Annotated in this window: 59 protein-coding genes, 1 other RNA gene, 2 pseudogenes and 2 riboswitches (2 of these 64 running past the window's edge); of the genes and pseudogenes, 37 read left to right on the plus strand and 25 right to left on the minus strand. The window is 60.9% G+C overall.

What is annotated here, in order from left to right:
• Positions 1 to 200: the 5' portion of an adenylate/guanylate cyclase domain-containing protein gene (locus tag AKN84_RS12600; protein ID WP_128970714.1), read on the minus strand. 1,573 nt of this gene lie to the left of the window's left edge; only the first 200 of its 1,773 coding nucleotides appear in the window; its start codon is at positions 198 to 200; its stop codon lies off the left edge, out of view.
• 564 nt (positions 201 to 764) lie between these two features.
• On the opposite strand from AKN84_RS12600, the gene AKN84_RS12605 reads away from it, so the two are divergent.
• Positions 765 to 2,057 carry an MFS transporter gene (locus tag AKN84_RS12605; RefSeq protein ID WP_050421032.1) on the plus strand — a complete coding sequence of 431 codons (1,293 nt, stop codon included), beginning with the start codon at positions 765 to 767 and terminating at the stop codon, positions 2,055 to 2,057.
• A gap of 4 nt (positions 2,058 to 2,061) precedes the next feature.
• On the opposite strand, the gene AKN84_RS12610 is transcribed toward AKN84_RS12605, so the two are convergent.
• Entirely contained in the window at positions 2,062 to 2,673 is a 612-nt protein-coding gene (locus AKN84_RS12610) for a TetR/AcrR family transcriptional regulator (protein WP_050421033.1), read from the minus strand.
• 156 nt (positions 2,674 to 2,829) lie between these two features.
• Here AKN84_RS12610 and AKN84_RS12615 point away from each other — a divergent pair, with 156 nt between their 5' ends.
• From AKN84_RS12615 to AKN84_RS50360, 4 genes are all read left to right on the plus strand, one after another.
• A complete protein-coding gene (locus AKN84_RS12615; protein ID WP_050421122.1) occupies positions 2,830 to 4,062 on the plus strand; it encodes a cytochrome P450 in 1,233 nt (410 codons plus the stop codon).
• A 211-nt stretch (positions 4,063 to 4,273) separates the two neighbouring features.
• Complete coding sequence (locus tag AKN84_RS50350) at positions 4,274 to 6,571, plus strand: AsmA family protein (RefSeq protein ID WP_347337326.1); 2,298 nt, start codon at positions 4,274 to 4,276, stop codon at positions 6,569 to 6,571.
• Positions 6,487 to 7,851, plus strand: a complete 1,365-nt coding sequence (locus AKN84_RS50355) for an AsmA family protein (protein WP_347337327.1) — start codon at positions 6,487 to 6,489, stop codon at positions 7,849 to 7,851. Before AKN84_RS50350 ends, AKN84_RS50355 begins: the two co-directional genes overlap by 85 nt.
• Positions 7,852 to 7,871: 20 nt before the next feature.
• Complete coding sequence (locus tag AKN84_RS50360) at positions 7,872 to 7,994, plus strand: hypothetical protein (protein ID WP_347337328.1); 123 nt, start codon at positions 7,872 to 7,874, stop codon at positions 7,992 to 7,994.
• A 65-nt stretch (positions 7,995 to 8,059) separates the two neighbouring features.
• Here AKN84_RS50360 and AKN84_RS12625 read toward each other — a convergent pair whose 3' ends face one another.
• From AKN84_RS12625 to ssrA, 6 genes are all read right to left on the minus strand, one after another.
• Positions 8,060 to 8,413 carry a VOC family protein gene (locus AKN84_RS12625; RefSeq protein ID WP_050421034.1) on the minus strand — a complete coding sequence of 118 codons (354 nt, stop codon included), beginning with the start codon at positions 8,411 to 8,413 and terminating at the stop codon, positions 8,060 to 8,062.
• A gap of 56 nt (positions 8,414 to 8,469) precedes the next feature.
• The gene (locus AKN84_RS12630) at positions 8,470 to 8,745 is read right to left on the minus strand and encodes a ribbon-helix-helix domain-containing protein (RefSeq protein WP_021077181.1); all 276 of its coding nucleotides are present in this window, start codon (positions 8,743 to 8,745) and stop codon (positions 8,470 to 8,472) included.
• Positions 8,742 to 8,945, minus strand: a complete 204-nt coding sequence (locus AKN84_RS12635) for a DUF4169 family protein (protein WP_050421035.1) — start codon at positions 8,943 to 8,945, stop codon at positions 8,742 to 8,744. The genes AKN84_RS12630 and AKN84_RS12635 overlap by 4 nt, the downstream gene beginning before the upstream one ends.
• 276 nt (positions 8,946 to 9,221) lie before the next feature.
• A complete protein-coding gene (gene fumC, locus AKN84_RS12640; RefSeq protein ID WP_162240872.1) occupies positions 9,222 to 10,658 on the minus strand; it encodes a class II fumarate hydratase in 1,437 nt (478 codons plus the stop codon).
• A 157-nt stretch (positions 10,659 to 10,815) separates the two neighbouring features.
• Positions 10,816 to 11,337 (minus strand): SspB family protein, encoded by a 522-nt coding sequence (locus AKN84_RS12645; protein WP_050421036.1) that lies wholly within the window; start codon positions 11,335 to 11,337, stop codon positions 10,816 to 10,818.
• A gap of 144 nt (positions 11,338 to 11,481) precedes the next feature.
• Positions 11,482 to 11,845, minus strand: a transfer-messenger RNA (tmRNA) gene (ssrA, locus tag AKN84_RS45130).
• A gap of 75 nt (positions 11,846 to 11,920) precedes the next feature.
• Between ssrA and AKN84_RS12650 the strand changes: the two genes are divergently transcribed.
• The 8 genes and pseudogenes from AKN84_RS12650 (at position 11,921) to AKN84_RS12685 (ending at position 21,160) form a co-directional block, all read left to right on the plus strand.
• A complete protein-coding gene (locus tag AKN84_RS12650; protein WP_050421037.1) occupies positions 11,921 to 12,532 on the plus strand; it encodes a chromate transporter in 612 nt (203 codons plus the stop codon).
• A complete protein-coding gene (locus tag AKN84_RS12655; protein WP_050421038.1) occupies positions 12,529 to 13,062 on the plus strand; it encodes a chromate transporter in 534 nt (177 codons plus the stop codon). The genes AKN84_RS12650 and AKN84_RS12655 overlap by 4 nt, the downstream gene beginning before the upstream one ends.
• A gap of 94 nt (positions 13,063 to 13,156) precedes the next feature.
• Positions 13,157 to 13,657: a tripartite tricarboxylate transporter TctB family protein gene (locus tag AKN84_RS12660; protein WP_050421039.1), complete on the plus strand. Its 501-nt coding sequence runs from the start codon at positions 13,157 to 13,159 to the stop codon at positions 13,655 to 13,657.
• Positions 13,658 to 13,664: 7 nt separating this feature from the next.
• Complete coding sequence (locus AKN84_RS12665; protein ID WP_050421040.1) at positions 13,665 to 15,179, plus strand: tripartite tricarboxylate transporter permease; 1,515 nt, start codon at positions 13,665 to 13,667, stop codon at positions 15,177 to 15,179.
• A 185-nt stretch (positions 15,180 to 15,364) separates the two neighbouring features.
• Positions 15,365 to 16,345, plus strand: coding sequence for a tripartite tricarboxylate transporter substrate-binding protein (locus AKN84_RS12670; protein WP_050421041.1), 981 nt, complete (start codon positions 15,365 to 15,367; stop codon positions 16,343 to 16,345).
• Positions 16,346 to 16,519: 174 nt separating this feature from the next.
• Positions 16,520 to 17,047: pseudogene (locus AKN84_RS12675) on the plus strand (thymidylate synthase); the annotation flags it as partial.
• A gap of 178 nt (positions 17,048 to 17,225) precedes the next feature.
• On the plus strand, positions 17,226 to 18,032 hold the full coding sequence (thyA, locus tag AKN84_RS12680; protein WP_202814684.1) for a thymidylate synthase: 807 nt from the start codon (positions 17,226 to 17,228) through the stop codon (positions 18,030 to 18,032).
• A gap of 470 nt (positions 18,033 to 18,502) precedes the next feature.
• A complete protein-coding gene (locus tag AKN84_RS12685; RefSeq protein ID WP_128970716.1) occupies positions 18,503 to 21,160 on the plus strand; it encodes a hypothetical protein in 2,658 nt (885 codons plus the stop codon).
• A gap of 23 nt (positions 21,161 to 21,183) precedes the next feature.
• Here AKN84_RS12685 and AKN84_RS50660 read toward each other — a convergent pair whose 3' ends face one another.
• Entirely contained in the window at positions 21,184 to 22,488 is a 1,305-nt protein-coding gene (locus AKN84_RS50660; protein WP_050421044.1) for an ISL3 family transposase, read from the minus strand.
• Between the two features lie 241 nt (positions 22,489 to 22,729).
• Here AKN84_RS50660 and AKN84_RS12695 point away from each other — a divergent pair, with 241 nt between their 5' ends.
• From AKN84_RS12695 to AKN84_RS12705, 3 genes are all read left to right on the plus strand, one after another.
• A complete protein-coding gene (locus AKN84_RS12695; protein ID WP_128970717.1) occupies positions 22,730 to 24,481 on the plus strand; it encodes a site-specific integrase in 1,752 nt (583 codons plus the stop codon).
• A gap of 595 nt (positions 24,482 to 25,076) precedes the next feature.
• The gene (locus tag AKN84_RS12700) at positions 25,077 to 25,415 is read left to right on the plus strand and encodes a hypothetical protein (RefSeq protein ID WP_050421046.1); all 339 of its coding nucleotides are present in this window, start codon (positions 25,077 to 25,079) and stop codon (positions 25,413 to 25,415) included.
• 83 nt (positions 25,416 to 25,498) lie between these two features.
• Entirely contained in the window at positions 25,499 to 26,743 is a 1,245-nt protein-coding gene (locus AKN84_RS12705) for a tyrosine-type recombinase/integrase (protein ID WP_157863287.1), read from the plus strand.
• A 457-nt stretch (positions 26,744 to 27,200) separates the two neighbouring features.
• On the opposite strand, the gene AKN84_RS12710 is transcribed toward AKN84_RS12705, so the two are convergent.
• From AKN84_RS12710 to AKN84_RS48505, 6 genes are all read right to left on the minus strand, one after another.
• Positions 27,201 to 27,542 carry a DUF190 domain-containing protein gene (locus AKN84_RS12710; RefSeq protein ID WP_050421124.1) on the minus strand — a complete coding sequence of 114 codons (342 nt, stop codon included), beginning with the start codon at positions 27,540 to 27,542 and terminating at the stop codon, positions 27,201 to 27,203.
• A gap of 2 nt (positions 27,543 to 27,544) precedes the next feature.
• Positions 27,545 to 27,982 carry a fluoride efflux transporter CrcB gene (crcB, locus tag AKN84_RS12715; protein ID WP_050421048.1) on the minus strand — a complete coding sequence of 146 codons (438 nt, stop codon included), beginning with the start codon at positions 27,980 to 27,982 and terminating at the stop codon, positions 27,545 to 27,547.
• 8 nt (positions 27,983 to 27,990) lie between these two features.
• The gene (gene crcB, locus AKN84_RS12720; protein ID WP_050421049.1) at positions 27,991 to 28,380 is read right to left on the minus strand and encodes a fluoride efflux transporter CrcB; all 390 of its coding nucleotides are present in this window, start codon (positions 28,378 to 28,380) and stop codon (positions 27,991 to 27,993) included.
• Between the two features lie 24 nt (positions 28,381 to 28,404).
• The gene (locus AKN84_RS12725; protein ID WP_050421050.1) at positions 28,405 to 28,668 is read right to left on the minus strand and encodes a hypothetical protein; all 264 of its coding nucleotides are present in this window, start codon (positions 28,666 to 28,668) and stop codon (positions 28,405 to 28,407) included.
• Between the two features lie 138 nt (positions 28,669 to 28,806).
• Positions 28,807 to 29,712 (minus strand): MFS transporter, encoded by a 906-nt coding sequence (locus AKN84_RS12730; RefSeq protein ID WP_202814680.1) that lies wholly within the window; start codon positions 29,710 to 29,712, stop codon positions 28,807 to 28,809.
• On the minus strand, positions 29,703 to 29,996 hold the full coding sequence (locus tag AKN84_RS48505) for an MFS transporter (protein WP_202814681.1): 294 nt from the start codon (positions 29,994 to 29,996) through the stop codon (positions 29,703 to 29,705). The genes AKN84_RS12730 and AKN84_RS48505 overlap by 10 nt, the downstream gene beginning before the upstream one ends.
• Before the next feature lie 501 nt (positions 29,997 to 30,497).
• A riboswitch (Fluoride riboswitch) is annotated at positions 30,498 to 30,559 on the plus strand.
• A gap of 20 nt (positions 30,560 to 30,579) precedes the next feature.
• Here AKN84_RS48505 and AKN84_RS12735 point away from each other — a divergent pair.
• On the plus strand, positions 30,580 to 31,182 hold the full coding sequence (locus AKN84_RS12735; RefSeq protein WP_050421051.1) for a HEAT repeat domain-containing protein: 603 nt from the start codon (positions 30,580 to 30,582) through the stop codon (positions 31,180 to 31,182).
• A gap of 312 nt (positions 31,183 to 31,494) precedes the next feature.
• On the opposite strand, the gene eno is transcribed toward AKN84_RS12735, so the two are convergent.
• The 3 genes from eno to AKN84_RS12750 are packed head-to-tail and all read right to left on the minus strand — an operon-like array spanning position 31,495 to position 33,757.
• Complete coding sequence (gene eno, locus AKN84_RS12740; protein WP_050421052.1) at positions 31,495 to 32,766, minus strand: phosphopyruvate hydratase; 1,272 nt, start codon at positions 32,764 to 32,766, stop codon at positions 31,495 to 31,497.
• 4 nt (positions 32,767 to 32,770) lie between these two features.
• A complete protein-coding gene (locus AKN84_RS12745) occupies positions 32,771 to 33,259 on the minus strand; it encodes an RNA pyrophosphohydrolase (protein WP_050421053.1) in 489 nt (162 codons plus the stop codon).
• A 12-nt stretch (positions 33,260 to 33,271) separates the two neighbouring features.
• The gene (locus AKN84_RS12750; RefSeq protein ID WP_050421054.1) at positions 33,272 to 33,757 is read right to left on the minus strand and encodes a hypothetical protein; all 486 of its coding nucleotides are present in this window, start codon (positions 33,755 to 33,757) and stop codon (positions 33,272 to 33,274) included.
• Positions 33,758 to 34,032: 275 nt separating this feature from the next.
• Positions 34,033 to 34,094, plus strand: a riboswitch (Fluoride riboswitch).
• A gap of 111 nt (positions 34,095 to 34,205) precedes the next feature.
• Between AKN84_RS12750 and AKN84_RS12755 the strand changes: the two genes are divergently transcribed.
• The 4 genes from AKN84_RS12755 to AKN84_RS12770 all read left to right on the plus strand — a co-directional run bounded on the left by AKN84_RS12755 (position 34,206) and on the right by AKN84_RS12770 (position 36,775).
• Positions 34,206 to 34,388, plus strand: a complete 183-nt coding sequence (locus tag AKN84_RS12755; protein WP_128970718.1) for a hypothetical protein — start codon at positions 34,206 to 34,208, stop codon at positions 34,386 to 34,388.
• Positions 34,389 to 34,422: 34 nt separating this feature from the next.
• Positions 34,423 to 35,637, plus strand: a complete 1,215-nt coding sequence (locus tag AKN84_RS12760) for a cation:proton antiporter (protein WP_050421056.1) — start codon at positions 34,423 to 34,425, stop codon at positions 35,635 to 35,637.
• Between the two features lie 12 nt (positions 35,638 to 35,649).
• Positions 35,650 to 36,069 (plus strand): universal stress protein, encoded by a 420-nt coding sequence (locus AKN84_RS12765; protein ID WP_050421057.1) that lies wholly within the window; start codon positions 35,650 to 35,652, stop codon positions 36,067 to 36,069.
• 349 nt (positions 36,070 to 36,418) lie between these two features.
• Positions 36,419 to 36,775, plus strand: coding sequence for a DUF190 domain-containing protein (locus AKN84_RS12770; protein ID WP_050421058.1), 357 nt, complete (start codon positions 36,419 to 36,421; stop codon positions 36,773 to 36,775).
• 118 nt (positions 36,776 to 36,893) lie between these two features.
• On the opposite strand, the gene AKN84_RS12775 is transcribed toward AKN84_RS12770, so the two are convergent.
• Both AKN84_RS12775 and AKN84_RS12780 read right to left on the minus strand, forming a co-directional pair.
• Positions 36,894 to 37,115: a hypothetical protein gene (locus tag AKN84_RS12775; protein WP_050421059.1), complete on the minus strand. Its 222-nt coding sequence runs from the start codon at positions 37,113 to 37,115 to the stop codon at positions 36,894 to 36,896.
• Positions 37,112 to 37,867, minus strand: coding sequence for a COG4280 domain-containing protein (locus tag AKN84_RS12780; protein WP_050421060.1), 756 nt, complete (start codon positions 37,865 to 37,867; stop codon positions 37,112 to 37,114). Before AKN84_RS12780 ends, AKN84_RS12775 begins: the two co-directional genes overlap by 4 nt.
• Before the next feature lie 127 nt (positions 37,868 to 37,994).
• Between AKN84_RS12780 and AKN84_RS48915 the strand changes: the two are divergent.
• From AKN84_RS48915 to AKN84_RS45135, 4 genes and pseudogenes are all read left to right on the plus strand, one after another.
• Positions 37,995 to 38,120 (plus strand): annotated as a pseudogene (locus AKN84_RS48915) (MurR/RpiR family transcriptional regulator); the annotation flags it as partial.
• Between the two features lie 137 nt (positions 38,121 to 38,257).
• Positions 38,258 to 38,830: a MurR/RpiR family transcriptional regulator gene (locus AKN84_RS12785; protein ID WP_244485062.1), complete on the plus strand. Its 573-nt coding sequence runs from the start codon at positions 38,258 to 38,260 to the stop codon at positions 38,828 to 38,830.
• Positions 38,831 to 38,834: 4 nt separating this feature from the next.
• Positions 38,835 to 39,479, plus strand: a complete 645-nt coding sequence (locus AKN84_RS12790) for a tyrosine-protein phosphatase (RefSeq protein WP_244485063.1) — start codon at positions 38,835 to 38,837, stop codon at positions 39,477 to 39,479.
• A 23-nt stretch (positions 39,480 to 39,502) separates the two neighbouring features.
• The gene (locus tag AKN84_RS45135) at positions 39,503 to 40,132 is read left to right on the plus strand and encodes a 2,3-bisphosphoglycerate-dependent phosphoglycerate mutase (RefSeq protein WP_128970720.1); all 630 of its coding nucleotides are present in this window, start codon (positions 39,503 to 39,505) and stop codon (positions 40,130 to 40,132) included.
• A 155-nt stretch (positions 40,133 to 40,287) separates the two neighbouring features.
• Here the strand turns inward: AKN84_RS45135 and AKN84_RS12800 are convergent, their stop codons facing one another.
• Together AKN84_RS12800 and AKN84_RS12805 are read right to left on the minus strand one after the other, a co-directional pair.
• On the minus strand, positions 40,288 to 41,061 hold the full coding sequence (locus AKN84_RS12800; RefSeq protein WP_050421062.1) for a COG4705 family protein: 774 nt from the start codon (positions 41,059 to 41,061) through the stop codon (positions 40,288 to 40,290).
• Positions 41,062 to 41,640: 579 nt separating this feature from the next.
• Positions 41,641 to 42,069, minus strand: coding sequence for a DUF1236 domain-containing protein (locus AKN84_RS12805; RefSeq protein WP_157863288.1), 429 nt, complete (start codon positions 42,067 to 42,069; stop codon positions 41,641 to 41,643).
• Positions 42,070 to 42,326: 257 nt separating this feature from the next.
• On the opposite strand from AKN84_RS12805, the gene AKN84_RS12810 reads away from it, so the two are divergent.
• On the plus strand, positions 42,327 to 42,539 hold the full coding sequence (locus tag AKN84_RS12810) for a hypothetical protein (RefSeq protein ID WP_050421064.1): 213 nt from the start codon (positions 42,327 to 42,329) through the stop codon (positions 42,537 to 42,539).
• Between the two features lie 23 nt (positions 42,540 to 42,562).
• On the opposite strand, the gene AKN84_RS12815 is transcribed toward AKN84_RS12810, so the two are convergent.
• Positions 42,563 to 42,802 carry a hypothetical protein gene (locus tag AKN84_RS12815; protein WP_050421065.1) on the minus strand — a complete coding sequence of 80 codons (240 nt, stop codon included), beginning with the start codon at positions 42,800 to 42,802 and terminating at the stop codon, positions 42,563 to 42,565.
• Positions 42,803 to 42,993: 191 nt separating this feature from the next.
• On the opposite strand from AKN84_RS12815, the gene AKN84_RS12820 reads away from it, so the two are divergent.
• Positions 42,994 to 44,253, plus strand: coding sequence for a c-type cytochrome (locus AKN84_RS12820; RefSeq protein WP_050421066.1), 1,260 nt, complete (start codon positions 42,994 to 42,996; stop codon positions 44,251 to 44,253).
• A gap of 17 nt (positions 44,254 to 44,270) precedes the next feature.
• Here the strand turns inward: AKN84_RS12820 and AKN84_RS12825 are convergent, their stop codons facing one another.
• Both AKN84_RS12825 and AKN84_RS12830 read right to left on the minus strand, forming a co-directional pair.
• On the minus strand, positions 44,271 to 44,543 hold the full coding sequence (locus AKN84_RS12825; protein ID WP_244485064.1) for a hypothetical protein: 273 nt from the start codon (positions 44,541 to 44,543) through the stop codon (positions 44,271 to 44,273).
• 82 nt (positions 44,544 to 44,625) lie between these two features.
• A complete protein-coding gene (locus tag AKN84_RS12830; protein WP_050421126.1) occupies positions 44,626 to 46,596 on the minus strand; it encodes a 4Fe-4S binding protein in 1,971 nt (656 codons plus the stop codon).
• Between AKN84_RS12830 and AKN84_RS12835 the strand changes: the two genes are divergently transcribed.
• From AKN84_RS12835 to AKN84_RS12880, 10 genes are all read left to right on the plus strand, one after another.
• A complete protein-coding gene (locus AKN84_RS12835; protein ID WP_347337329.1) occupies positions 46,507 to 47,514 on the plus strand; it encodes a biotin/lipoate--protein ligase family protein in 1,008 nt (335 codons plus the stop codon). The genes AKN84_RS12830 and AKN84_RS12835 overlap by 90 nt on opposite strands.
• Positions 47,511 to 48,050, plus strand: a complete 540-nt coding sequence (locus tag AKN84_RS12840; RefSeq protein ID WP_128970723.1) for a DUF6505 family protein — start codon at positions 47,511 to 47,513, stop codon at positions 48,048 to 48,050. The genes AKN84_RS12835 and AKN84_RS12840 overlap by 4 nt, the downstream gene beginning before the upstream one ends.
• Complete coding sequence (locus AKN84_RS12845; RefSeq protein ID WP_050421069.1) at positions 48,047 to 49,054, plus strand: DUF6352 family protein; 1,008 nt, start codon at positions 48,047 to 48,049, stop codon at positions 49,052 to 49,054. Before AKN84_RS12840 ends, AKN84_RS12845 begins: the two co-directional genes overlap by 4 nt.
• Complete coding sequence (locus AKN84_RS12850) at positions 49,051 to 49,566, plus strand: DUF3305 domain-containing protein (RefSeq protein WP_050421070.1); 516 nt, start codon at positions 49,051 to 49,053, stop codon at positions 49,564 to 49,566. The genes AKN84_RS12845 and AKN84_RS12850 overlap by 4 nt, the downstream gene beginning before the upstream one ends.
• On the plus strand, positions 49,563 to 50,189 hold the full coding sequence (locus tag AKN84_RS12855; RefSeq protein WP_050421071.1) for a DUF3306 domain-containing protein: 627 nt from the start codon (positions 49,563 to 49,565) through the stop codon (positions 50,187 to 50,189). The genes AKN84_RS12850 and AKN84_RS12855 overlap by 4 nt, the downstream gene beginning before the upstream one ends.
• 122 nt (positions 50,190 to 50,311) lie before the next feature.
• Positions 50,312 to 51,085 carry a Cro/CI family transcriptional regulator gene (locus AKN84_RS12860; protein WP_050421072.1) on the plus strand — a complete coding sequence of 258 codons (774 nt, stop codon included), beginning with the start codon at positions 50,312 to 50,314 and terminating at the stop codon, positions 51,083 to 51,085.
• Positions 51,086 to 51,113: 28 nt separating this feature from the next.
• The gene (locus AKN84_RS12865) at positions 51,114 to 51,323 is read left to right on the plus strand and encodes a twin-arginine translocation signal domain-containing protein (protein WP_050421073.1); all 210 of its coding nucleotides are present in this window, start codon (positions 51,114 to 51,116) and stop codon (positions 51,321 to 51,323) included.
• Positions 51,324 to 51,334: 11 nt separating this feature from the next.
• Positions 51,335 to 54,283, plus strand: coding sequence for a formate dehydrogenase subunit alpha (locus AKN84_RS12870; protein ID WP_050421128.1), 2,949 nt, complete (start codon positions 51,335 to 51,337; stop codon positions 54,281 to 54,283).
• Between the two features lie 12 nt (positions 54,284 to 54,295).
• Complete coding sequence (gene fdh3B / locus AKN84_RS12875; RefSeq protein ID WP_035983358.1) at positions 54,296 to 54,892, plus strand: formate dehydrogenase FDH3 subunit beta; 597 nt, start codon at positions 54,296 to 54,298, stop codon at positions 54,890 to 54,892.
• A 42-nt stretch (positions 54,893 to 54,934) separates the two neighbouring features.
• Positions 54,935 to 55,176 carry the 5' portion of a formate dehydrogenase subunit gamma gene (locus AKN84_RS12880; RefSeq protein ID WP_050421074.1) on the plus strand. Its footprint extends 757 nt past the window's final position, so the window shows 242 of its 999 coding nt (coding positions 1–242); it begins with the start codon at positions 54,935 to 54,937; its stop codon lies off the right edge, out of view.

Consider the following 55,176-nt stretch of genomic DNA (forward strand, 5'->3'; position numbering starts at 1 on the left):
AGGAAGCCGTCGCCGGTATTCTTGACGATCCTTCCGTTCTGCGCCGTGACGCCCGGGGTGAGAATTTCCGAGCGCAATTGCATCAGCCGGGTATGGGTGTTTTCCTCATGCGCCTCCATCAGGCGCGTATATCCGACCACGTCTGCCGCAAGGATTGCCGCGAGACGTCGGCGAACTTCCGGGACCGATGGGGTCATCATATTATTGATACTTCTGCAAATTTTACTGATACGCGACGAAAATCCGGCACAAGAAAAGGACGTCAATGCGAAAAGAATATCGTCATCAAGATCATAAAGGAAGCTTCATCCGGCAGGGTATGCAGGGTGTGCCAACCGAGCGGGCGAGTACAGTATGAGATTTGCAACCTTTGAGAGGGCGTTCGCGGATACGCAATCGCGTTTCCTCCCGACGGCTGGATATGATGCGGACCAGCTCTGGAGCGCGGCGTTACCGCTGGAGTGATCGTCATCGTCGTACCCGGCGCCGCCCGTCGTTCGATCGCGGGGGCTCGGAATTCCGGCAGACAGCAGAAGGTCAGTTGACATGGCGAAGGTGTTCGACATCGCGCGCAAGTTCTGCCGCATCAGGCCTGACTGTCTATGAATTGCTTCACACAATTTGGATCGTTGACTGAGCGAATTGACGCGGTTCGGCGGAATACCCGCCCTTGAAGCCGCCGTGTCGGTCCATGGGGCTTGACCGTCGACGGACGCGGGCTGAAACAAGCATTCGCACTCTGACCCTCGCAGCGAAGATCCCCCATGCGGCTTCCCTTCTTCTACGGCTGGATCATCGTCGCGGTGACCTTCGTCACCATGGCGATCGGCGTCAACGCGCGGACGGCATTCTCGCTGTTCTATCCGCCGATCATCTCCGAGTTCGGCTGGGAGCGCGGCATCACCGCGGGCGCATTCTCGTTCGGCTTTGTCGCTTCCGCGATCGCGAGCCCGCTGATCGGCCGGCTGATGGACCGCCGCGGGCCGCGCGCGGTGATGGAGCTTGGCGTGCTGCTGATGGCCTCGGGCCTGCTGCTGGCGCCGTTGACCACGCAGCCCTGGCATCTCTATCTCACCATCGGCGTGCTGGTCGGTTCAGGCAGCGTCTGCCTCGGCTATTCCGGGCAATCGCTGTTCGTGCCGAACTGGTTCATCCGCCGCCGCGGGCTGGCGATCGGACTCGCCTTCGCCGGCGTCGGCATCGGCTCGGTGACGTTGCTGCCGTGGGTGCAGCACATGATCGAGCACACCGGCTGGCGCACCGCCTGCACCGCGATGGGGATCGTGGTGCTGGTCGTGCTCGCGCCGATCAACCTGTTGCTGCGCAAGCGGCCGGAAGACATCGGCCTGCAGCCGGACGGCGATGCCGCGCCGTCGGCGACGTCGGCCAGGCCGGCATCGAACATCGTCGATCCGGGGTGGGCCGGCACCGACTGGACGCTGCCGCGCGCGCTGCGCACCGCGCGGTTCTGGTGGATCGCGATCGGTTATTTCTGCGGCCTGTACATCTGGTACGCGGTGCAGGTGCACCAGACCAAATTCCTGCTCGACATCGGCTTCAGCTCCAACGTCGGCGTCTGGGCGCTCGGCGTCGTCAGCCTGCTCGGCATTCCCGGCCAGATCTGGCTCGGGCATTTGTCCGATCGCATCGGCCGCGAATGGGTGTGGGCGATCTCGTGCTTCGGCTTCGTGATCTGCTTTGCCGCGCTCGCCGCGCTGAAATACTGGCCGAGCATGGCGCTGATCTATCTCATGGTCTTCACGCAGGGCGCGCTCGGCTATGGCCTGACATCGGTGATGGGACCGGTGGTGCTCGAGATCTTCCAGGGCAAGCATTACGGCAGCATTTTCGGCACCGTGATGCTGGCCGCGCTCGCCGGCGGGGCCGCCGGCCCGTGGATCACGGGACAGCTCTATGATCTCTCGGGCAGCTATACCAGCGCGTTCCTGCTCGGCATCGCCGTCAGCCTGCTGTCGGCGCTGGCGATCTGGCAGGCTTCGCCCCGCAAGGTCCGTGCCGTCGCCGGGCAAATGCACAAGGTCGCGAGCGCGGCCTGACGCTTCAGGCGGATGAAACGCCGATCGCCCGCTGCAGGTCGGTGATCGCGCGCAGGCAACTGTCGGCGGGCGTGGTCTCCGGATCGATCAGGCGGTGCAGGCGGAAGCCATCTTCCAGCGCCAGCACGATCGCGCCGGTCCAGTCCGGATTGAGTCTGGCGTTCCTGCCGCTGTTCTTCTGCGCGGTCTCGACGATGTCGGCGATCAGCTTGCGCCGCGCGCGCAGCCGCTTGGCGAGTTCGGGCCGGCGCTTCTCGGCGCGCGCCACGAACAGGATCATCTCCATATGCAGCAGGGGCGAGCGCCCGAGCGGATCCTGCCGGCTGCGATCCACGGTGCGCAGTGCCTCCAGGAAGTCGGCGAGGTCGCTGTGCTTGGCGAGCAAATCGAGATTGCGCCGGATCGATTGCTCGACGTGATCCTCGAGCATCGCGAAGATCAGCTCGTCCTTGCTCTTGAAGTTCGAATAGAAGGCGCCGCGGGTGAAGCCCGCCGCGGCCGCGATCGCCTCGATGCTGGCGCCGCCGATTCCCTGTTCCTCGAACACCCGCGCCGCTGCCTCGAACAGCTTCTCGCAGGTGTCGTCCCGTGTCGGTCTGGTTCGAACCCTTGACATCGGCTCATTTTAGGGCAGAATGCAACTCGATACAAGAGTGTATCCAGTTGCACTCGACAAAACCAGAACGACCGCACCCGTGTTGATGCGGTCTTGAGGATGACACCAAGGCGCGCCAAGGTGCAGGCACCGGGGCCGCGAGCGAACGAGGTCACCATGAACGAGCAAGTTCAGCCGGCCAGCGGCGATCCGCTTTTCAATCCACTGGCACCCGAATTCATTCGCAATCCCTATCCGTATTATGAGCGGCTGCGCCGGCTCGATCCGATGCATGTCAACGCGCATGGCGCCTTCGTCGCCAGCCGCCACGCAGAGGCCAGCCTCGTGCTGCGCGACAAGCGGTTCGGCAAGGATTACGTCGAGCGCTCGATCCGTCGCTACGGCCCCAAGATCATGGACGAGCCGGTGATCCGCAGCATGAGCCACTGGATGCTGCAGCAGGATCCGCCGGATCATACAAGGCTGCGCGGCCTCGTCGTGAAAGCGTTCACCGCGCGCCGGGTCGAGGACATGCGTCCGCGCATCCAGCACGTCGTCGACGAGACGCTCGATCGCATCATTCCGCAGGGGAAGATGGACCTGATCGAGGACTTCGCGTTCCGCCTGCCGGTGACGATCATCTGCGACATGCTCGGCATCCCGGAGGAGCATCGCGAGGCCTTCTACAACGGCTCGCGCGACGGCGGACGCCTGCTCGAGCCGGTGCCGCTCTCGGCGGAGGAGATCAAGCAGGGCAACGCCGGCAACGCGATGGCGGCGATGTACTTCCACCAGCTGTTCGAGCTGCGCCGCAAGCAGCCCGGTGACGACCTCACCACCCAGCTGGTGCAGGCCGAGGAGAACGGCCAGAAGCTGACCAACGAGGAACTGACCGCCAACATCATCCTGCTGTTCGGCGCCGGCCACGAGACGACCGTCAACCTGATCGGCAACGGCCTGCTCGCGCTGTTCCGCAACCCGGACCAACTCGCGCTGCTGAAGGCCAATCCGGGCCTGATCACCAACGCGATCGAGGAGTTCCTGCGCTACGATTCCTCGGTCCAGCTGACCGGCCGCGTCGCGCTGGAAGACATCGAGGATCTCGGCGGCAAGCGCATCCCGAAGGGCGAGAGCGTGCTGTGCCTGCTGGGCTCGGCCAATCACGACGAGGCGGTCTATCCCGACCATCCCGAAAAGCTCGACATCCAGCGGCCGAACGTGAAGCCGCTGTCGTTCGGCGGCGGCATCCATTTCTGCCTCGGCGCCCAGCTGGCTCGGATCGAGGCCGAGATCGCGATCTCGACGCTGCTGCGCCGGATCCCCGACCTGCGGCTCGATGACGCGGAAAATCCGGAGTGGCGGCCGACCTTCGTGCTGCGCGGGCTGAAGCGGCTCCCGGCGAGCTGGTGACGTTCCGGATCAGCGGCAGGGCAGCGTTCCTGCCGCGACGGCCGGAGCGCACGCACGCTTGAACGGAAATCCACATTCCATCCGACGTCGCAGCGGTAAAGCCGCTGTGACTTCGCCATACTTGTCTCTATATTTGGGTTGCTCCGGCCAAGGGTTGGCAAAGGGTTCAGCATAAGGAGGCTGCCGCGGAGCGGGCTCAAAGGGAGACACCGTGCAGACGACGCTGCTCGGCCTGGCAATCGCCTTCATTCTGGCACTGGTCGCTGCGCTGGTCGGTCCGTATTTCGTAGACTGGAACCAGTTCAGGCCGCAGTTCGAGGCGGAGGCGTCCAAGATCATCGGCGCGCCGGTTCGCGTCGCCGGCAATCTCGACGCGCGTCTGCTTCCCGCGCCCTCGCTGCGGTTGAAAATCGTCACCGTCGGCGGCGCCAACGACGTGGGCAAGGTCCGGGCCGCCAATCTCGACGTCGAGTTCAGCCTGAGCTCCCTGATGCGCGGCGAAGTGCGCGCGAACGAGCTCACCATCAATGGCCTGTCGCTCGATCTCGGGCTCGACCCGAAGGGGCGGATCGACTGGTCGCCCTCGAGCGGGACCTTCAATCTGGCGTCGCTGGCGATCGACCGTCTCAATCTGACCGGCCGCGTCGCGCTGCACGATGCCGCGAGCCGCAGCACGCTCGAGCTGAACGACATTGCCTTCAGCGGCGATGTCCGCTCGCTGGCCGGCGCGATCCGCGGCGACGGCAATTTCATGTTCGACGGCAACCGCTACCCGTTTCGGATCTCCTCGGGGCAAAGCGCTGATGGCAGCGGCACCCGCCTGCACTTCAACATCGATCCCGGTCAGCGGCCGGTGTCCGCCGACCTCGACGGCATCCTGACCTTCGAAGCCCGCGCGCCGCGGTTCGAGGGCACCGTGACGCTGGCGGGCACGCCGGGCCAGCGGGGCGGCAGCGACATGCCGCCCTGGCGGATCGCCGCCAAGGTCAAGTCGGACTATTCGGCGGCACGTCTCGACCAGGTCGAGGTGAGCTATGGCGCCGAGGACCGCGCGCTGAAGCTCGCAGGCAATGGCGATCTGCGATTCGGCACGTCGCCGCTGCTGCGCGCCTCGCTCGCGGCGCGGCAGCTCGATGGCGACAGGTTCGCCGCCAAGGATAGCGGCAAGGACAGTGGCAACGGCAATGTCGAGCCGGTGCGCGTACTGCCGGCCATGCGTGCGGTGTTGTCGGGTCTTCCGCAAAGCCCGATACCGGCGCAGGTCGAGCTCACGTCCGAGCAGGTCATGCTCGGCGGCCGCCCGTTGCAGGACATCTCGGCCGAGCTGCAATCGGATGCGAAATCATGGACCGTACGCCGGCTGGAGTTTCGCGCGCCGGGATCGACGCGGGTCTCGATGAGCGGCGCCAGCGCGCAAGCCGGGGTCGCGAACAGCTTCAAGACCGCGCTCAACATCGAATCGTCCGATCCCGATACGCTGATGACCTGGCTGCAGGGGCGGGGCGACATCGCCTATCGCAGCCAGAAGCCGCTCCGCTTGCGCGGCGACGTCACGGTGTCGCCATCAGGCTTTTCGATCGACGCCATGAAGGCGGAGATCGAGGGCGGCGCGCTCGAGGGCCGCATCGCGGTCGCGCATCGCGAGGCGACCAGCGGATCGAAGGTCGAGGCACAGTTGAAGGCGGAGCGGCTCGATCTCGATGCGACCGCGGCCTTCATCCGCTCACTGGCTGGTCCGCAAGCCGAATGGCCTGACGAGGCGCAGCTGTCGCTCGACGTCGGTCGCGCAATCTCCTCCGGGCAGGAATTGCGGCCGCTGCTGGCGAAGATCGCCTACAGCCCGAAGAGCATCGTGCTCGAGCGCGTGAAGATCGGTCAGCCCGACAACGTCACGCTGGACGGCAGCGGCAATTTCGACCGCGCCAATTCCACCGGCAAGCTCGCGGTCGACGCGACCGCCGCGTCGCTTGGCCGGCTTACGGCTGTCGTTCAGCCCTTTGCGCCGGCGCTTGCCGCGCGGCTCGGCGTGCTTCGTGCTGATGGCGGTCCGGTCCGCGCCAAGCTCGCACTCGACCTCGGCAAGGGCAAGGCCGCGGATCGCGTCAGCGCGCGCGCGACGCTCGATCTCGACACGCGGCAGCTCAAGGGCAATACGGTGATCTCGGCGACGCCGACGGTCGCCGCGATCCGCGCGCTGGATCTCGACGCGCTTCGCCGCAGCGACGCGACAGCCGAGGCGAAATTCTCGGCCAGCGAGGGCAATGCGCTGCTGGCGCTGCTTGGGCTCGACCATGCGGTCGCAGCCGGCGCGGGCGCGACGCAATTCGAAGGCACGGCGAGCGGCGCGTGGGGCGCGCCGTTGCGGCTCAAGGCCCGGCTCTGGGGCGCGGGGCTCGACGCGGATGCGGAAGGAACTGCCGAACCGTGGACCAAGGACGCGCCGGCGAGAGCAAATCGAGCGTCAGCCTCCGTGTCCGCAGCGCCGACATCAGTCCGCTGCTCAATCTGAAATCATCCGATCCGGTAGCGAACATCCGCCTGTCATCGAAGCTAACGCTCGCGGGCGACAAACTGACCTTCGACGATCTCGACAGCATCGTCGCGGGTTCGCGGCTGCGCGGCCGACTGGCGCTGACGCTCGGCGATCAGAAAAGCGTCGATGGTGAAGTCGGCCTCGATCAGATCTCGCTCGCGCCGATCTTCGTTGCTGCGATCGGCGCAGCCGGGCACGATGCGACGGAGCCGCTCGGCCAGGGGCTGACGAGCGCCTGGCGCGGCAGGGTCACGTTCGAAGCGCTGCACGGTCTGCTGCCGGGCGGCGCCGAGCTGCAGCCGGTCAGCGGCACCATCAGGTCGGACGGGCAGTCCCTGACCTTCGACGGCATCAAGGGCAAGATCGGCGGCGGCGAGGCGAGCGCTTCGATCGATGCGCGACAGGGCGTCAATGGACTCGCCTTGAATGCAAATGTGCAGTTCTCGGGCGTCGACGCTTCGGCCTTGCGCTATCGCAGTCTCGCGATGCCCAAGGGGCGTGCCGCAATGCAGATGACGTTGTTGACGCAGGGCCGCAGCGCTTCGGCGCTGATCGGCGCGTTGTCCGGCAGCGGCGCCGTGACGCTCGATGGGCTGAACCTTCCAGGCCTCGATCCGCGTGCGTTCGACGTCGCGATCCGCGCCAGCGATTCCGGTCAGGCGACCGACGATACGCGGTTGAGGCAGATCGTCGAACCGGCGCTGGCGGCAGGTCCGCTGTCGGTCGCCTCGGCGCAGATTCCCTTCAACATCCGCGACGGCCGCATCCGGGTCGGCGCCACCACGCTCGCGGCTGATGGTGCCAACGTCATCCTTTCCGGCGGCTACGACATTCCGGCCGACCAGGCCGACATCCGCGCCGCGCTGGCATCGACGCAGGTCGGCACCGCAAACAGCCACCCTGAAATCCAGCTGCTCGCCGTGGGCACGCCCGACGGATTGTCGCGCAGCATCGACATTGCGGCGTTGTCGTCGTGGCTCGCGGTGCGCGCGATCGACCGGGAGACCAGGCGGCTCGATGCGATCGAACGCGGCGAGCCCGCGCCGCCGCCGACCCCGGCGGCCCTTCCGCCTCCCGCCGCGCCGGCGCTGATGGGTCCAACTCGAATTCGGCGGGAGCGCCTTCCGCCAACTTGCCGGCGCCCGGCCCCGATCCGCGCCGCGTGCCGCCGAAGCCGAAGATCGTTGCGCCGCGGCCGCCGGCTGTCCCGCCGGTCGCCGCCGCGCCCGTCATTGCGCCGTCTGCGCCGGTCGTAAGCCAGCCGCAGCTGGCGCCGTTGCCGCCGCCGATCGAGGTCAAGCCGGCGCCCGGCGCGGCCAGGTCGAGGCCGCTGCGGCCGCCATTGTCGCTGACGCCGCAGGTCGCCAATCCGCCGCCACGGCCGGCGATGCAGAACTAGAAACGCGCTTTCAAGCGAAGCAGGCGCCGGTTCGCGTGAAGAAACGCGTCGGACGACGCGCCGGCTCACGATTGGTGCTGGAGAATATTGATCAACCGGCCGAAGGGATCGCGGACGAAGAAGCGCCGCACGCCCCACGGCTCGTCCGCCGGTCCGTACTCGATCGCGATGCCGGCAGCCTGCATCCGGTGCAGCGCTTCATCGAGGTCGTCGACCTCGATCGAGAGATCAGGCACCGGCGTGCCGGAGCCACCTTCGGAAGCGAAGCTGATTTGAACCTGCATTGTTTCGGATGAGCCGTAAGTCGCAACCCAACCGAAATCCATCAGCGGCTCGAGGCCCAGGATGTCCCGATAGAATGACTGTGCTGCCGCGATGTCAGATGCGGCAACATTCGCGACAATGCGACTGACCTTCATGCTGAAGTCCGCGCCGCGGAACGACCGTCTGTTGCAGCGACGGTCGGTGAGGGCCGTCAGGCCTGCTGGCGCGTGTCGACCTGCTGCGGCCTGACATCCGTCGGCACCGCCGGAGTGGCGCGCGAGCGGAAATAGTCGAGCACGAAAAGCCGGATAGCGGAGGACAAATTGCCCTGCTGACGGTTGCTGTCGATCTCGCCGACCAATTCAGACAACGTCATGTTCCGCAGACCGGAAATCTCCTTCATGCCGTTCCAGAAGGCTTCCTCGAGGCTGACGCTGGTCTTGTGACCGGCAACGACGATCGAACGCTTGACGACGGGAGACTTCATGATGCGTCTCCACTGTCGATACGCTTCGGACCCAGGAGGTGCTGATCGAGCGCACGCGCGCTGCGCTCACCGAGAAATTCGTCACGCGCTCGTTCAGATTTGGTGCGACCGAATAGCGCACGATTGGCTTCGGCCTGCTTCGCTGCTTGTTCGCGCTCACCGCGCTTCTTGAATCGTTTCAAGTTGACCACGTCGCCCATGCTCGTCGTCCTCATCGTCCCCAAAGCGGAATTGGTGATGCATCGTGACGAAAGCAAGAGCGATCGCGCTGCGCGCCCGGCTCGATACCCATCCCGAATCCCCGTTTGACGCTTGTGATAGCATCAAAGAATCCATTTCGCTCTGCGAAAACTAGACGTCTGTACCATGCGCCAGCGCAGAGCTGATAGGCAACTCGCCTTAGTCTTTAGGCGTTATGATCCATAATTATATCACGCGCGCTGACCGTAATTATCCGGACATTGCGCGTCGTCCGCTCAGCCGGGGTGTGTCATTTTGTCCGGCTGCACGAGGCGATCAAATTCATCCGCGGACACAAATCCGAGCCGCAAAGCCTCTTCCTTCAACGTCGTTCCGTGCGCATGCGCGGACTTCGCGACCTTCGCTGCATTATCGTAGCCGATCTTCGGCGCGAGCGCCGTCACCAGCATCAGCGAGCGCTGCATCAGCTCGTTGATGCGCTTTTCGTCGGCGCGTATGCCGACAACGCAATGCTCAGTAAATGAGCGGACAACGTCGGACAGCAACTGAATGGAATTTATCATACAATATGCCAACACGGGCTTGTACACGTTGAGCTCGAAATGGCCCTGGCTGCCGGCAACGGTGATCGTGGTCTGATTGCCGAACACCTGGCAGCAGACCATGGTCATGGCTTCGCACTGGGTCGGATTGACCTTGCCCGGCATGATCGACGAGCCCGGCTCGTTCTCCGGCAGGATCAACTCGCCGAGGCCAGAGCGTGGGCCCGAGCCGAGGAAGCGGATGTCGTTGGCGATCTTGAACAGGCCGGTCGCTACCGAATTGATTGCGCCATGCACCAGCACGTAGGCGTCGTTGGAAGCGAGCGCCTCGAACTTGTTTGCGGCGCTGGTGAACGGCAGCCTGGTAATCGCGGCGACATGCTTGGCGAAGGCGCCGGCGAATTCCGGCTTCGAGTTGAGGCCGGTGCCAACGGCAGTGCCGCCCTGCGCGAGCGGAAACAGCTCTTTCACGGCGGTGTGCAGCCGCGCGATGCCGCTCTCGACCTGCGCGGCGTAGCCGGAGAATTCCTGGCCGAGCGTCAGCGGTGTCGCGTCCTGGGTGTGCGTGCGTCCGATCTTCACGATCTTGGCGAACGCCTCCTGCTTCTGGTGCAGCGCCTGATGCAACCCGGTGAGGGCAGGGATCAGGTCGGCGATGATGCGATCAGCTGCCGCGATATGCATCGCGGTCGGAAACGAGTCGTTCGACGACTGGCTCATGTTGACGTGATCGTTCGGATGGATCGGCTGCTTGGCGCCGAGCTCGCCGCCGAGCATCTGGTTGGCGCGGTTGGCGATCACTTCGTTCACGTTCATGTTGGTCTGCGTGCCCGAGCCGGTCTGAAACACGACCAGCGGAAAATGATCGTCGCGCTTGCCGTCGATCACTTCCCTGGCGGCGCTGATGATCGCGTCGGCGCGGCGTGCATCGAGCTGGCCGAGTTCGCGATTGGTCTCGGCCGCCGCGAGCTTGACGATGGCGAGTGCATGAATGATCGCGATCGGCATCCGGTCGTGGCCAATCTTGAAATTCTGCCGCGAGCGCTCGGTCTGCGCGCCCCAGTAGCGATCGGCGGCGACGTCGATCGGACCGAAGCTGTCGGTCTCGCTGCGGGTGGCGGCGTTGGATGGTGTCGTCGATTGAGCCATGAATGCTCTCCGTTGCGTCATCGGCACGTGATCCGGCATGACGCCGGGGCTCTCCGCCGCGGCAACGCCAAAGCGGCCGCGCGAAGACACGTTCATGCAGAAGATAATCCGGGATGACGATCTGTCATCCCGGCTCCTGCACGCATCCTACAAGGTCGAGGATCGATCTGCGTTTAGATTATTTCTTGCGGAAGCGGTCCAACCGCACCACCTCGGCGCCCTCGCTGGGCTTCGCCGGCTCCTGCTCGGTCTCGGCCGTCTCGGTCTCGACCGCCGCCCGGGCAGCCGGTGCGGGAAGGGGAGCGGCCGGTGCCGTCGCGGGTGGAGCTTCCTCGGACAGCGCATCCGAGACGTCGAACCGCAGGTCGAACGGTGCCGACGGATCGAGGAAACGCGTCACCGCCGCGAACGGCACGTTGAGCCGCTCGGGAATCCCGCCGAACGACAGGCCGACCTCGAAGCGGTCCTCGGTCACCACCAGATCCCAGAACTGGTGTTGCAGGATGATGGTCATCTCCTCCGGATACTGCGCGAGCAGCCGGGGCGACAGCTTCACGCCGTCGCCGTGCGAGAGGAAGGTGATGTAGAAATGATGCTCACCCGGCAGGCCATGTTCGGCCGCGTCGGACAACACCCGGCGCAGCACCCCGCGCAGCGCGTCGCGCGCCAGCACGTCATATCGGATGTGATCGGTCGCCATGGTGATCCTGTCGCTTCGAAAATAGCCGGTGTGGCTCGCCGGATGATCCGACTCGCCCGCTTTGGCCCCATGCTACCTCGCCGGGAGCCGGAAATCAGTAGGGCTGGCAGCTGAAATAGGGGGCGGACGCCCGATCGGAAATAAAGTGGAGGCTTCTGTTGCCAGGTGCCTCCGAACCCCGCCTAACGGAGCTTAACCCGTTAGGACTTTAAGATGGTCTTTCAAACTGCGTTACGCAGCCTGAGCAACCGGAGCAAAGTTGTCGTTGGCAACTATTGCATTGGCCCGATGTCGGCGGAACCATACCGAGAAAAAACACGCCCTTTACGCCCTCGTCGATCCTATTTCGCCCCCGCCAAAAGCCACCGAAAACGGCTCGAGATGGGTTTTGGTGGAGGCGCCGGGTACCGCCCCCGGGTCCGAATGGTTTATTGCGACGGTCATTTATTTCCATAGCCGGCGAACCGGCACCCCCAATATAGCGGCAAAGCGATAGAAAAACAGAGCCGATTCAGACCCTTTCCGCTGTGAAAACACGCCGATTTGCGTTGGCCGGCCTCCTGACGCCGTTCTAGATTTGCCCATGCCCCCGGAATCCCCGCCGGTTGCCACCCCGGCGCCGGATGCCTCCGCACCGTCCCCAGCCCTGCAGCCGGGCCTGCTCGAGCTGTTCCTGGCCTTTGCCAAGATGTCGCTGGCCGGCTTTGGCGGGGTCCTGGTCTGGGCCCGGCGGGCGATCGTCGAACAGCACCGCTGGATGACGGCGGAGGAGTTCAACGAGACCTTCGCGCTGTGCCATTTCCTGCCAGGTCCGAACATCGTCAACCTGTCGGTCGTGTTCGGCTCGCGCTTCCGCGGCATCGCTGGCGGGCTGGCGGCCTTTGCCGGGCTGGTCGGGCCGCCGATGGTGATCGCGACCATCCTTGCCGCGCTCTACGCCCGCTACGGCGACGTCGACGTGCTGCGCCGGACGCTTGCCGGCGTGGCCTGTGCCGCGGTCGGGCTGTTGTTCGCTGTCGTCCTCAAGATGATGATGCCGCTCCTGAAGCGGCGTGATGTCACAGGCCTCGTCATTCTGGCCGCGGTTTTCGTCGCGATCGGACTGATCCGATGGCCGTTGCAGATCGTGCTGCTGGTGGCGATCCCGCTCAGCCTCGCGATCACGATCCTGACCCGCCGCATGGTGAAGGCATGAACTCGGAGTCCAACCCGATCGCGGCGCTGCTCTGGACCTTCGGCCTGATGTCGCTGTTTGCGGTCGGCGGCGCCAATTCGGCGATCCCCGAAATGCACCGCGCCGCCGTCGGCGTGCATCACTGGCTGACCGACAAGCAATTCGCCGACGTATTTGCGATCTCGCAGCTCTCGCCGGGGCCGAACGTGCTGATTGTGACGCTGATAGGCTATTCTGTCGCAGGCGTTGCCGGAGCATTGGCTGCAACGGTTGCGATGTGCGGACCGACGGCGCTGCTTGCCTATTATGTGAGCCGTTTCCTCGATCGTTCGCGCGATGCGCGCTGGCCTGCGATCATCCAGGCGGCATTGGTTCCGCTGTCGATCGGCCTGATGGCCGCCTCGGGCCTGATCGTGGCGCAGACATCAGACCAAAGTTGGATCGCAGTCCTGATCACCATTGTCGCAGCTGCGCTTGCTTTTGCGACGCGGATCAATCCTTTGTGGATGTTACTCGCCGGAGGTCTCTTGGGTTTTGCTGGCGTTGTCTGACGAAAATCGCTAGCAAGGCTTTTGGTCAACGCACCGCAAGCCAAGCCATTCAATCAATACGGGCGGGACAGCCCTGACGGGGGGAAGCGAAGTCATGAGCGATACGCCGAGCGAGGCGCCGGTCAAATCGATCTTGCCGAAATGGGTGCGCGGCCCGCAGGACTTTGTCGGCGGGCTCGCCATGATGGCGGTTGCGCTGTTTGCCTTGTGGGCTTCCAGCGATTTGCAGGGCATGCACGGATTTTCGTTCGGCGCCGGAACCGCGCCGCGGATGTTCGCCGTGCTGCTGCTGTTGCTCGGCGGCGCCGTCGCGCTGATGGGAATTCTGAAGGACGGTCCGCACATCGCGGCGTATTCCTGGCGCGGACCGCTGTTCGTGTCGGCGGCAATCGTGTTCTTCGCATTGGCGATCCGCCCGCTCGGGCTCGTCGTCTCCGCCTTTGCCGCCTTCCTGATCGCGGCGATGGGCTCGCATGAGACGAAATGGGTCGAAGCCATCATCGTCGGCGCCTGCCTGACAGTCGGCTGCGCGCTGCTTTTCCCCTATGTGCTGGGACTTCCGATGCCGATGTTCCCGCGTTTCCTGATCCAGTGAGGGCGTGATGGAACTGTTTGCCAATCTCGCCCACGGTTTCGTGGTTGCGTTCTCGCCGATCAATCTGCTGATGTGCCTGATCGGTGCGCTGGTCGGCACGCTGGTCGGCGTGCTGCCGGGCATCGGCACCATCGCCACCGTCGCCATGCTGCTGCCGATCACCTTCGGCCTGCCGCCGGTCGGTGCGCTGATCATGCTCGCCGGCATCTATTACGGCGCGCAATATGGCGGTTCGACCACCTCGATCCTGGTCAACATTCCAGGCGAGGCGACCTCCGTGGTCACCGCGCTCGACGGCCACCAGATGGCCAAGCAGGGCCGTGCCGGTCCGGCGCTCGCGATCGCCGCGATCGGCTCGTTCTTCGCGGGCTGCGTCGCGACCGTGCTGATCGCCGTGCTCGGCGCGCCGCTGACCAAGCTCGCGCTGGCGTTCGGCCCGGCCGAATATTTCTCGCTGATGGTGCTTGGCCTGATCTTCGCCGTGGTGCTCGCCAAGGGCTCGGTGCTGAAGGCGATCGCGATGATCGTGTTCGGCCTGTTGCTGTCGATGGTCGGCTCCGACATCGAGACCGGCGCCTCGCGCATGGCCTTCAACATCCCCGAGCTTGCCGACGGCCTCGGCTTTGCCACGGTGGCGATGGGCGTGTTCGGCTTCGCCGAGATCATCCGCAACCTCGACCATGGCGCGGAGATGGACCGCAACCTGGTGCAGCAGAAGATCACCGGCCTGATGCCGACCAGGAAGGACCTGATCGACTCCTCGCCGGCGATCCTGCGCGGCACGGTGCTCGGCTCGATCCTCGGCATCCTGCCGGGCGGCGGCGCGGTGATCGCGTCGTTCGCGGCCTATACGCTGGAGAAGAAGCTGGCGAAGAATCCGTCGCGGTTCGGCCGCGGCGCGATCGAGGGCGTGGCGGCGCCGGAAAGCGCCAACAACGCCGCGGCGCAGACCTCGTTCATCCCGCTGCTCACGCTCGGCATCCCGCCGAACGCGGTGATGGCGTTGATGGTCGGCGCGATGACCATTCATGGCATCGTGCCGGGTCCGCAGGTGATGCAGAAGCAGCCCGACCTGGTCTGGGGCATGATCGCCTCGATGTGGATCGGCAATCTGATGCTGATCATCATCAATCTGCCGCTGGTCGGCATCTGGGTCCGTCTGCTGCGGGTGCCGTACCGGCTGATGTTCCCCTCGATCGTGGTGTTCTGCGCGATCGGCATCTACTCGGTGAACAACGCGCCGGTCGATGTCGTGCTCGCAGGCGCGTTCGGCCTCGTCGGCTACTGGTTGATCAAGCACGATTTCGAGCCGGCGCCGTTGCTGCTCGGCATGGTGCTGGGCCCGCTGATGGAAGAGAACCTGCGTCGCGCATTGCTGATCTCGCGCGGCGACTGGAGCGTATTCCTGTCGCGGCCGCTGTCGGCGGTGCTGCTGGCGATTGCGGCGGGTCTGTTGGTGCTTGCCGTGCTGCCGACCTTGCGTGCGAAGCGCGACGAAGTGTTCGTCGAGTCTGAGGGCTAGAGCATGATCCGGAAAAGTGTGAAGCGGTTTTCCGGATAGATCATGCTCAAACAAGGAGCGCCGGCCCTGCGTCGGCGCGCCGCAGGCGGAAGTCGAATCGACTCGCGATGTCGTCTCATGAAATGAAAATGCCGGCCGATTTGGCCGGCATTTTTATTGGTCGAACGTTCCCGGGAGGAATTGAGATGATGTCCATTCGCTCGCTTGCGGGCGCATGCCTTTCGGCATTGGCCGCGCTCGGCGCATTCGCCGTGCCGGCGTCCGCGCAGACCTATCCGACCCGCACCATCACCATGATCGTGCCGTTCGCAGCCGGCGGTCCGACCGACGTCATCTCGCGCATCGTCACCGCGCACATGGCGCAGACGCTCGGACAGAGCATCGTCATCGAGAACGTGGTCGGCGCCGGCGGCACCACGGCGACGACGCGTGCCGCGCGAGCCGCCAATGACGGTTACACGCTGATCACAGGGCACATGGGCACGCACGCCGCATCCGTGCCGCTCTATCCGAAGCTTGCCTATCATCCGGAGAAGGATTTCGAGCCTGTCGCGCTGCTCGCGGGCACGCCGATCCTGATCCTCGCCCGCAAGGATTTCCCGCCGAAGGATCTGAAGGAGTTCGTCGCCTACGTGAAAGCCAATGCCGAGAAGGTCAACGCCGCGCATGCCGGCATCGGTTCGGTCTCGCACGCCTCCTGCGAGCTGTTGAACTCGATCCTCGACGTCAAGCCGGTCGGCGTGCCCTTCAACGGCACCGGCCCGGCCATGAACGCGCTGGTCGCCGGCCAGGTCGATTACATGTGCGATCAGATCGTCAATGCGGTGCCGCAGATCAAGGCCGGCACCATCAAGGCCTATGCGGTCGCGACCCCCGAGCGCAACCCGTCGCTGCCTGAGGTGCCGACCACGACGGAAGCCGGCCTGCCGGCGTTCCAAGCACAGGCCTGGAACGCGGTATTCGCGCCGAAGGGAACCTCGCCCGCGATCGTCGCGACGCTGAACGCGGCGGCGATCAACGCGCTCGACGATGACAACGTCCGCAAGCGCCTGCTCGACCTTGGCAGCGTGATCCCGGCGCCCGCCAACCGCACCCCGGAGGCGCTGGCTATGCTCGTGAAGAACGAGATCGCGAAATGGACCCCGGTGCTCAAGCCGGCAAGTTAATCCAGCGCGATCAAGCGGATAGGCGAAGGGCGGAACGCGAGTTCCGCCCTTGTCGTTTGCCGGGGGAGTGTTCATTTTTCAGGGTATAATCGGTGCGTTCAGCCGAATCGGCGTGTCGGCCGGCGGCCTCGGCCGCTAAGTTCGCCGTTCTCTCGAAGCTCCGAAAAGACCGCCATGAACCAGTATCACGACCTGCTCGAACGCATCCTCGCCGACGGCGCCGAAAAGCACGACCGCACCGGCACCGGCACGCTGTCGATCTTCGGCCACCAGATGCGCTTCAACCTCTCGGCCGGCTTCCCGATGCTGACCACCAAGCGGCTGCCGCTGAAGGCGATCGTGCACGAGCTGCTCTGGTTCCTCGCCGGCGACACCAACATCAAATATCTCAACGACAACGGCGTCACGATCTGGGACGAATGGGCCGATGCCAATGGCGATCTCGGCCCGGTCTACGGCTCGCAGTGGCGGTCCTGGCCCGCGCCCGACGGCCGCAGCATCGATCAGATTTCGAACGTGATCGAAATGATCAAGCGCAATCCGGACTCGCGGCGGCTGATCGTCAGCGCCTGGAATCCGGCCGAAGTCGACAAGATGGCGCTGCCGCCGTGCCACTGCCTGTTCCAGTTCTACGTCGCGAACGGCAAATTGTCCTGCCAGCTCTATCAGCGCTCCGGCGACGTCTTCCTCGGCGTGCCCTTCTTTGCTCATGTGACAGATTGCTATGATCAAGCGATCAGCTATCAAGATATTGATCTGTCTAGTGAAAACGTAGGCCGGAGAAGTGTGCGGTTATCATAGCGAAATGTGACGTTCGCGAGTTCGTTGTTGAGTTCTTTCCTTGGTGCTCGGCTGCGCTCATATGGAGGAAAAGTTGACGTTGTTTCATCCAGAAGACCAGTATCTAGAATTGTTGCGAACGCTTCTGCATCGGGGTGTAGCGCGAGAGGATCGAACCGGCGTCGGTACGCTGTCGATCTTCGGCCACCAATTGCGATTTGACCTGTCGAAGGGTTTTCCGCTCCTTACGACCAAGCGAATCTACTTCAAGGGGTGTGTTCACGAACTGCTTTGGTTTCTCAGCGGTGAGACCAACGTTCAATATCTGCGCGAGAACGGCGTAACGATCTGGGATGAATGGGCAGACGAGGATGGGAATCTCGGGCCGGTATACGGAAAGCAGTGGCGCGGTTGGGAGGCGAAGGATGGTCGCATCATCGACCAAATTTCTGACCTGGTCCGCGGCCTAAAGGAAAATCCGAACAGCCGCCGGCTCCTGTTTACAGGATGGAACGTAGGAGAGCTTGATCAGATGGCTCTACCTCCGTGCCACATGACGTATCAATATTACGTCGCCGAGGGTAGACTGTCCGGAGTCGTGTTCCAGCGGAGTTGCGACGTCTTTCTGGGTTTAGGTTGGAATCTGGCAGAGGCAGCGCTGCTGATTCATATGCTGGCACAACAAGTCGGTCTTGAGCCTGGCGAACTGATTTGGATGGGCGGCGACGTTCACCTATACAAGAACCATGTTGAACAAGCTCGGCTGCAATTAACCCGCGAACCCCGACAATTGCCGACGCTTCAGATCAAGCGGCGTGCGAATTCGATCTTCGATTATCGATATGATGACTTCCAACTGATGAACTACGATCCCCACCCAAATATTGCCGCGCCAATTGCCGTGTAATGCTGGATGCCCAGTCAGGTCTCAGCGATTTCTTACCTGGGCGACGGTACGAATTTCGCCTGAGGCGCTCCCACCGCGACGGGGCGCTCTACTCCGCCGCGTATTCCTCGACTATTTCTTGGAACGCGGCGCCGTACGCTGCGCCCGCAATTGGATCCCACGCTCGACATCACTGGCAACGGCGTAGCCGCCGCTAATAAGCTCTCCTGCCTGAGAGACGAGGCGTCCAATAAAATTCCGCAACACGCCTCGTGCCACGAGATGGCGAAGCAGAACCAGGGCTAGGTTGGACGAAGATTTCTCGTACATAGTCACCTCAAAGCGGAACAGGCGGGGAAATCGGCGCCTCGCCGCGCTGATCGTATTTTCTCGTCTTCGCCAACACGATATTCCGAAGATTGTCAAAACGTTGCTATTTCTGTTGAACGAGCGCATTCTATGCGAAGAGTCGCTTGTTGTTGGACCTAAGCGTGAAAATCTCAAAGGCTTCTGCTTCGAAGGGCATCCACCTCAGCATCGTGAAATCGGTTTGCAAGTTTCTACGAGTGTGCGAGGCAGCAGGAAAACTTCCAATCGAACGAGGCGTGATCAATCGTGCGGCCGTTGCACGACGCTTCGATATTCCTTACGCCGCAACCCGAGTTGAACCACTCAGATCTATCATCGATCAATACGATACGCGCCTTTCGAAATTAGGCAGCGTTGCCTCCAAGTTTGATCTAGAGGTGCCGAAGCTCCGGCGATACTTGAAAGAGTCCTTTGCAAAAGGGAGCATCCCTCTTCGAGGGACGAAGGTCGACCGTGCCGCGATCGTTTCGCTATTCGGAATTAACGCAAACGCGTTCAACCGGCATCTCGGACTGAAGGCGTTGCTCAGCGAATTCGACGATGCAATCGGCGAAGCAAAGCTGAAAGGGTCCAAGTATGACAATTATGCGGACCCGCTAAGAGCCTTGGTTCAAGACTACCTTTCCGATAAAAGTCCCGTTCCATTGTACCTGGGCAAGCTCAATCGTGCGGTCATTGCGGACCGGCTCGGACTACCAATTGGGGCGCTAAAGCTATCGGCCAAGTTGGCCGGAATCCTAGAGAACGCCAATACCGAGATTGCTGCTCGAGTCGCGCCCTTCCGTACGGGCGACAACCGAGGACGCATCTGTCTGTTTCATCCAAGCCTTGCACTCCAGATTGATCGACACAAGCGAACATACGACTTCAGCGAGCTCTCTGAAATTTATTCTCACGATCTTGCGGTTCGCGTGCGCGACGCGTTTTTGGTCCATTGTTCAAAGCTCCGTAGCGCAAAGAACTCGTATCGTGCCACGCTCTATTTTCTGAGGTTGGTAGCAGAGTCAGAAGTCGCTGGTCCTGAAATCGTTGTTGCACTCAACCGTGCGGCGTTGCCCGATCGCGACACTTTCGAGCAGATTTGCCAAGACTGGAGAATGAAACGTGTCTCCGATCTAGAGGGGAGAAAGGAAACGACTGCGTCTAATGGGATCAAGTGCGTCAACGGAGTTCTGAAATATCTTGCTTTGGCGGGGATCGTGCCGCGCATCAATCGCCTGAAGCCAATCGCTGGTGCACGCCGCAAAGCAAAGCCACGAAAATCGTTAGCAGAATCCTCGCGCCAGAGGTTGAGGCGGGTCGCTCAAGACGCGCTCCTGCGAATTGCAAAAGATCGCAAGGTTGAAATTTCAGCTTCCGAGGAGAATGAATTTCTGAGTGCCTTGGCGGAAGAAGCTGCTCGGCGAGATGATCTCCCCGACGACACCGTGTCAGCGATCCGCATCATTCTTTCCGAGAGACTGACCGCCATCCGCAACTGTGCGGAACAAGACTTCTTGAAATGGGAACGATTCTGGTCTGAAGGTCAGGTACTTGTTCTGAAGACTCCACCCCGGTCAAGTGACTTGGTTGGCCGTTTCCACGATGGCGCAGAAGATTTCGTTGGGACGACCGGTCTTGGGGATTTTCTGGCTCTCGTTGACGAGCAGTGGAATGGCTGCGCTCCTCGACGACACCATCATAGCAGAGGACTGATCCATCGCCTCTATAGGCGGCATGGGGGTTTCTCCGAGATCGAGCACCGGCTCAATCCACATCCAAACGCCGTTATCGCCGCAATCGTCATGTATCTTGTTGATAGCGGAGCAAATACGTCAACGGCGCGAACGCTCGAAATCGATTGTCTTGAACCATCGCAATTGCCCGGCCATGAGCGCGTCACTGGGTTCAAGGCGCGAAGCAAAGGGAAGCCCATTTTTATCGATTTGGCGGTCAAGAATCCCCAGCATCAACCTACAACGGTGATGGCCTTCAGGAAGCTGATTGAGATGACGGCTCGATACCGACGGAATGCAGCTGTCGAGGACCGGAAGGCCCTATTTCTTGTGAGACCTCAATCGAAAGTCATTGCGCTGAGTGATCATCGCCTCTCGGATTGGTTTAAGCGCTTCTGCGAGCGCCATGAAGAACTGAGGGGATTCGGATTTCTTCCCTCCATGATCAGACCATCGGTGCTCCTTGATCTTGCGCTACGCAAGGACGGAAGCTTGATAGCTGCACAGTATAAGGGGCAGCACGCGTCTGGTTCGACCACTGGCAGTTACGTGAACAAATATCCGATGCTGCTCCTGTATGAAGAAAAGATGAAGTTCTTCATGAATCAGTTTCAGGCAACGGCGGTTGCGCAAGTTGCGATGGCCGCTCAGCGGCTAGGCATCAGCTCAGATGCCGTCCAAAAGCTTCAAAACAATGCCGTACGGAATGGCCTGGGGGTGCTTTGCCTGCTGCCACGAGCCGGCATTCAGCCAGAGGTTAACAAGGGCGATATATGTCATCTGCCGGAGCGATGCATCACGTGCGCGGCCAGCATTGTCGTGCCGGAACCAGAAGCAATAGCCGATATGATCGTCTTCAACGAGAGCTTGCGTCGGGAGCAGGATCGGTTTGTGGCTGGGCAGGCCGAGAAGTGGGAACGGCTCTGGCTCTCCTGGCTGGCCTTCACAGACGTTGTTCTGTCAGAAATGGCGCGCGGCCCGCAAGCGAGGGTCTTGAGCCGTGCAAAAGCGTTGGTTGAACAGCGAAAAGCGAACTCCACATTCGAGCCGATGCGTCCCTGGTGACACGGCGGGGGGCTGATTCTGATCTACCGGCCGGTTGGCATAAACCACCTGTCTGCCCGAAGTCGACGACAATTCGGGCACCAAGTGGCTGTAGTCGAGTTGTTCATTTCCCGAATCTCAATCGGGTATGTGCCTAGACATCCCGGACAGGTGAATGTTGCGCCGGAAAACGGCTGACCAAAAAGCAAGCGGGCTCGCAATATCGGAAAACTGTATCCCTTCCCGAGCCGGTTCACTGCTTTCAAGCCTGCGTTTGCGAGGACCAAGACGTCCTCTCTTACCGGGTGCTCCCAAGACTCCAAGACCTCCATCTCCCAAACGGACATAGCTGTGAGGAGCGGACGGAAGGCGCGTCGCAACTCGTCGGGAAGATGCTTGAGCCAAACGGCGTATGCGGCCTCCGCTTTGGTTCTCGAGTCCAAACTGTAGAGGTCGTGAAATTGCTCTTTCGCTTGGTATGCGCCTTCTAATTTGGGGTACGTGGCAAGCAACTGTTGTAAAACAGGCCGCATTGCTGGCGTCAGCTCGCAAGAGCGCTTGGTCAACAAGTGCCAATTGAATATCAAATTCAGCCGGGCTTTGCGCTCAAGGCGGTCCGACAGTGCTCTCACAGCAGCGTCGAACGATTGGTCTGCGATCGCAAGAATGTGTCGCCTGCTTACCATGATCGAAGTGCGAGGCAATATCGAGCGGATCGTCTCGCGATAAGACTGTCGCATTTCGATCGAGACGATCCGTATCGTCTGGCGCGAGTTTAGCTGGTTCAGCCAGCCTGCGAGAGAACGCGCTCCCTTTTTCTCCAGGAGATCGACTACACAAGATCGTTCCAAATCCGCGAAAAGCAGCCTAGGCTTGTCGAGCGCCGAAACCTCGGAGATTCCGAGCTGCCGTGGCGCGGCTGATAGCGCGTTCTGACTCAGCTCTCGTATATGCCTGGAAGCGACGAGACGGATCGTTTTTTCGTCGACCCCAACATCTCGCGCAATCTGCGAGAAGGGCTGACGAACACATTGGCGTTGTATGTGATCGAGGCAACGCCTCAGCATTCGGTGTCGATCATCCACGTCGGGCAACGGCTGCAGAGAGGTAGCACCGCACGCCTTGCAACGGTAGCGCCGTCGCCTAACGACGATCGTCGTCTGTTTCCCGTGAATGGGCGCGTCCCGGAGGGTAGTCGTCTTCGAGCCGTGTCTAGCGAGTGGCCCGAGAGCGCCGCATTTCGAGCAATTCTCCACGATTTCCGAATACGTACCCGAAGCGACATAGATGTCGCCGTGTTGTTTGACATCCTCGATCGTCCATTGCGGCATGTACTCGAAGCTCGGCATGCTCCTAGATCCCTGAATCCTGTCTGTATATCAACCCCGTTCGCTGCTCTCCCGAAAGCTTGTGCATACCCGAATTCGGGTGGCGGTATTTTGCCTGCCAGGCGAGGAACAACACGATATTCCGCAAAGCGATTCACAATAGACGAATCGACGTCAACACGATAATCCGGAGAAGGATGCTTGGCTTCCTGAGGAATTGTCACTGGGGCCGCTCAACTTGGTTTGAATCAGGGAGGCGAGCATGGAAGCGAGCGTGACGCAACGCCGGCGTGACACGGCGCCTTATAGAGCCTCGAGCATTCGCCGGGACGCAATCGTTCTGGAAGGAACTGCTACCTGGCTCGACAACAGGAGGGAAGATCCCGTGTGGATCTTACCTGAGCCGAATGGTCCGCGACGTAACAAGAGGCGAGAACTTCGATTTGCTTATCGCCTGCCGGACGGATCACTGCTGACTGCTCCAGAGAATGATCATCTCTATAGAGTGACGAAGGAATATGCGGTCCTCATCCGGGAGGGACCGTTTGCGATTTCCGATAGGTTATCTGTCGATCTCCACGCGACTCTCGTTAGCAATTTGATGTCCGTCGTCGGTTGGATGCGACTGAACGGAATTGCGGCGTTTGAGGCTCTGACCGCGTCTGATATCGAGGATCTGTCCTTGAGCGCTGCTTACGGAGTGGCCACGCAGCTCAACGCCTTCGAGCGGCTTCGCAACACATTCGTGCGATTGATCAAAGAGGGAAAGCTTGAGGACCTTTTTCGGAGTAGGCCTCTTAGCCGGGTAGATCGTTCGGCCGTGCTTCGCGAGGCGGCGCTGCCCGACACCTTTCTGACCAACAGCGAAACCAGGAAAGTAATCGCTTGCGTTGAAGCAGCGGTGAAGGCGGGAGAGCGGGGAGATAAGCTGACCGCCGCCTTGCTATCTCTCGAGAAACCCAAGAGCAAGCCCGTGACGCGTACAGAGCTCGAGCGTAAACTGCGACCGCTTGCGGACCTTTGGGCAGCTCGATCTCTCCTGAAAGGGGACAAACTGACCGTTGAGCCCTTTCCCGAAGGTCTCGGCCAAATCGTAGCAGGCCTAGGAGTAGAGGTCGGCCGGACGCCGACGGTACCTGTACGACAAGCGATGGAATTGGTCGACGCGTCGATACGCTGGATGCTTGACTACGCAGATCCCATAATCGCAGCTCACGAGACCGCTCTCCTTCTGCGAGACATGGCCCGGTTCGATATTTCCGATGCTGTTAACTTGGCCGTCGGGCAGATGGATAATGTTCCCGGATCTGCTACGCCCTTGGCATTGATCGGCACGGTCCGGAATCGAAGTGGCAATCCGCTAAGCATCACACTTCCAGATGCAGTTAGATACTTGGCCACGGCTTCGCTGGTGATCATCGCCACGTTTAGCGGTCGCAGGATAGGTGAAGTCCTCGGATTGACCTCGAACTGTGTGCACGGGAATTCCAAGGATGGGTTCTGGATCAGGACCTACATCGAGAAAACTGCTCGTCGAAAGGAACTCACCCCATGTCCGGCCCTTGTCGCTACCGCCGTTGAGACGCTCGAGCGCCTGAGCTTTCGTGCGCGTGGCGGGGATCCGGACGCAGAAATCTGTCGTTGGGCAGCGATTGACGCGAACGACAAGGGCCAAACCCGTACCCTCAACCCAATTGCGGACTTGAACAACTTCGCAGCTGTCGTCGGCATATCGGTGACAAAAAATGCGAGCGTGTGGCACTTTACGCCACATCAATTTCGCCGGTTCTTCAGCATCGCATACGTTTGGCGATACCAGTTGGGGGACCTTGGTGCGCTTTCTCATCATCTGCGCCACACTGATATCGTCGCGACGAGACGTTATGTAACCGAGGCGGCCGCGGGATTATTGGTCGAGGAAGAGGGAGAGTTTACTAAGGCGATTTTGCGCGAGGCCGCCTCTGGAGAACGCAAACTTGGCGGAGCTTCGGTGAGAGATTTCAGCGCATCGTAGAGCGTTGGAAATCGGAAGTTCGGATCGTCATGCCGGACCGGCTGAATAGGTGGATCGACAATTTCGTTTCGGAGACGCAAATCCTTCTGAAGAGCAATCCTTGGAGCTACTGTGTTTGTCCAGAAACGGCAGAAGGAGCGGCGCACGCCAATTGTCGAAGTTCGGATCGGGATCCTGAATGTGCGCGGGGCGCCGACCTTGCAAAAGCTGCGCCTCACGTTTGTTCAGGATGCTTCCACAACTGCACCGATCCGATATTTAGGCCCTATATGGAAGAGGAGATTAGGCTGGTCCGGCGACGGCTCAAAGATCCGTCGTTACCTGCTCTTGCGCGAAACGCAGAAAAGAAGCGGCTCGCTAACCTTCTCGACTACCTGGAAGCGGGTTTCAAGGAATAGTTGAGCTATTCGAAATGGGAAGGATTACGTACCCGGGAACTGTACTTGAGCGTCTGAATAGAAAGCTCTTGGTTCTGAGAAAGCTTAGCAGGGGCTCGGGGCTCCCAGTCGGTACTTATGTGCCACGCAGCCTCAGGGACTTCGCTCGGTGGCATGATGAGGAATTCGGACTCTATCCGGTCGGGAGTCCGAATGAAATGACGACGACCCACCCTCGCTATGGCCAAATCGCCAGCAGAGCGCGGCGGCTGCTTACCGAGATCCACTCCAAGCAAAAGGCACGAGTTCGGCGCCCAAAGCTCGGCGAGCGCTGTGCGATGCTCCAAGTTGAAGTTGACAGGGCGAGAGAGAGGGAGAGTTCGTTAATGAGCCAGTTTCACGTGATGCAGGATCAAATAGATCAGTTGAAAAAGCAGCTGGCGAGTTCCAATTCCAGGAAGGAGTATCTCGCGACGCAAAACTCACTCCTGACGAAGCGTCTCTCGGAACTGCAATCAGTAGCCGTCATTCATGTTCCGTCTTCAGAATCGGATTAGGTGTTATCGATATCGAGTAACGAATGGCTCGAATTCGCGACGAAATTGATCGAGAAGCACGCCTTCCCGTTGTCGAGATCCGATTGTCCGATGACAGTTGCGTATTAGGAGGTGCTTCTAGACCCGGAATCCCGACTCTTCGTCTGCGGGAGACGGGTTTCATACTCACCGAACCCTCGAACTGGCTAAGAGGGCTCGTTCTGCGGCGCCAAAAGGCTCTCAGCACGGTTCTTGAATATGCGAAAATTCTACGCGAGTGGTTTGACCGCCTCGACAAGCGGGCCATGCTCCGTCTCGACGAAGGATTCCGAATGGAATTTCACCTACATGGTAGAACCATCGTTGATGACGCGGACTTGATTGAGTGGCGAGATGCGATGGAGACCGCCGGGATATCCCCAACGCGGATAAACAAAAAGATCAGCTGTGTGTTTCAATTCCTGGTCTGGTGTCAAGATAGCGGATGTGTCGCGGGGCTCTACGCAGTCGGGGAGATGCTGGCCGTCTCAGTCGAGGAGCATGTAACGCGGTCCAAGAATGGGCGAGGTTCGGTTCGAAAGAGGTCGCCGTTGCTTCTGCCCAATAGGCGCCAATCCTATCGTCATACTCCAAATCAGCTCGAGATTGAGGGGCTCCATGCCGAAGCGGCGCTTGCCGAGCACGCGGTGAGAAACTCGCTCATGTTGAGTGTGGCCGAGGAGGCCGGGCTTCGACGCGCAGAGATCATCGGCATGCTTGTGCATGACATTCCTGCTCTTGAAGTCATCGAGGCGCTCCAAGCGTCAGGCGAATTGCACCATATGTGGGTCAGAGACACCAAGCGCGGCAAGCGTCGGAAGGTACCGATGAGCCCGCATCTGCTCCGTACGTTGTTCGAATACATAGCGATTGAGCGCGAAGATCTCTTGGCTCGGTATGCGGGGCGCAAAGAACAGCCCGAAAATGTGTTTCTGTCGGACAGAGGTCGACGATTCCACCCAAATGCGGTGTCCAACCTATTTGGCCAGTTGTTTCGGAAGGTGGAGATCAAGAACGCGTCGCTGCATCGGCTCCGGGCCGTATTCTTGACGCGGACCGTGGCCCGATTTCTCGGCAAAACAGACGAACATGGAATACCCATCGCCGAAGCGACCATCCTACTCAAAGCGGCAGAGTACGCCGGTCACAGCAGCGTAGAGACACTTAGACCGTACCTAACAGCACTGATTAAGGCGAGGATAGACGGGGCAACTGGGACGGACCTGGTTGATCTCGAAGACAAGAAGCGTCTGCTACAGCGCGACGTCAAAATCCTGGAAATGAGATCCCGCGAACTTCGACAGAAGTGAATCGGAGAGATCGGCCGATCTCAATTCGAAAATGGTCAGTCGGGATCGCGAGATGGTCCGGTTGCGCAACATCCCAACATCCGGCCCTTGCATCTCGTGGAAGCTAACAGTGCCTCCGATGACGATGGCAGGACCCGGATATCTCGTGCCGCGAAATTGTCGCCCGGGGTGCCACGTTTGACCGCCAAAGCCGGATGGCACGGAGAAACACTCGGATTTTAATTAGCGGTATTCCGACCCGTTGCGACAGATGAGCCTCGCGACTTGTCTGGTTAGCGCGTACCTAATCTGATCACACAAATTGTGGCCGATTCTCAGCCGCTTCGGTAAGCGCCTTACCGGGCTCCTCCATCAATTCGCTATCGCGGATAGGCGGCAGCGCGCGGCGTCCCAGTCAACATCACCATATCGCAACTAGTCCCTGATCGTGTGATCGGTGGCCCAGCCCGCCCATGGCTTACGCCGTCGCTTCTTCTCCATATCGCAAGACTTGAACCTTTTCTAACGTGATCAGCCCGCTCGTCATGATGCCATCGAGCACGGGCAGGAAGCCGTTGATGTTTTCCTCGCTGTCGACGATCTCAATAACCAATGGCAAATCTTCAGAGAGGCGAAGGATCTTGGTCGTGTGGAGCCGGCTCGACTTGCCGAAACCCATAGGGCCGCGCAACACGGTTGCACCGGCCAGATGTTGTTCGCGCGCCTTCAGGACGATCGCCTCGTATAACGGTGATCCGTTACACTGATCGTCCTCGCCGATAAATATCCGGAGCAGGACCGCCTGCTTCGGAATTTGCATCATTAGCTCCCCTTCAAGCGGTTAAGTCGGCTCGCGATTGTGTGCCCCAACCATACTGAGACCAGCCAGGCGATCGTGGAGGCGATAATGTACACCAAAGCCGTTTGCTTCATTCCCGAATGGAACAGCTTGAAGGTTTCCAGGCTGAAGGTCGAGAACGTTGTATAGCCCCCGCAAAAGCCGGTCATCACGAACTGGCGTTGCCGCGCGCTGGCGAAGAGCCTTCCTTCGGGACCAGTCAATGTAGCGTAAAAGCCAATGATGAAGGACCCGGTGGCGTTGATAAACAGCGTGGCCCATGGAAACTCTGTTCCTGTCTGCAGAGCCACCGATACAAGGAATCTTGCCAGGCCGCCAACCACAGCCCCTGATGCCACATAGACGTAAAGAATCCCAGTATTCCATCGGTCGGCTGTCGTTGAATTCGATTTGCGAAGCATGTGGCGAACTATGTCAAGAGCCATTCACTGAGCGAAAACCCGCATGTCACCGCGGAAAGGCAGAGCACCAGCGAAAGTAAAACGTTGCTGACCGCGCGCCCGGTTTCGCCATCACGGGCCAGCGAAAGCGTCTGCAGGCTGAATGATGAAACCGTCGTATAGCAGCCAAGAAAGCCCGTCACGGCAAACAGCCATGGATTGGTCGACGCCATCAATGATGATTGGTCCGTCGCTAGAGCACCCAAGATTCCGATCAAGAAGGCTCCGCTGACATTGATGATCATTGTGCCCCACGGAAAAGTCTCGCCCACGTTTCGTGCGACGACGCCCGAGATGAAGTAGCGTGCACACCCCCCGAGTACACTGCCAATCACAATGCAAACAAAGCCACTCAGCACGTTCGATGTCCTCCTTGCAGCCTGTTATTTCCGCTCAAGATCGATGTCTCTGATGATCATGTGTATTCTAGCAATCCCCATGCCAACCGCCTGCCAGATCGCGACGATCAGGATCAGAACAGCGAGAAGCAGTAGGATGGTCGATTGCTCCGGAGCAGCGACACCTCCGCTTTCTAGCGCGAACTTGATGCCGCTCAGAAGCAACAGCGCAAAGATCAACCAGATAACCGTATAGCCGTCGGCCCACCGCTTGTGGAGCTTGATAATCCGAACTGTATCTGGGGTCATGGTAACACCTGTTGGTTCGACGTCTGCTGATGCAGTTTCCAGTTCCGGTTGCCTCTTCGCAAGCCGTCACATCGGCGGGCTGCCGAAAAAACGGCTTCAAGAACCCAAAGTGATAATGTTAGCTGCAAGCTGCTGCCCCTATGCCACTGTACCGCGCGGAGAATGGCGGCGCCCTACCCAAGCAAAAACAGGAAGGGCACTCAGTTGCGCCACGACACAGAACGCGATCACGCTAGGGACTGAGAAGTCGTATAGAACACCTATGATGGCGCTGCCAATAAACCAGGCGAAACTATAGCCGGCCGTGAACATGCCGAACGCTGACGCTCGCCTGTGAACCGACACCATGGGCGCGACAGCGGCAGGAATGATGGACTCGTGAACGCCCATGCCGAGGCCCCAGATCGCAGCTCCTAGCAACGCGGACCAGAAGCTACCGAGAAAAACCAGAGGTGCAAAGAGAGCCGAAACAAGCGCGAGCAGGATCAGCACCGCAAACCCGAACCGGTCGAACAATCTCCCGAGAATGAGAGATCCGGTGCCGCTCACCGCCATCGCGACGGAATAGAAGATAGCGATCCAATTTCCGGGAACCACTTCAGCGCGGGATAGATGGAAGGCGATCAGGGGGTAGTCAGCGAACCCAGCCGCAACCAGCGCCGCGCCGAACAGGTAAATCCAAAAAGTGCGCGGCATCCGCGTGGTGCCAGGATTGGAGGGGTTCGTTTCCATATCTTCTGGCTTCGGATAGAGCCAGCGGGCGATCAATACGAGGCTCAAGTTGATGACGGCAGGGATGAGCAGAACCGCAAATGCCTGAGTGTAGCCGTGACCTTGGGCAAGCATTACCGCCATCGCAAGCGGCCCGAACATCGCTCCAAACTGATCGAGCGCTTCGTGTAATCCAAAGGCCCATCCGTAACCACCAGCCTGCTTGCCGGCGTGCGAAAGCATCACGTCGCGTGGCGGATTCCGGATCGCTTTTCCAATTCGCTCGAGAACGATCAATGCGGCGGCAGACGGCCAATTGGAGGTCAGCGCCACGCAGGTACGGATGCCATCTGGATGGCATAGCCAAGGATGGTGATCGGCCAATAGCGCCCGGTGATGTCGGCGAAACGGCCGGAAAGCAACCGAAGGCCGTAGCCGAGCAGTTCGCCAAATCCAGTGACAATCCCGACGACCGTCCCACTGGCCTGTAGAGACGCGAGGTAGGGACCTATGATGCTCCGAGATCCCTCGTAGGTGAAATCCGCGAAAAAGCTCAAGACGCCGATCAAAATTATGAAGTAAATCGCGAGGCGTCTGGACTGGCCGGCGGTGCTCATAGCATCACCCCCGGTCGCATTTGCTTGCTGCGCCGACGATCAAACCTTCGAAACTGGACGAATCGTTCCACATGACGGACTCCCAACAAGGCTCACCTTGCAGGAGGCATTGGCCCATCGGGCGCTTCCGGCGAACTCCACCGCCGCATCATTTATAGTACCGCCGCTTGAACCGGGACACGGTCACTCAGGCGCTTCATTCCAACATAGCGCGCGAGCGCGTTCTTTTCAATCGGCGGTGTAGGCCCCGGACCGCCGGGAAATCTCGCTACGCCGCGCGCTCATTGAAGCGCCGTCCTGCAAGTCCACAATACGCAGAGTCGCGTACTCGGCTCGACGAACCGGGCCATAAGGTGCTCGCGCTCGCCCGGAGTTTGGCGCCTTTCCAGCCATCACTTAGTTGCTTTTGCAGTTGCAGAGGCCAGAGTTGCAGGGACAGTCAGGATGCCTTCGTAACGTGAAATGCTTGCTCCTCTTGATCGCTCCGCACCCTCTCTCTAGCTTAGGGATGGCGGTGGAGTTCGCCTTTAATAGCCCAAACGGCCGATGACTCCTGGTTCTGTGCGAACTCAGGGAGAAGTCCATGCCGGATCCTGATCAGAACCAAGAGAAGAAGCTCTCCAGCGCCCTTTCGAGCTTGACGGCCCTCCATCGCGACTGCGGAGGCGTTCTTGAGGTCGTCGCAATCGGTGAACGCGCGATACCTGCATTGAAGGAACTCCTGTTTGAAAGAGAGCCAAGCGGCCTTTACCAGGTGCGATGCCGCGCGGTCCAAGCACTCGGGATGATCGGCGCTTTCGACGTCATAGAAGAATTCCTGCGGCGGTCGAAGCCTGCCGACGATCCTGTTGAGCGGGTCGGGGATGATGCCGTGATCAGTGCGGCAGCGCTTGCCATGGCCCGAAAAGGCGATTTGAGAACTTTTACAATTCTCCGCGGACTGGCATCGCGGCGCCCGCTGATTGGCGTAATCTCGGCGCTCGCCTCTTATCAGAGGTGCGAGGCTGTCCCGGTCCTGATCAATGCATTAGGCGAGGATGAGTGCCGGCATGCGGCCGAGAGCGCTCTCCTTTCCCTCGGATCGAGGATTGGGCGACAGTTGCTGGAGGCCACGGATTGCTTCAAAGTATCGGAGCCTTCTTTCGTTGTTGGGCGACATATCGCTCAAGCCCACGCACGCAGATAGGCTCCGATGTTTCATCAACAATGCAGACCCGCAGGTGGCCATACTCGCATGCCGTGCCGTTTTGCGAAGCGGATCGGAAGATCAGCGCTCAACGGCTCGTGCTCGGTTGATGGAGTTGCGGTTACGCACGTCATGGTTCGAGCGACTCCAAATTGATCAAGTTCTCTCCTCGGCGGGAGGCAACAGCGATCAGGAGAAGACGTAAGCGTCTCATCTCGTCATCGGTTGGGTTTAGCGTCGCGGCCTCACTGCAGCGTTACCAGCACCTCGGCGTCGATCATGCCGGCAGCCGGAGCTTTGCGCTCCCTTCTTCTAGAAAGGGCTCGCGTAAGCCGCGCCAGGCCCCAAATCCCGCTCGATTCCGAGCAACCTGTTGTATTTTGCGAGTCGCTCGCTACGCGAGAGCGATCCCGCCTTGATCTGCCCGCCACCCATGGCCACCGCAAAATCCGAGATGAAGGTGTCTTCTGTCTCACCCGACCTGTGCGAGATGATATAGCGCCAGCCTGCATCCCGGCACATTTGAACAGCCTGGATCGTTTCCGTGACAGTTCCGATCTGATTGAGTTTGATCAGGACCGCGTTTGTGGCGCTGCTCTCGATCCCCTTCCGAATGAATCGCGGATTGGTCACGTACAGATCGTCGCCGACGATCTGTAATCGATCGCCGCAGCTGGCGGTTTGCCGACGGAAACCTTCCCAATCGTCTTCGCCAAATCCATCCTCGATCGAAACAATCGGATATGTCCGGGCCAGGCGATCATAGAGATCCAGCAGTTCCGCGCTTGAGAAAGTCATGTTGCCAGATTTTGCGAAGACGTATTTGTCATCTTTCGCGAATGAGCTTGCGGCGGGGTCAAGCGCAAGCGCAACTTCAGGACCGGGTCGCAAGCCTGCTTTTCTGATCGCGGCAACGATCAGTTCGCAGGTTTCCTCGATTGTTCCCAAGTTGGGGGCGAAGCCGCCCTCGTCGCCGACCGCAGTCGAATATCCGGCCTTGTGCAGCAGTTCATGCAGAGCGTGGAAGGTCTCCGCTCCATAGCGGAGCGCCTCGGCGAAGCTCGGCGCACCGTGAGGAACGATCATGAACTCCTGGAAGTCGAGGGAATTTTGCGCATGACGACCACCGTTGATGACGTTCATCATTGGTACGGTCAATCTCGGCACCGAGGCGCCAGCGAGATATCGGTAAAGCGGAACGCCCGAAGCTGCCGCTGCAGCGCGCGCAACCGCCATCGAAGTGCCGAGGATCGCATTGGCCCCCAGACGAGCTTTGTTCTCGGTACCATCCAGTGCAACCAATGTCGCATCGACGGCGTCCTGCGGCGCGGCCGCCTGGCCGTGGAGGTGATCCTGGATAATCTGATTAACGTGCGATACCGCTTTGCGCACCCCCTTGCCGCCATATCGCGAGCTATCTCCGTCGCGAAGCTCAAGCGCCTCGTGCCGTCCGGTTGATGCACCCGACGGAACGGAAGCCGTCCCGGTGCAGCCGTTGTCTAACGTGGCAACCACGCGGAGCGTCGGATAGCCGCGCGAGTCCAGTATTCCGAAGGCATTCAGACTTCGGATGGCGGTGGTCATTGGTTCAATCCCGGAAAATGGTTGAGAACTCGCCGATGACATCGAGGTAAAGTTTGAACGGCGCGGCCAGGCCGGCGATGTCTTTCGTCGGCACCCATCGCCAAGCGTCGAGCTCAGAGTCATCTCCTGCAACGTTGATGTCTGTATCGGCACCGCGAAAGACCATCACGACCCATTTTTGACGCTGTCCTTTCCAGCGCCCGGACCATCTTTTAGGTACAAACTCGGATGGGACATCATATTGCAACCAATCTCTGCTCTCGGCGAGCAGTTCGGCGTTGTCCGTCCCGACCTCTTCCTTGAGTTCCCGGAGAGCAGCCTGTTGTGGGGTCTCTCCTTTTTCGATGCTACCCTGAGGCATTTGCCAGACGTCGGGCTTCAGGTCCGGCCTCCTGCCGACAAACACCTCACCACGCTGGTTCAGCAATACGATCCCGACGCCGAGACGGTATTGATTCCGCAGCGCCATTTCCGCGGTCTTCTGATCAGTCATGTTGCAGTCTCTTCAACGTGGCATCCACATATTCACCGCAATCGAAACGCCGACGAAGACCCGAAAGCAGTGCGCATTTTTGTCGCCTGCGCGAGCTCGCACAGACGCCGTGATGGGCGCACCGATGCCCGCATCTCGATCTAGATAGGCTCGCCGATAGTGCCGGTAGAGAACTTGCCTGTACTCGATGATCTCCCCGAGTATCGCGTCTGGAACGAAATAGTAGACGCGCGTCGTGAGGACGAGCGCGAGTTCCATCAGGTGACAATAAGAGTAGTTTGCGAGACCCCGCCGTCCGAGACCGATCTTTCCGAAGGGAATGCCAAACTTGCGCAGCGACTTGATGTACTCATAAAACGTGCTGCTAGTGGCCGCTCCCTGGAATCCAAGGTTCGCCATCGCCCACACGGCTTCGCCGTGGCGCAGCCTTATGCGCCGAATCGCCTTTGCGTTGTCGGCCCCAACCCTGGGCCTCGTGCGAGCTGGCGAGGCGCCCATCTATCCTCCTGACCAAATCGCTGCAGCCACAGCACTTTGGTTTTCGCGCAAATTCCCGGAGCATATCCCGCTTAAAGAGGAGTTGACCGGGTTGCCTCAAGCATAACGCGTTAGGCGCCATGAGGAACCAGCGATGAATGATCGCGTTGAGGAATCGGAATCGCGGACCGATGCAACGGCCTCCCAAGAAACGTCAGCGCTTCCCTTACGCCGCCAATCGCCCGGAATTCCCATGGTGCCGACTTGCTAACCGGCAAATCCCGGTTAGAATTAGGGTAGATTCAGGGGATGGGGTCCCCCCGTAACCGCCGCTGAGGCTGATGACTCCTACTGGACGCTTAGCGTCGGTAGGAGCTTGGCTGCCTTCCTTCCGTGTCAAGCATCCAGACGATCTCCGTCTGCCCGAGGCCTCCTCGGGTGGGCATGTCGATTGCGAATGGAGAATCTGGTGCGGATGCTGCTCTCCAATTTGCGCTTCACGGCTTCTGTTCTCGCGGCGGTCGTTGTCACGGCCGTCTTCGCGTTCCTGTTGGATGCGGCGCTGGAGATCGTGCTGAGCATGCTTTTCTTGGGTCTTGTTACGGCAGTGGCCGAATACGTCATCGCATCGCGAGATCGCCCCCTTTCTTGAGGGCTGGGAGCGTGGCTTCAAAAGGACATCGCTAATGACCGGAGTATGGGCACTTGCTGCATTGTGGTTAGGTCTCGCACTGATTGCGAGCCTGCTATCGATCTGGCTTCGTATCTCGACGGCCCTTTCAGAGATCGTCGTTGGGACGATTGCGCAGTTGATCATCGGGGCCGCGATCGGATCTGCTGTCCTCGGCACGGATGAATCCTGGGTCAAGTTTCTCTCGGGTATCGGTGCCATTGTCTTGACCTTTCTCGCAGGTGCGGAGCTTGATCCCGTTATCTTCAAGCTCAAGTGGAAGGAAGCGGCGGCCGTCGGACTTGCGAGCTTCGCTTTCCCGTTCATCGGCTGCGCAGCCGCCGCTCACTACCTCCTCGGCTGGCAACCGATGCCTAGCTGGCTTGCGGGCGTTGCGATGTCGACCACCTCGGTCGCCGTTGTCTACGCCGTCATGATTGAGTTCGGCTTCAACACCACGGAGTATGGCAAGACGGTCCTAGCCGCGTGCTTTGTCACAGATCTTGGCACGGTGGTCGCGCTTGGCCTGATTTTCTCACCGTTCACAATGAAGACGTTCATCTTTCTCGGCGTCGGTGTCGTCGTGTTTGTGATCCTCCCTTGGCTGACGCCGCGCTTCTTCCATATATACGGCGGGCGGCCTTCGGAGCTTGAGACGAAATTTCTTCTGCTCTGCTTGTTGGGAATGGGTGCGCTCGCAACCTGGGCCGACAGCGAGGCTGTCCTGCCGGCTTACCTCATCGGGATGGTATTGGCTGGAACGGTCGGCAAGGATCATGCCTTGGTGCGGCGCTTGCGAACGCTGACCTTCGGATTATTGACCCCCTTTTACTTCATCCGTGCCGGCTCGTTCGTATCGATCCCGGCGCTGATAGCCGCACCGGCTGCTTTCATCTTTTTTCTGGTGGTCAAGATCGCAACGAAGATCGTTGGCGTCTATCCTGTGACGAAGTTCTTTGGATCTCCGAATAAGGAAGCGATGTATACGACGCTTCTGATGTCCACGGGCCTCACCTTCGGAACGATCTCTTCGCTCTTCGGTCTGTCGCACGGGATCATCAACCAGGGCCAATATTCCGCGCTGGTCGCGGCGGTGATCGGCAGCGCAGTAATTCCGACAATCATTGCCAACGCGTTCTATCTGCCTCATCACTTGTTACCGGAGCCGGAGTCCCAGCAAGCTGAAGAGGAGGCTGCAAGGCAGCTTAGGCCTGCGCGACAGGCCAAATAGCAGGAGAGTCCGATGTTCAGGAAGATACTCCATGCCAATGACGGTTCCGAACACGCCTTCCACGCGCTTGTCTTTGCCATTGCGTTGGCAAAACAAAACAACTCGGAACTTCACATGATCTCAGTGGAAGAGATCGACTATATGCCCGAGTTTGTGGAAGAGGTGCGGCAGGAGACTGGTACGGCGGCGCGCCGGTATCATGGCGTCGTCCAGCGAGCGAGAACTTTAGCCGGACAGAGTCAGGTGACGCTACACACCCACGTCGTCGCCGGACATCCGGTCCGCGACATCGTCGATTTGGCCGGCAGGATCGAAGCCGAACTCCTGGTTATAGGAGCCACCGGCCATTCTGCCCTCTATGAGCGTCTGATCGGCAGCCGCGCCGATCGTATTGTTCAGCTGGCTCCCTGTCCGGTGCTAGTGGTGAAGTGAAGCGGGACGGTGTGAGAGCGGAGGAGCCGAAGCAGGCGATCAGAAGAAGCTTACGCGCGCTGGCGGTCCATTTGGCACCGCGGCATGACTGCCGGTCGGCATGGCGAGCGCGGGCTGGCCAGGATCCGGACGTGTCAGGTTTCTTGTCCTATCGCGTTCCTTCGTGCTGCAATGAAGCCGGGACAAAGAGCTATTGTGTTGGTCATTTGGCTTGCAAGCGCTCAGGGTTTTGGGTGACGCTGAGCGGCGATAAGCGGCATCTAGGGCCGAGCTGTCTATGGTACTTTGAGTATCTGACCTCGATCTTGGTTTGCGGCCCGTCTTGATACAATTGCGATGGGGTCTAGATATGCAGCTCCCTCGAGACGCGGTCTTACTGAGGATATTCTTCGGCGAAGAAGACAAGCACAACCATCTGCCCCTCTACGAAGCAATCGTGCTGAAAGCACGGGAAATGCATTTGGCTGGTGCAACAGTAATGCGCGGTTGCATCGGATATGGTCATTCGACGCGACTGCATACGAACAAGATCTTGCGATTGTCCCAAGACCTGCCTCTGGTGGTCGAGATCGTAGACAGCCAGTCGAAGATTGATACCTTTCTTCCTGTGCTGGACCGAATGATGACCAGCGGCCTGGTTACGCTCGAGAAGGTGCAAGTTCTGCAATACGGCTCCGAAATGATGTCACCCGCCGTTCAGGCTTGACGGGCATTAAAGCCAGTTTTGGCCGGGCGGCGGACGAGCTCAGATCTCGCCGCGCATCACGAACGATTGCCCAAGAGGATGCAAGCTGTCCACCCGGTAGATAGACGTCGTTGGCCATTCAGCTGGCCGCTCTTCGCTTGCCGGCCGCGCGAAGCGAGGCGCAGATCACGATCGCAAGACATCCGAGGAAGAGAAGACCACCGCCGAAGAGGGGATTATCCGGTATCAACCAGACTACGACGGCTACGACCGTGACGAGAACGATCGTCGCGATCGTGAGCATTGCGTCGGCCAAAAACATGCCGACGAGTTCCATGATGACTTCGACGAAAATGCTCATGCGGCCATCGCCTTTGTAGGTGAGCGAAGAAAGGAAACGGTGACGAGTGCGACTCCGAGAAAGGCGGCCGCGAACGCGATCAGCGCCAGATCTTGGCCCGGCCACTCGACGCCAAGCCCTTCGCCCGTCCAGAACACGCCGAACGCCGACAGCATCACGCCGACCGCAAATTTGAGCGTGTTCTCGGGCACTCTGGCAAGCGGCTTGTGGACGGCCACACCGACGGCCAGGACCGTTAAGCAAGCGCCGAGCGCCCCCAGCGCGGCGGGCCAGAGCAGTCCCTTTCCGGAGCCGACGGCGATCACGATGAAAACAACCTCTAGGCCTTCAAGAAGCACAGCCTTGAAGGCGGTGAGCCCGGCGATCCAAGCCAGGGAGGCGCCGCGGTTTCCGGCCGCCTCAGTCAATTGCGCTGACTCCGATGCGAAGATCGCTTCCTCGTCGTGAAGCGGGATGATACCGGCCGAACGCAGGATCGCCTTCCGCAGCCAACCCATCCCGAACAGGAGCAGCAGCACGCCGACGATAAGTTGCAGAAGTCGGATCGGCACATGGCCGAGCAACGGGCCGAGCAACACGATCAGGGCGCCCAGCAGAACGAGTGCTGCTGCCGCTCCGAGCGAAGCAGCGCGCCAACCCCGAAGGGTCCCGACGGCCAGCACGATTGTGAAAGCCTCGACGACCTCGACTAACGAGGCCAGGAAGGCCGAGCCAACAGCGGAAGCGGCGACGCTCCACGAAATGTCATGCATGACGGACGTCCGATGTGTAGCAAATACAACGTTGTCTTATAACACCTGTTGTGTATGCTACATACGAGAATCTGGACTGACAGCTATGCGAACATTCGACGACAGGCTCGCCGACCGCCAAGGCGATATGAGTACCGCCGAGCAACGCGTTGCGCGCTTCTTCGGCGACAACCGAGCCGACGTGCTGATGGCCTCGGCGGCGGAGCTCGCGACGAAAGCGGGCACCAGCGACGCCACGATCATACGGACGGCCAAGGCATTGGGCTTCTCCGGGCTCGACGAGATGAGAAGGACGCTCGCCGACGAGATGCGCACCTCGCTACGCCGGCGGCGCGCCTTACGCGGACGCTCGGGAATGTCGGCAAGGACTCCTCCTCCGCCTTCAACATCATGCTCGACACGCACCTGCAGTCGCTGGAGAGCCTTCGCCAGACTGTCTCGCCACAGCAGTTCGAGACGGCGATCAAGCACATCGTCGCCGCTCGTCGAGTCCTCGTCTTCGGGCTCGGGCCCTCGAGTGCGATCGCGACCTACTTCGTCGTCCAACTTTCCCGCTTCGGCATCGAGGCGACGGCCTTGACGAACACCGGGCTTCTCTTCGCCGACGATCTTCAGAAGCTGCGCCGCAACGACCTGGTCGTTATCTTGGCCTACGGGAAGGTCTATCCGGAACTCGGCGCTCTTCTGGACGAGAAGAACGAACGCGGCGCCAAATCTATTCTCCTGACGGACACGCTCGCCACCAAGCTTCGGCCCCAGGTCGATCTGGTGTTGCAGGTGCCTCGGGGTCACGCCGACATGCTCAGCACACACACCGCCACCCTGGGTCTCATCGAAGCGCTGCTGGTCGGCGTCGCGGCGCGTCGACCGGGCGAGACCGTCGCCAGCCTCGAGAAACTGAATGAGATGAGGCGCAAGCTAACCGGCAAGACCATGAAGCTGCCGACCAAAGATGGTCGGTAGGGTCGTGTCCGGACCGGATCCACGCGCATCGACCTGGCCGGCCGGCGGGAAGGCTCAGGCAGGCACTTACCGGGCAAGGGCTGTTCAAAGTCTCAAGGCCTTCGGTACCGTGGTGGGCGTAGCCGCCGCGCTCGTCGGCGCATGGGCCGGATATCTGCGCCTGTCGGGCAACTTCCACGTCGTCCAGCAGGGTGTGATGTATCGTTCCGCCCAATTGAGCGGGGATCAGTTCGCAAGCCGTATCCGGGATAACGGGATTCGTTCGATCCTGAACCTGCGCGGCAACAATGCCGGGACTCCGTGGTACGACGACGAGACGGCAGCGAGCGCTGCCGCCGGCGTAATGCACGTCGACTACGCGATCTCGGCGAGGCGTGACCTCTCCGACCGCCAGGTTCGCGACATCGTCGCGCTGCTCCGCGAGCTGCCTCGCCCCATCCTGATCCATTGTGAGGCCGGTGCGGATCGCAGCGGGCTTGTTTCCGCCATCTACGAATTGGCCTTCGGAAAGCAGCCGGCTGACGAGGCCGCAAGGCAACTTTCGTTCCGCTTCGGACATTTTCCGTGGCTGGGCAGCCAGACCGTCGCTATGGACCGCACTTTCGAGCGGATCGTGTCGGAAGGGCTCGCTGACAAGACGACCGACTAAGGAAGCTGACTAGGCGCGCGACGATGCACCGACCGAAAGACCACCTGCTCGTCCTTACACGGCACGGCCAGAGCGAAGGCAATCTCCGTAACGTTTTCACGGGCTGGCGCGACCTGCCGCTGACCGAACAGGGTCGCGAGCAGGCGATTGCGGTCGGGAAGCATCTGCGCGAGCGCGGCGTCGCCCTTGATGCTGCGTTCTCCTCGGCGCTCGGCCGAGCACGAGACAGTTGCGCCCACACCTTGCGGGAGATGGGCCTTGCCGCTATCCCAGTACGCCGCGATTCCGCTCTGAACGAACGTGACTACGGAGATCTGACCGGCCTCGACAAGAACGAGGCACGCCGGCGCTTCGGCGCGGAGCAGGTCCAGACGTGGCGACGATCGTACGCCGTCGCGCCTCCGGGTGGCGAGAGCCTTCGGGACACGGTCGCTCGCGTACTGCCGTTCTATATCCGGGAGATCCTGCCCGCCGTGCTGCGCCATCGGGGCGTTCTGGTCGTCGCCCATGGCAACTCGTTGCGCGCGCTGATCCTGGCGCTCGAAGGTCTTTCTCCGGACGAAATCGCCCGCATCGAACTGGATACGGGCGAGACGCGCTTCTATCTTCTGAATGATTGCGCCGAGATCCGGTCGCACGGCGTCTGGCACTAGCTCCTCGTTCACGGTAGACGAACATGACGAGCAGAATCGTTGCAGAACGATGCGGGTGATCGCGAACCCACGTAAATCAGTGCGCCCCGATGTAGGTCAGCAACCACCGGAATGCAACGAACGCAGCTACGGCCGAGACGACAAACCAGGCCGCATCACGACGATCGTCGAGCCGGCGCATGGCTTCCCGCCTGCTGCGGCACGACGAACAGGCTGACGATGATCAGCACAGCGAAGGCGGCGGAAAGCGTAACGTCGTTAATGCCGAGACCGCCGTTCGCCGCCGGTTTGTCCAACGAGTTGGCGAGCGTCGCTCCCAGCGGACGCGTCAGGATGAAGGCAGCCCAGAACAGGAAGGTATGGGACACGTCGGTCAGGTAGTACAGGGCCGCGATGACGACGAGCGCTGCGCCTATCAACAGGGCGCTACCGTTGTAGCCTAGGCCTGTGGAGTCAGCCATCCAGTCACCGAGCGCTGTGCCGAGTGTCTGCGAGAACATGATCGTGGTCCAGTAGAAGGCCTCGACCTTCGGTGACGTCACCGTGTTGATCGCGACCGATCCCATTGTCCGATACCAAAGCGCGAGAGTGGCGATCACCAACGAGAAGAGCAGCAATGATCCTCCGAGATAGCCGATCCCCAAGGAACGGTCGCACAGATCGGCCATGGTCGTGCCGGCGAGCGTCGTCGCCACGATGACGCACCAATAGAGCGATGGATAGAAACGTTCCGCCCGGATTTGCGCGACGACCGCCACGATCAAAAGCATGCCGAAGATCGCCGTGGATGCGAGATATCCGAAGCCCTCCGTCTGCGAAAGCGCATTGCCGCCGACTTCGCCGAGCGTGGTCGCAAATATCTTGATGATCCAAAATCCAAATGTCAGCGCCGCGACTTTGCTCTCGGCGCCAGGATGCGAATTATCCATGCGTTGGCTTTCTCTTCGAGTGCTGCGAGTTGCTCCAGTACAACCGCGACAATCCGGTTTCTCGAGAGCCAGACTTAGGCCTGACTTAGCCGCCGCATCACAATGATGTGTCGATTTGTGCCGATGTGCGAAGCAGATCTGTATGGCTGGCGCATAGCAGTGGGAGGAGCGGCGCCCGGACTGAAGGTGTCTTCCTGATCTCTGACGGTATCTGAAGCTCTGTGCCAGTGCGAGCCGTGTCAATCTTGATTGCGCACGCGGCGCGCGATCCAGCCGATAGACTCCGATAGGTAGCGGAATTGAACGAGAGTTCACTTTATTCAGTGAGTTAGAAGATCGCGCGTGCACAACGTGCGCACTGGGAGATCTAGAAATATCTATCGAGCGCAAGTGTCGGCTGTCAGTGTTCGGTCGATCGCGAGGGGCTACCCGATCCGTAGTCGCGACGAAAGTGGCATCCGTAGGTCTGAGGCGCTCTCCGCTAATCCCGCCTTGCGGTGCAAGCTCTGACATTTCAGGTAATGATTGCCGTTGGCGAGCTGAGGAATCTCAGGCTGCAGAGATCACCCACCATTTCAGTTAGGAAAGCGGCTGCGTCTCCGAGAACACATCAACGATCTTGTTTGTCATGCCGTCCACGATCAGCACCTGGTCCTTCATCTTCACGTACGTGTAGTCACGCAGCTCAGGCATTTGCGAGAGAACCGGCGTCGGCAACGATTGGGCCTTAACTCCCTTTGGAATCTTGGCGCCAACAGCAGGGGTGAAGTCCTTTGCGGATTTGGTGGCTGCAAGCCGGAATTCCACCTCGTTGTGTTCGGTCAGCACGGCCTTGCGAATTTGCTCGCGCTGCGGGTTTGAGAGGTTGAGTTTCGGTAACGATGGATTCTGCGGCACCTTGGTGCCGTTGCTCAGTTCAACCGCGCCTTGTGCATTCTGTTGCGCCGACGAAAGTGCAGTGCAGCCGAGCATGATTGCCAGTGCGGCGACGATGGTGGAGCTCCTCATGGGCTTCATCCTTCTGCGGATGCTCTGCCCTTGGAAAGTAACTGAGAGAGTTTTCCTCCGTTCCTGACGAGCCTTCCCTGCCCGAGCATTTCACCCGCGATCGGCTCAGGTTCCAAGATCGGGAACCAGCGAGCGCTCAGGTCAACATCGCGAGAGCTGTGAGGCGGTTCACACCCTGGTGTCCTGCTTGGCACTAATCAGAGCGCTGCAGGATATCGCGGCACGATATTGCTGGATTTCAAAGCGGGAGATTTCGCATGAAGCTTCTGATCATTGTCTCTTTCACTGCCACCGTTGGTCTGCTTGCTGCTCTGACCGGCATCCCACACTCCGGCTGGACGACCGGGCGTACCGGTACAGCAAGCACGTCGATATTGCATGACATGCAAAGCGCCCGCAGCATGGACAATTTGCCGGCCGAGGATTTCGAAGATCGGTCATTGGTGTATCCGAGGGAAACCAAGCGCTGATTGGAAGCGGCGCACGGCAAGCTTTATAGGCCCCAAAAGGCAGCCGGGACGAACTGATCGCCCGCCACCAGACCAAGCGATTGCAGTTCGCCGCGATGAGTGTCTATTTCAAGAATGGCGAGGAGAATCGCCAGCACGATCGCGGTAAAGATGAGCTCCGGCGATGCTTTGGCGGGCACACCCTCACGGTGTGGCGAGATCGCATTGCGAAGCAATCGCCACAGAGAGATGAGATGCAGATACGCTTTTTGTCGTATTTGCATGACGTCATCCTTGACGTGTCACCGCCGAGCATAGGATCAGGCTATATCCGGTTCAAGCGAGAACGGCCGTTGCGGCATTGAGTAGCAGGTGCATTTGCCTCCTGCGATGCAGCATTGAACCGGGCAACTGCTGCCAACGTCGACGCGAGTAGCGAGTGCGAATGGCCCATGGAGCCGCCACCAGTCTAAGCATGACCGCCGCTCTGCTGGCGCTTCTTGTTGTGTCGGCGCAAGCGCAATTCGCTGGTCACGGCGGGCCGGTACGGGCAATTGCGATCTCCGGCGATGGCAACAGCCTGCTGTCGGGTAGCTTCGACACCGCCGCAATCCGATGGTCGCTGAAGACAGAAGCTGCCGAGCAGGTCCTGCGCTTCCACTCGGATGCGGTGAACGCGGTTGCCTTTCTGAAGGATGGGCGAATGGTGACCGCCGGAGCGGATGCGAAGGTCGCGATCTGGACGCCCGGCAGGCAGCAGCCGGACCAGGTTTTCGAGGGCCATACCGCACCGGTCGTTTCACTCGCCGTCTCGCCGGACGGCGCAAGGCTGGCTTCCGCCTCCTGGGACCACACGGTTCGCGTCTGGTCGCTGGGCGATGGCGCGCAGCAGGTTCTGGACGGGCATTCGCAGCAGGTCAATGGCGTCGCATTCACACCCGATGGAAGATCTCTGGTGAGCGTCGGATACGATCGTGAGCTGAGGATCTGGCCATTGGCGGGCGGCACTCCAAACGTCATTGCGCTGGGATCACCCCTTAACGCCGTGGCAGTCACGCCTGACGGCGAGATCGTCGCGGGTGGTGCCGATGGGAAGCTGCGCTTTCTGACGATGGAGGGCCACGAGAGCGGCGAAGTGCAAGCTGGGCAGAGGCCTGTTGTCGCGCTGGCAATCTCTCCGGACGGCACGTCGGTGGCGGCTGCGGGAATTGGCGGTAGCGTTGCCTTGATTGATCGCAAAGCGCGGACCATCGCGCAAACGCTGGCCGATCCCGGTTCGCCCGTATGGTCGGTCGCGTTCTTGCCGGACAGCGCGACATTGCTGACCGGCGGCGCAGACGGCAAGGTCCGGCGTTGGAACGCGCGGACCGGCGCTGCCGTCGGCCCGTCGCAAGCCGCGCCGAGCGATCCGCTTGCCGCCTATGCCGGAGATCACGGCGCCGAGGTGTTTAGGGCGTGCGTTGCCTGTCACACTCTGTCGGAGAAGGACGCGCAACGGGCTGGCCCCACGCTTGCGGGCCTGTATGGGCGCAGGATTGCGTCGTTGCCAGGCTATCGCTTCTCGGACCCTCTCAAGAGCATGAACATCGTATGGACGCCCGAGACGGTGTCGAAACTGTTCGAACTCGGTCCGAACACCTATACGCCCGGCACAAAGATGCCGGAGCAGCGGATCGGATCTGCGGAGGATCGCAAGGCGCTAACCGACTTTCTCGGGCGCGCGACATCGAAATGACGCATCTTGGTGAAGGTCTAATACCCGGGCCATTGCTCGACCGGAAGATCCGTTAAATTCGGACGGTTCTTGAGCATGGCGGAGACGTCCATGTTGGGATGGTCCTTCATTGCCTCCGTGACGCAATTGTTGACGTATTTCCGGCGTGAGAGCCACTTGATCTTCTTGCCCTTCGCTTCCGCCTTGCAGGCCACGATCGCCCGCTTGAGGACGGTCTTGTCGGCCTTTGATACGGCAGCCTCGGCCGGCACAGCCTGCATTGCAATGGTACCAACAAACAACGCGGTCACGAAGAATCTTGCGTTCGTGCAACGAAACATAACGCGCTCCCCGTTTGTTACTTATCGATTGATTACCGTTCGTAGTCTCCGGCTAATCCTTGTTTTCTCGCTGGCGTAAATAATCATCCGTCGTCCGGGGCGGAGCGCGTTCCGGAATGTCGTTGAACGGATCGAACTGCTGCTCGCTCATGACGACGACGCGGCAGTCGGCGCACATCCTGACCACGTCCAGCCGCTTGTCGCCCGCGGGATACATCCAGTGCCGGCCCTCGAGCTTCGCCGCGATCTTCTCGATCGTGCTCTTCACGCCGAAGGGCGTGCCGCAGCGGATGCAAAGCGCTGGCTCTTCTTCCCTGATGATGCGGGCTGGAGCGGTGGCGGCGCGGAAGTCGATCTGCGGCTTCAAGGTGATGACCTTTTCCGGGCAGGTGCTCTGGCACAATCCGCACTGCACGCAGGCATCTTCGACGAATTTGAGCACGGGACGCTCGGGATCGTCGCGGAGGGCGCCGGTGGGGCAGGCCGAAACGCAGGCCAGGCACAGGGTGCAGCCATCCACATTGACACTGATCGCTCCGAGAGGCGCGCCTTCCGGCAAAGCAATCACGTCAGTCGGCGCGGGCGCAACGCGGTGCAACTCGCGAAGAGCGAAACGAAGCAGGTCGCGCCGCTTGCCTACCGTCTTGAAGGTTGCGGGAGTCTCTGCGGCCGGCGCGGGCTCGATGGCCCGCAGCACGTCTCCCAGCACATCCGGATCATCCGTTTCGATCGTTGAGACACGTTGGCCGGAAAATCCAAGCCCGGCAACAATCGCATCAGCCATCGCTATGGTTCGGCGAAGACCGGCGAAGTCGTGACGCGGTTTGGCCCGTAGCAGGAAACGGATTGCCGCCGTGCCATAGGCAAAGGAGGCTGCAATCGCTTCGAGGCCGACTTGCGTCACCTCGTTGACGGTGAACGGCAGCACGTTGGCAGGAAGCCCGTCGCCGTGGCGGGCGAGAGCATCAATCAGTGCAGTGCCTTGTTGGCCATCGTGAAACAGGATAACCGCATTCGAGCCGCCGGCTTCACGATAGGCCAGCAGCGTCGCGCGCAATTTGTGAAGCAGGGCGTCGGCCGGTGGCAAGGCGTAGGTCGCTGCGCCCGTCGGACAGGCCGCGGCGCACTGCCCGCAACCGGCGCAGACCTCCGCATTGATCCTGACATGATCGCCATCCGGGGTAATCGCCCCGGTCGGGCAGAGATCGAGGCATCGATGGCAACCCGCCAATTTCGAGCGCGAATGGACGCAAATCTCGGGGGTGAAACTGACGTATTTGGGTTTGTCGAAGCTGCCGACGAGGTCGCGCGCCCTCAGCACGGCACGCAGCATCGCAGCCGGATCTCGCGGGTCGGCGCGGAGATAGCCGTCGCGCAGCTCATGGGCGGAGAAAAGCGACGTTCCGCCGGAGAGATCAAGGACGATGTCGCAGCGCGATGTCAGGTCGTTGCGCGGAGCTTCGAAGACGAGCGCGTTGCGCGAGGAGGGGCGCGGGGCCGCATAGTCGTCGACCGTCAGCTCGAACGCTCCCAGATAGCCGCTGGCGCTGCGGATAGTTCCCTTGACGATAGGGAACAACGTCGTTGACGGCGGCATGATTTGCGCTCGCCCTGTGATCATGACCGTCACGTCGAGATGCTCGGCAAGCAGTCGGCCAGCTTCAATCGCCACTTCGTCGCGGCCGTAGATCAGGACCACCCCTCCGCTCGACAGGGTGACAAACGGAAAATCCGGCATAGCCTCCGACGCCGCTGCAAGCAGAGCTGCCATTTTTGGGCCCGCCTTCGCTCCCTCGGCCGACCAGCCGGCCGTCTCCCGAAGGTTGACGAATTCCATCGTCCCGGCACGCTCCTTCGCTTCCTCGCCAAACAGCGCCGCCTCCTGGGTGCAGCCGACGATGAGTGGTCCATCCGCCTTCGCCGCGTTGCGAAAATGATCGAGCTCAGCACGGCAGAGCTGCCGGAATCCGGCGATTTTGCTTTTGCGGCATCCACGCCTGATCGCGCCCGTGTCGAGGCGCATCGTGTCCTCGCACGAGCAGATCAGGATCGCTTTTGGCGGTTCGGACATGCGCAGCCGCTTACCTCACCGAGAGGCAGGGAACGATCGCGAGCAGACTCGCGTCAATCCTTCTGCTCGATTAAGTTATTCTCACGAGAACGGAAAAGGAAGCTGGAGGTCCGACTGACACCGACAGCCCCCCTGCGCTCTGCGGTTTCAGAGCCCATCGATCTGCCGCCGCCATTCACGCTGGTGAGGCTGCGCGAAGGTCGTGACGCCTTTGCCCACGCAACCGATATCGCCACAGCGAGTGGGGCAGGTACGCTGACCTATGTCGGACGGTTCGATCTTGCCGAGTTCGCCGTTGTGCTCGAACCGAGCGAGCCCCTGCGCACCGCGCGCCGCGCCTTCTACGCGGGAATGGTGGCGCTGACCGATGCCTTGCGCGCCTTTGCACCGCCGAAGAAGGAGGTCGCAATCGACTGGCCCGATGCAATCCGAGTCGATGGAGGCCTCGTCGGTGGCGGGCGGCTTGGCTGGCCGCGATCGGCGAAGGAGGGCGAGCCGCCGCGCTGGCTGGTGTTCGGCGCCATGATCCGGACGGTTGCGATGAACGACACAGAAGCTGGTGTCTATCCGCTCGCTTCCGCATTGGATCAGGAGGGATTTGGTGAGGCCAGCGCGGTTCAGGTCACGGAAAGCTTTGCGCGGCACCTGATGCGCGTTCTCGATTGCTGGCAAGCGGAAGGGTTCGACGGCATTGCACGCGAATTCCTCAGCCGGCTGTCCCCTGAACCGGGAATCTCGCGTTCGCTCGCCGACAACGGCGATCTTGTCACGCGCCGGATCGGAACGAAAACGATCGGTCGGCAGGACCTGAGAAAAAGCTTGCTGTCGCCGTCATGGTTCGATCCCGACCTCGGAGGACCGCGCCGGTGAAACTCTTGCGCACCATCGCGCTCGATCCGTCCGACACGTTCGTGTTCGACGTGGCGGCGGAGCCGGGAGATTGGGCGGTTTCGGGCGCATTTCGCTTTTGCGATCAGGATCCGGCGAAGCTGTCCGGCAAGGACCGCTCGGCGTTTCGCAGCGGCTTTCTCGGCGTGCAATCCTGGGGCTGGTCGACGCTGGCGCAAATCGTCCCTGCGACGGAGGACGAGCGCCGCGCCTTGGTGGAGCTCCTTGCGAAACAGCTGGTGCAACGATTTGGCGCGCCGGATCTCGCAACCGCGCACCTGGCCGCGGAGGAAGAGGTTGCCTTTGTGCAGTCACTTTGCACCCATCCCGTCAGCACGCTGATCGCGGTTCACCGCTCGGCAGGCGATGGCGAGGTCCGCGAGTCGTTCCGCAGGTTGCGACTGCGGGAGGGGCAGCGTCACGGCAATGCGTTCTCGTTCATGGAGGTCGAGGATGACATCGAGCCCGACAAAGATCTCGATCTTGCGAAGATCAGCGCGGAGCCGTCACAGCGATGAGGGATTTCTGGATCGCTTGCGGCCATCATTTGCTCGATCGAAATGCGGGCGGCTGGCTCGTGGTGACTGACCAGTTCCTGAAGGCCTATTTCGTCCGCCCCGAATTGGTGCCGCCGGACGATGCCTGTGAGACCGAACGCAGGCTGCACCGGGAGCTGCTCGCTGACACGCGCCGGGCGGTTGCGGCGGAAGAGGTCGCCGCGATCGTCGATGCGGATGCGCGGGAGAATTGGCAGTTTGTGCTGGCGTTCCGCGACCTCTTGCTGCGCGAACCCACGCTGGAAGCGGCTTACCTTGCGCTGGTTCGTTCAGGATCGATTAACCTGCCGCCACTGTTCCTGAACCAGCTCGTGCACGTCATCCTGCGCAACGCACTCGATGGCTGCGAGGACCCGTTCGTGCTGCGCGCGGCCGAGTTGTTCTTCCGGCCTCAGCGCATTGTGCCGCACGAGCAGTCATTGCTGTTGGGGGACGAGGAAGTCGTTGGCGGAACAAACCCGACGCCGGCGTTGTCGCTGATCTCCATGCTGGGGGGCACGACCGGAGCTGAGGTCGACGTCCTGAGCGATGGGAATGCCGACAGCTACTGGCATCGCAGCGATCAGTTCGATCTTGCGCTCGATCTGACCAGCGGAACGCGGGGGCCGGCTGCGCTCGCGGACGTCATGAAGCTCTGGGTTTCCCATCTGCTTGGAGTTGATGTCGCAATCGAGCCGCTGTCCGCGCTGCGCGATGCGAAGCTCGCCTGGTATGTTGGGCTCGATGAGGAAGCCACCGGGATTGGCGACCGGCTGTGGCATGGCGAGACGCTCGACGATGGAACGATGACGCGCGTGCTGGCATTGTTCCGGGTGACCTTTGCCGACGCACATCTGGTCGTCGACGCGATCGGGCGCGAGGGCATCTATCTGATCCTGGCAATGAGCCCCGATCGGCTTGTGCGGATGAAGCCGCAGAATCTGTTGACGGGCCTGCCGATCAAACACCTGGAGGCTGCGACATGAACTCAGCCGCGCAGCCGTTGTTGCGAATGCCGCTCGGCGTCCTGGTCGAGCGGGCAAGGGCGGAGTCCCCGTGGATCGATTTTGTCTGGCGTGGCACCGGCGTGTTGCCGGATGAGCCTGACATGGCGCCGTGGACCGTCCTGCGGGAGCAGGAGGGAACGACGCTCTACTATGCCGGCAGCGCGATGGTCGATCTCTATCGTTCGGAAACAGCGCGCTACCGCGACAATCTCGCCAGCGGCGATCCCTGCGTCTGGATCGTATTGACGCCTGCCGAGGGCACCTGGCCCTATAGTGTTTCGGCCGTCACCGCGGATCCGGCGGAAGGGGAGGCATTCACCGAAGCGGGAGCCAATCTGGTCGAGGCGGTGCCGATGCCTGAAGTGCTGCGGGAAGCGATTGAAAAGTTCATCGCCGAGCACCACGTCGAGACGGAGTTCGTCAAGCGCGAGCGGCGTCGCGCTGATCCGGAGGTGCTGGCGCGGCGTCACCACGAAGGTGGGCATGAATGAGCGACGAGCAATTTGACGAGCATTTTTTGGCGCGCTGGTCGCGCCGCAAGCAGGAGGCGAAAGCCGATCACGCCGGGTCGGCGCCGGACCAGGCGGCTGAGGCGTGTGCGCCGGCGCCGGCAGACGCTGCGTCGGCGGGGCCGGCGCTCCCCGAAGTCGATCTTTCGAGCTTGCCCCCCGTCGAATCGATTGATGCGGCGACCGACATCACGGCTTTCCTGCGCGAGGGTATTCCGCAGGAGCTGAGCCGTGCGGCGCTGCGTCGTGCCTGGAGTGCCGATCCCGCGATCCGCGATTTCGTGGGGCTGGCGGAGAACGCCTGGGACTTCAATGACCCGAACGCCATGGCCGGCTTCGGTCCCCTGGACTATTCGGCCGAGCAGGTTGGCGCGCTCGTCCGTCGTATCGTCGGGGGGACGGTGGAGGCGGTCGAAAGCCTGGCCGACCCGCCCACCAAAGCGGCCGACGGGGGAGCGCAGGTGAGGACAATCAGCAATCCTCAACCGCTCCCGGAGCGCGCTGTCGAGGAATCGTCGCCCGATTCTGCTGCACCGCAACCCGTGCCTGCGAGTGAAGAGACTTCTATTCCGCGCCGCACACACGGCGGGGCGCTGCCCAGGTAAACCGCCCAAGTCGACTGCGACTAAATGCGATAGCTTCAAGCTATGGCTGTCATTGACCGCTTCCCAACGCGCGCCGTAATCTTTCATCCGCAACGCAATTGGCCCCTGGGACGGAGGTCGGCGTGCGCGATGTGGGACTTGAACGTGCCATCGATGCCGCGGGCGGCGTTGCCGAGCTTGCCCGGAAGATAGGTATTGCCCAGCCCTCAGTGTCGAACTGGAACCGGGTGCCTGCTCAGCGTGTGATCGCGGTCGAGGCCGTAACAGGCGTGTCGCGTAAGCTGCTTCGTCCCGATCTCTACAACGAGCCGATGGGTGACGCAGTCGATCCGATCGATGCCGCGCGCGCTCGGGAATACGCGCTGCTTGCGAACCTGCTTTGGTCCGCGCCGTCGGCCGCATTGCTTGGGCAGATCGCGCAGCTAGAGGGCGATGCGACGCCGCTCGGGCGCGCCCACGCAGCGCTTGCCGATGCCGCGTCGGTTGCCGTCGCATCCGAGGTCGAACGCGAATATTTCGATCTGTTCGTCGGCCTCGGTCGTGGCGAGTTGCTACCTTACGCGTCGTATTACCTGACCGGCTTTCTCAACGAACGTCCCTTGTCGCGCCTGCGCGACGATCTGGCTCTGCTCGGCATCGAGCGGACGGAGAACAATTTTGAGCCGGAGGATCACGCGGGGACGTTGTGCGAGATCATGGCGGACCTTGCGGCAGGGCGCCTTTCGGTATCGCCGGACGCACAGCGCGCCTTCTTCGAAAAGCACGTCTCGCTCTGGATGGGACGGTTATTCGTCGACATGGAGAAGGCGGAAAGCGCCAGATTCTACCGGTCGGTCGGGACGCTCGGGCGGGTTTTTCTGGAAATAGAAGCCGAGGCTTTCACGTACGCCAACTGACCGGCACCGCTGGTCCAGGAGTCACGCGATGAGAGATGAGAGGAAAATGACGGCCGGCCGCCGCGACTTTCTTCGCAAGGTCGGAATCGGCACCGTCGGGGCGGGAGCGACGCTTGCCGCACCCTTGATCGCGCCGGCGCAAGCGGACAGCGAGACCGACGATGAGAAACGCAAGGCGCGCTACAAGGAAACCGACCACGTGAAGGCCTATTACCGCGTCAATCGTTACCCTGGTTGATGGAGGCGGCCGTGCTGATCAAGAGAACACAACAGCGTTCCGAAATCGCCTCAAATGGGTCCATCGCGGCAGGTTTGTCCCGGCAAAGGAGTGGTTTCGACCGTCGCACTTTCCTGCGCCGCTCGGGCCTTGCTGGCGGTGCGCTCGCCGCGTTGAGCACGCTGCCGCCCGGCAGCGTGCGGACGGCAAAAGCGGCCATGGCAGGTCCGCTCACATCCGGGGCGACGGTGCGGAAGAGCATTTGCACGCACTGTTCGGTGGGATGCACCGTGACCGCAGAGGTGTTGAACGGGGTCTGGATTGGTCAGGAGCCGAGCTGGGACTCTCCGATCAATCGCGGATCGCATTGTGCGAAGGGCGCGTCCGTGCGCGAACTCGTGCACAGCGAGCGCCGGCTCCGCTATCCGATGAAGCTGGTGGATGGACAGTGGACGCGCGTCTCCTGGGACACCGCGATCAACGAGATCGGCGACAAGCTGTTCGAAATTCGCGGGAGGTCCGGTCCCGATTCCGTTTACTGGCTCGGATCGGCCAAGATGACCAACGAAGGCTCCTATCTTTTCCGCAAGCTCGGCGCATTCTGGGGCACCAACAACACCGACCATCAGGCACGCATCTGCCACTCGACGACCGTCACCGGCGTGGCCAACACCTGGGGCTACGGTGCGATGACGAACAGCTACAACGATATCCGCAACGCCAAGACCCAGATGATCATGGGCGGGAATCCGGCCGAGGCGCATCCGGTCTCGTTACAGCATCTGCTCGAGGGCAAGGAGCTTCAAAGAGCAAACTTCATCGTCATCGATCCGCGCCTGACACGGACCGCGGCCCACGCGACCGAGTATGTCCGGATGCGGCCAGGCACCGACATCCCGGTGCTCTATGGCATCATGTGGCACATCCTGCAGAACGGCTGGGAGGACAAGGAGTTCATCAGGCAGCGGGTCTACGGGTTCGACGACCTCCGCAAGGAGGTGGAGAAATGGAATCCGGAGGAAGTCGAGCGTGTCAGCGGCATTCCCGGAGAACAGCTCAAGCGTGTCGCCAAGATGTTCGCGACGGAAAAGCCGTCGACACTGATCTGGGCCATGGGTCAGACCCAGAAGACGGTCGGTACTGCCAACGTGCGGGCGAGTTGCATCCTGCTTCTGATGACTGGAAATGTCGGTGGACCGGGCATGGGCGCCAACATCTTCCGCGGCCACGACAATGTGCAGGGAGCGACCGACGTCGGGCTCGATATCGTCACGCTGCCGTTCTACTACGGCCTTGCCGAAGGCGCTTGGAAGCACTGGGCACGGGTTTGGGAAGTCGACTACGACTTCCTGAAGTCGCGCTTCGACTCCAAGCAGCTCATGGAAGCTCCAGGCATTCCGCTGACCCGCTGGTTCGAGGCGGCGACCCTTCCGAAGGAGCAAGTCGCGCAAAAGGACAACGTGCGGGCGGTGTTCGTGCAGGGACATGCCAGCAACAGCATCACGCGCGTTCCGGAGTCCCTCAATGGTCTGAAGGCACTCGAGCTGCTCGTCATCGCCGACCCGCATCCGACCACCTGGGCATCGCTGGCGGTCGAAGCGGGACGCAAGAACGGCGTCTACATTCTTCCGGTGGCCACGCAATTCGAGTGCAAGGGGTCGCGCGTGGCCTCGAATCGCTCGCTGCAGTGGGGAGAGCAGATCGTCAAGCCGATATTCGAATCAAAGGATGACCTCGAAGTCATCTATCTGATGGCGAAGAAGTGCGGCCTTGCCGACCAGATGTTCAAGAACATCAAGGTCGAGAACAATCTGCCGGAGGCTGAAGATGTCTTGCGTGAGATGAATCGCGGAAGCTGGTCGACCGGCTACTGCGGACAGTCGCCCGAACGTCTCAAGGCGCACATGAAGAACCAGGCCAAGTTCGACCTCCTGACCATGCGGGCGCCCAAGGACGACCCCGAGGTCGGCGGCGACTATTATGGCCTGCCGTGGCCGTGCTGGGGCTCGCCCGAGGTGCGGCATCCGGGCACCCCGCTGCTCTACAATACCAATCTGGCTGTGATGGATGGCGGCGGTACGTTCCGTCCGCGCTTCGGAATCGAGCGCGAGGAGAAGCTGCCTGACGGCACGACGCGGAAGGTGAGCCTGCTTGCGGACGGTTCCTATTCCAAGGGCTCGGAGATCACGGACGGCTATCCGGAATTCACGCTGGCGAGCCTGAAGAAGCTCGGCTGGGATAAGGACCTCAGCGAGGCGGAGATGGCCACCATCACCAGGATCAACTCAGCCAATCCCGATGCGGTGTCATGGTCGCTCGACCTGTCCGGCGGCATCCAGCGCGTGGCGCTCAAACATGGCTGCGTGCCTTATGGCAACGGCAAGGCGCGCATGAACGCGTTCGGTCTGCCTGACCCCATTCCGGTTCATCGCGAACCGATCTACACGCCGCGCGTCGATCTGGTCGCGAAATATCCGACGCTGCCCGATGCCAAGCAGTTCCGGATGCCGAACATCGGCTTCTCCGTGCAGAAGGCCGCGGTGGAGAAGGGGATCGCTAAGCAATTCCCGCTCATCCTGTCCTCGGGGCGTCTCGTCGAATACGAGGGGGGCGGCGAAGAAACACGCACCAATCCGTGGCTTGCCGAATTGCAGCAGGACATGTTCATCGAGATCAATCCCACCGACGCCGCCGATCGTGGCATCAAGGACGGCGGCTGGGTCTGGGTGACTGGCGCCGAAAACAATTCGCGCGCCAGGATGAAGGCGCTCGTGACCGAACGCGTCGGCAAGGGGGTCGCCTGGATGCCCTTCCACTTCGGCGGCTGGTTCGCAGGCAAGGATCTGCGCGGCAATTATCCGAAGGGCACCGATCCGATCGTGCTCGGTGAAAGCGCGAACACGATCACCACTTACGGATACGATCCGGCGACCGGCATGCAGGAGCCCAAAGTCACCCTCTGCCAGATCGCAGCGGCATAAGGAGCAACGACCATGGCACGTATGAAATTCCTCTGCGACGCCGACCGTTGCATCGAATGCAATGCCTGCGTCACCGCCTGCAAGAACGAGCACGAGGTGCCCTGGGGCATCAACCGGCGCCGCGTCGTCACCATCAATGACGGCAAACCTGGTGAGCGTTCGGTCTCGATGGCCTGCATGCATTGCACCGACGCCCCATGCGCGGCGGTGTGCCCGGTGAACTGCATCTACACGACGGCAGACGGTGTCGTGCTTCATTCCAAGGACCTGTGCATCGGCTGTGGTTATTGCTTCTACGCCTGCCCGTTCGGCGCGCCGCAATATCCGAAGGTCGGCAACTTCGGCTCGCGCGGCAAGATGGACAAGTGCACGTTCTGCGCCGGAGGGCCCGAGGCCGACGGCAGCAAGGAGGAGTACGAGAAATATGGCGCAAACCGTCTCGCCGAAGGCAAGTTGCCGCTCTGCGCCGAGATGTGCTCGACCAAATCATTGCTTGCCGGCGACGGCGAAATCATTGCCCAGATTTACAAGGAGCGTGTGATGAAGCGCGGTTACGGCTCTGGCGCCTGGGGCTGGAAGACCGCGTATCGCGAGACGATCGAGTCTTGAAAAACCGCATCGCCAGCGATCACCCACTATCGGGAGGAATTGATGGTGTGTCTTGCGCGATTTGCCCGGCTCGTCATTGGCACGGGCGTGCTGCTGCTGCTCATCTCCGCGGCTTCACCGTCCGGCGCCCAGCAGGTCAACCCGACGGCGAGCTCAGTCAAGGAGCAGCAGCTCCTCCAGGAACTGAACCGGATCCAGGGACGCGTCAGCATTCCGGACCAGCGCTCCGGCGTGCTTGAGCAGCCGGCAGGCCGTGAATGGCGTGAGTTCCGGAACGTGACGCT

Origin of the sequence: Bradyrhizobium tropiciagri (assembly GCF_001189845.1) — a bacterium.
GTDB classification, from domain to species: domain Bacteria; phylum Pseudomonadota; class Alphaproteobacteria; order Rhizobiales; family Xanthobacteraceae; genus Bradyrhizobium; species Bradyrhizobium tropiciagri.

Bases quoted from the DNA above. Each gene is read 5' to 3' on its own strand.
- AKN84_RS12660 (WP_050421039.1), top strand. From the start codon at position 13,157: ATGAGCGATACGCCGAGCGAGGCGCCGGTCAAATCGATCTTGCCGAAA.
- AKN84_RS12775 (WP_050421059.1), bottom strand. From the start codon at position 37,115: ATGAGCATTTTCGTCGAAGTCATCATGGAACTCGTCGGCATGTTTTTG.
- AKN84_RS12800 (WP_050421062.1), bottom strand. From the start codon at position 41,061: ATGGATAATTCGCATCCTGGCGCCGAGAGCAAAGTCGCGGCGCTGACA.
- AKN84_RS12735 (WP_050421051.1), top strand. From the start codon at position 30,580: ATGCCGGATCCTGATCAGAACCAAGAGAAGAAGCTCTCCAGCGCCCTT.
- fdh3B (WP_035983358.1), top strand. From the start codon at position 54,296: ATGGCACGTATGAAATTCCTCTGCGACGCCGACCGTTGCATCGAATGC.
- AKN84_RS12710 (WP_050421124.1), bottom strand. From the start codon at position 27,542: ATGCAAATTCCGAAGCAGGCGGTCCTGCTCCGGATATTTATCGGCGAG.
- fumC (WP_162240872.1), bottom strand. From the start codon at position 10,658: ATGACGCAACGGAGAGCATTCATGGCTCAATCGACGACACCATCCAAC.
- AKN84_RS12630 (WP_021077181.1), bottom strand. From the start codon at position 8,745: ATGAAGTCTCCCGTCGTCAAGCGTTCGATCGTCGTTGCCGGTCACAAG.
- AKN84_RS12810 (WP_050421064.1), top strand. From the start codon at position 42,327: ATGAAGCTTCTGATCATTGTCTCTTTCACTGCCACCGTTGGTCTGCTT.
- AKN84_RS12700 (WP_050421046.1), top strand. From the start codon at position 25,077: ATGACGACGACCCACCCTCGCTATGGCCAAATCGCCAGCAGAGCGCGG.
- AKN84_RS12845 (WP_050421069.1), top strand. From the start codon at position 48,047: ATGAGGGATTTCTGGATCGCTTGCGGCCATCATTTGCTCGATCGAAAT.
- AKN84_RS12760 (WP_050421056.1), top strand. From the start codon at position 34,423: ATGACCGGAGTATGGGCACTTGCTGCATTGTGGTTAGGTCTCGCACTG.
- AKN84_RS12650 (WP_050421037.1), top strand. From the start codon at position 11,921: ATGCCCCCGGAATCCCCGCCGGTTGCCACCCCGGCGCCGGATGCCTCC.
- AKN84_RS45135 (WP_128970720.1), top strand. From the start codon at position 39,503: ATGCACCGACCGAAAGACCACCTGCTCGTCCTTACACGGCACGGCCAG.
- AKN84_RS12745 (WP_050421053.1), bottom strand. From the start codon at position 33,259: ATGACTGATCAGAAGACCGCGGAAATGGCGCTGCGGAATCAATACCGT.
- AKN84_RS12770 (WP_050421058.1), top strand. From the start codon at position 36,419: ATGCAGCTCCCTCGAGACGCGGTCTTACTGAGGATATTCTTCGGCGAA.
- AKN84_RS12820 (WP_050421066.1), top strand. From the start codon at position 42,994: ATGACCGCCGCTCTGCTGGCGCTTCTTGTTGTGTCGGCGCAAGCGCAA.
- AKN84_RS12785 (WP_244485062.1), top strand. From the start codon at position 38,258: ATGCTCGACACGCACCTGCAGTCGCTGGAGAGCCTTCGCCAGACTGTC.
- AKN84_RS12615 (WP_050421122.1), top strand. From the start codon at position 2,830: ATGAACGAGCAAGTTCAGCCGGCCAGCGGCGATCCGCTTTTCAATCCA.
- AKN84_RS12830 (WP_050421126.1), bottom strand. From the start codon at position 46,596: ATGCGCCTCGACACGGGCGCGATCAGGCGTGGATGCCGCAAAAGCAAA.
- AKN84_RS12725 (WP_050421050.1), bottom strand. From the start codon at position 28,668: ATGACCCCAGATACAGTTCGGATTATCAAGCTCCACAAGCGGTGGGCC.
- AKN84_RS12815 (WP_050421065.1), bottom strand. From the start codon at position 42,802: ATGCAAATACGACAAAAAGCGTATCTGCATCTCATCTCTCTGTGGCGA.
- AKN84_RS12765 (WP_050421057.1), top strand. From the start codon at position 35,650: ATGTTCAGGAAGATACTCCATGCCAATGACGGTTCCGAACACGCCTTC.
- AKN84_RS12605 (WP_050421032.1), top strand. From the start codon at position 765: ATGCGGCTTCCCTTCTTCTACGGCTGGATCATCGTCGCGGTGACCTTC.
- AKN84_RS12780 (WP_050421060.1), bottom strand. From the start codon at position 37,867: ATGCATGACATTTCGTGGAGCGTCGCCGCTTCCGCTGTTGGCTCGGCC.
- AKN84_RS12850 (WP_050421070.1), top strand. From the start codon at position 49,051: ATGAACTCAGCCGCGCAGCCGTTGTTGCGAATGCCGCTCGGCGTCCTG.
- AKN84_RS12855 (WP_050421071.1), top strand. From the start codon at position 49,563: ATGAGCGACGAGCAATTTGACGAGCATTTTTTGGCGCGCTGGTCGCGC.
- eno (WP_050421052.1), bottom strand. From the start codon at position 32,766: ATGACCACCGCCATCCGAAGTCTGAATGCCTTCGGAATACTGGACTCG.
- AKN84_RS12635 (WP_050421035.1), bottom strand. From the start codon at position 8,945: ATGGGCGACGTGGTCAACTTGAAACGATTCAAGAAGCGCGGTGAGCGC.
- AKN84_RS50660 (WP_050421044.1), bottom strand. From the start codon at position 22,488: ATGCCGAGCTTCGAGTACATGCCGCAATGGACGATCGAGGATGTCAAA.
- AKN84_RS12750 (WP_050421054.1), bottom strand. From the start codon at position 33,757: ATGGGCGCCTCGCCAGCTCGCACGAGGCCCAGGGTTGGGGCCGACAAC.
- AKN84_RS12655 (WP_050421038.1), top strand. From the start codon at position 12,529: ATGAACTCGGAGTCCAACCCGATCGCGGCGCTGCTCTGGACCTTCGGC.
- AKN84_RS12665 (WP_050421040.1), top strand. From the start codon at position 13,665: ATGGAACTGTTTGCCAATCTCGCCCACGGTTTCGTGGTTGCGTTCTCG.
- AKN84_RS48505 (WP_202814681.1), bottom strand. From the start codon at position 29,996: ATGAGCACCGCCGGCCAGTCCAGACGCCTCGCGATTTACTTCATAATT.
- AKN84_RS12625 (WP_050421034.1), bottom strand. From the start codon at position 8,413: ATGAAGGTCAGTCGCATTGTCGCGAATGTTGCCGCATCTGACATCGCG.
- AKN84_RS12645 (WP_050421036.1), bottom strand. From the start codon at position 11,337: ATGGCGACCGATCACATCCGATATGACGTGCTGGCGCGCGACGCGCTG.
- AKN84_RS12670 (WP_050421041.1), top strand. From the start codon at position 15,365: ATGATGTCCATTCGCTCGCTTGCGGGCGCATGCCTTTCGGCATTGGCC.
- AKN84_RS12610 (WP_050421033.1), bottom strand. From the start codon at position 2,673: ATGTCAAGGGTTCGAACCAGACCGACACGGGACGACACCTGCGAGAAG.
- AKN84_RS12865 (WP_050421073.1), top strand. From the start codon at position 51,114: ATGAGAGATGAGAGGAAAATGACGGCCGGCCGCCGCGACTTTCTTCGC.
- AKN84_RS12835 (WP_347337329.1), top strand. From the start codon at position 46,507: ATGATCGAGCTCAGCACGGCAGAGCTGCCGGAATCCGGCGATTTTGCT.
- AKN84_RS12805 (WP_157863288.1), bottom strand. From the start codon at position 42,069: ATGAGGAGCTCCACCATCGTCGCCGCACTGGCAATCATGCTCGGCTGC.
- AKN84_RS12695 (WP_128970717.1), top strand. From the start codon at position 22,730: ATGGAAGCGAGCGTGACGCAACGCCGGCGTGACACGGCGCCTTATAGA.
- crcB (WP_050421048.1), bottom strand. From the start codon at position 27,982: ATGCTTCGCAAATCGAATTCAACGACAGCCGACCGATGGAATACTGGG.